At 46.0% G+C, this 57,671-nt stretch carries 47 protein-coding genes, 5 tRNA genes and 1 pseudogene (1 of these 53 running past the window's edge); 23 read left to right on the top strand and 30 right to left on the bottom strand.

Annotated elements, in window-relative coordinates:
• Positions 1 to 1,463, top strand: the 3' portion of a protein-coding gene (locus tag LX69_RS10300) for a TonB-dependent receptor (RefSeq protein WP_111445944.1). 640 nt of this gene lie to the left of the window's left edge; only the last 1,463 of its 2,103 coding nucleotides appear in the window; its start codon lies beyond the left edge, outside the window; the stop codon is at positions 1,461 to 1,463.
• Positions 1,464 to 1,539: 76 nt separating this feature from the next.
• Here LX69_RS10300 and LX69_RS10295 read toward each other — a convergent pair whose 3' ends face one another.
• Both LX69_RS10295 and LX69_RS10290 read right to left on the bottom strand, forming a co-directional pair.
• A complete protein-coding gene (locus LX69_RS10295) occupies positions 1,540 to 1,905 on the bottom strand; it encodes a CoA-binding protein (RefSeq protein ID WP_111445976.1) in 366 nt (121 codons plus the stop codon).
• A 19-nt stretch (positions 1,906 to 1,924) separates the two neighbouring features.
• Complete coding sequence (locus LX69_RS10290; protein WP_221621336.1) at positions 1,925 to 3,958, bottom strand: FAD-dependent oxidoreductase; 2,034 nt, start codon at positions 3,956 to 3,958, stop codon at positions 1,925 to 1,927.
• Between the two features lie 436 nt (positions 3,959 to 4,394).
• Between LX69_RS10290 and LX69_RS10285 the strand changes: the two genes are divergently transcribed.
• Both LX69_RS10285 and LX69_RS10280 read left to right on the top strand, forming a co-directional pair.
• A complete protein-coding gene (locus LX69_RS10285; RefSeq protein WP_111445942.1) occupies positions 4,395 to 6,044 on the top strand; it encodes a DUF6377 domain-containing protein in 1,650 nt (549 codons plus the stop codon).
• Positions 6,045 to 6,230: 186 nt separating this feature from the next.
• The gene (locus tag LX69_RS10280) at positions 6,231 to 8,330 is read left to right on the top strand and encodes a glycoside hydrolase family 97 protein (RefSeq protein ID WP_221621335.1); all 2,100 of its coding nucleotides are present in this window, start codon (positions 6,231 to 6,233) and stop codon (positions 8,328 to 8,330) included.
• Between the two features lie 84 nt (positions 8,331 to 8,414).
• On the opposite strand, the gene LX69_RS10275 is transcribed toward LX69_RS10280, so the two are convergent.
• The 3 genes from LX69_RS10275 to LX69_RS10265 form a co-directional block, all read right to left on the bottom strand.
• On the bottom strand, positions 8,415 to 9,392 hold the full coding sequence (locus tag LX69_RS10275) for a hypothetical protein (protein ID WP_146260709.1): 978 nt from the start codon (positions 9,390 to 9,392) through the stop codon (positions 8,415 to 8,417).
• A 6-nt stretch (positions 9,393 to 9,398) separates the two neighbouring features.
• On the bottom strand, positions 9,399 to 10,667 hold the full coding sequence (purD, locus tag LX69_RS10270) for a phosphoribosylamine--glycine ligase (RefSeq protein ID WP_111445940.1): 1,269 nt from the start codon (positions 10,665 to 10,667) through the stop codon (positions 9,399 to 9,401).
• A 175-nt stretch (positions 10,668 to 10,842) separates the two neighbouring features.
• Complete coding sequence (locus LX69_RS10265) at positions 10,843 to 14,145, bottom strand: sensor histidine kinase (RefSeq protein WP_111445939.1); 3,303 nt, start codon at positions 14,143 to 14,145, stop codon at positions 10,843 to 10,845.
• Between the two features lie 300 nt (positions 14,146 to 14,445).
• On the opposite strand from LX69_RS10265, the gene LX69_RS17775 reads away from it, so the two are divergent.
• Together LX69_RS17775 and LX69_RS10255 are read left to right on the top strand one after the other, a co-directional pair.
• Positions 14,446 to 14,622 carry a hypothetical protein gene (locus LX69_RS17775; RefSeq protein ID WP_170124327.1) on the top strand — a complete coding sequence of 59 codons (177 nt, stop codon included), beginning with the start codon at positions 14,446 to 14,448 and terminating at the stop codon, positions 14,620 to 14,622.
• Positions 14,623 to 14,647: 25 nt separating this feature from the next.
• Positions 14,648 to 15,115 carry a DUF4268 domain-containing protein gene (locus LX69_RS10255; RefSeq protein WP_111445937.1) on the top strand — a complete coding sequence of 156 codons (468 nt, stop codon included), beginning with the start codon at positions 14,648 to 14,650 and terminating at the stop codon, positions 15,113 to 15,115.
• A gap of 86 nt (positions 15,116 to 15,201) precedes the next feature.
• Here LX69_RS10255 and LX69_RS10250 read toward each other — a convergent pair whose 3' ends face one another.
• From LX69_RS10250 to LX69_RS10220, 6 genes are all read right to left on the bottom strand, one after another.
• On the bottom strand, positions 15,202 to 16,200 hold the full coding sequence (locus tag LX69_RS10250) for a beta-ketoacyl-ACP synthase III (RefSeq protein ID WP_111445974.1): 999 nt from the start codon (positions 16,198 to 16,200) through the stop codon (positions 15,202 to 15,204).
• A 115-nt stretch (positions 16,201 to 16,315) separates the two neighbouring features.
• A complete protein-coding gene (gene rpmF, locus LX69_RS10245) occupies positions 16,316 to 16,501 on the bottom strand; it encodes a 50S ribosomal protein L32 (RefSeq protein WP_111445936.1) in 186 nt (61 codons plus the stop codon).
• Positions 16,502 to 16,513: 12 nt separating this feature from the next.
• On the bottom strand, positions 16,514 to 17,032 hold the full coding sequence (locus LX69_RS10240; protein ID WP_111445935.1) for a YceD family protein: 519 nt from the start codon (positions 17,030 to 17,032) through the stop codon (positions 16,514 to 16,516).
• Positions 17,033 to 17,290: 258 nt separating this feature from the next.
• A complete protein-coding gene (gene typA / locus LX69_RS10230) occupies positions 17,291 to 19,087 on the bottom strand; it encodes a translational GTPase TypA (RefSeq protein ID WP_111445933.1) in 1,797 nt (598 codons plus the stop codon).
• A 147-nt stretch (positions 19,088 to 19,234) separates the two neighbouring features.
• Positions 19,235 to 19,627: a (deoxy)nucleoside triphosphate pyrophosphohydrolase gene (locus tag LX69_RS10225; RefSeq protein ID WP_111445932.1), complete on the bottom strand. Its 393-nt coding sequence runs from the start codon at positions 19,625 to 19,627 to the stop codon at positions 19,235 to 19,237.
• A gap of 256 nt (positions 19,628 to 19,883) precedes the next feature.
• Positions 19,884 to 20,864 (bottom strand): adenosine kinase, encoded by a 981-nt coding sequence (locus LX69_RS10220; protein WP_111445931.1) that lies wholly within the window; start codon positions 20,862 to 20,864, stop codon positions 19,884 to 19,886.
• A gap of 134 nt (positions 20,865 to 20,998) precedes the next feature.
• Here LX69_RS10220 and LX69_RS10215 point away from each other — a divergent pair.
• Positions 20,999 to 21,072 (top strand) — tRNA-Asn (locus LX69_RS10215).
• Between the two features lie 24 nt (positions 21,073 to 21,096).
• Positions 21,097 to 21,170, top strand: a tRNA-Asn gene (locus LX69_RS10210).
• Between the two features lie 85 nt (positions 21,171 to 21,255).
• Here LX69_RS10210 and LX69_RS10205 read toward each other — a convergent pair.
• The 5 genes from LX69_RS10205 to LX69_RS10185 form a co-directional block, all read right to left on the bottom strand.
• Positions 21,256 to 21,477, bottom strand: coding sequence for a DUF5652 family protein (locus tag LX69_RS10205; protein ID WP_111445973.1), 222 nt, complete (start codon positions 21,475 to 21,477; stop codon positions 21,256 to 21,258).
• A 118-nt stretch (positions 21,478 to 21,595) separates the two neighbouring features.
• Positions 21,596 to 21,667: transfer RNA gene (locus tag LX69_RS10200), tRNA-Glu, on the bottom strand.
• Between the two features lie 11 nt (positions 21,668 to 21,678).
• On the bottom strand, positions 21,679 to 21,933 hold the full coding sequence (gene rpsT, locus LX69_RS10195; RefSeq protein WP_111445930.1) for a 30S ribosomal protein S20: 255 nt from the start codon (positions 21,931 to 21,933) through the stop codon (positions 21,679 to 21,681).
• Positions 21,934 to 21,965: 32 nt separating this feature from the next.
• Positions 21,966 to 22,037: transfer RNA gene (locus tag LX69_RS10190), tRNA-Glu, on the bottom strand.
• 166 nt (positions 22,038 to 22,203) lie between these two features.
• Positions 22,204 to 22,371 carry a PspC domain-containing protein gene (locus LX69_RS10185; RefSeq protein ID WP_111445929.1) on the bottom strand — a complete coding sequence of 56 codons (168 nt, stop codon included), beginning with the start codon at positions 22,369 to 22,371 and terminating at the stop codon, positions 22,204 to 22,206.
• Positions 22,372 to 22,690: 319 nt separating this feature from the next.
• Between LX69_RS10185 and metK the strand changes: the two genes are divergently transcribed.
• The 4 genes from metK to LX69_RS10165 all read left to right on the top strand — a co-directional run bounded on the left by metK (position 22,691) and on the right by LX69_RS10165 (position 26,808).
• Positions 22,691 to 23,977: a methionine adenosyltransferase gene (metK, locus tag LX69_RS10180; RefSeq protein WP_111445928.1), complete on the top strand. Its 1,287-nt coding sequence runs from the start codon at positions 22,691 to 22,693 to the stop codon at positions 23,975 to 23,977.
• 451 nt (positions 23,978 to 24,428) lie between these two features.
• On the top strand, positions 24,429 to 24,848 hold the full coding sequence (gene arfB / locus LX69_RS10175; RefSeq protein WP_111445927.1) for an alternative ribosome rescue aminoacyl-tRNA hydrolase ArfB: 420 nt from the start codon (positions 24,429 to 24,431) through the stop codon (positions 24,846 to 24,848).
• 65 nt (positions 24,849 to 24,913) lie between these two features.
• Positions 24,914 to 26,230: a deoxyguanosinetriphosphate triphosphohydrolase gene (locus tag LX69_RS10170; RefSeq protein ID WP_111445926.1), complete on the top strand. Its 1,317-nt coding sequence runs from the start codon at positions 24,914 to 24,916 to the stop codon at positions 26,228 to 26,230.
• A gap of 110 nt (positions 26,231 to 26,340) precedes the next feature.
• Positions 26,341 to 26,808 (top strand): aminoacyl-tRNA deacylase, encoded by a 468-nt coding sequence (locus tag LX69_RS10165; protein WP_111445925.1) that lies wholly within the window; start codon positions 26,341 to 26,343, stop codon positions 26,806 to 26,808.
• A gap of 254 nt (positions 26,809 to 27,062) precedes the next feature.
• Here LX69_RS10165 and LX69_RS10155 read toward each other — a convergent pair.
• From LX69_RS10155 to LX69_RS10135, 5 genes are all read right to left on the bottom strand, one after another.
• Positions 27,063 to 27,133: transfer RNA gene (locus LX69_RS10155), tRNA-Gln, on the bottom strand.
• Positions 27,134 to 27,311: 178 nt separating this feature from the next.
• The gene (locus LX69_RS10150; RefSeq protein WP_111445923.1) at positions 27,312 to 28,019 is read right to left on the bottom strand and encodes a hypothetical protein; all 708 of its coding nucleotides are present in this window, start codon (positions 28,017 to 28,019) and stop codon (positions 27,312 to 27,314) included.
• A 124-nt stretch (positions 28,020 to 28,143) separates the two neighbouring features.
• Entirely contained in the window at positions 28,144 to 28,899 is a 756-nt protein-coding gene (locus tag LX69_RS10145) for a succinate dehydrogenase/fumarate reductase iron-sulfur subunit (protein ID WP_111445922.1), read from the bottom strand.
• A 25-nt stretch (positions 28,900 to 28,924) separates the two neighbouring features.
• Positions 28,925 to 30,865 (bottom strand): fumarate reductase/succinate dehydrogenase flavoprotein subunit, encoded by a 1,941-nt coding sequence (locus LX69_RS10140; protein ID WP_111445921.1) that lies wholly within the window; start codon positions 30,863 to 30,865, stop codon positions 28,925 to 28,927.
• Positions 30,866 to 30,891: 26 nt separating this feature from the next.
• On the bottom strand, positions 30,892 to 31,593 hold the full coding sequence (locus LX69_RS10135) for a succinate dehydrogenase cytochrome b subunit (RefSeq protein ID WP_111445920.1): 702 nt from the start codon (positions 31,591 to 31,593) through the stop codon (positions 30,892 to 30,894).
• A gap of 325 nt (positions 31,594 to 31,918) precedes the next feature.
• Between LX69_RS10135 and LX69_RS10130 the strand changes: the two genes are divergently transcribed.
• Both LX69_RS10130 and frr read left to right on the top strand, forming a co-directional pair.
• Positions 31,919 to 33,451: a PAS domain-containing sensor histidine kinase gene (locus LX69_RS10130; RefSeq protein ID WP_111445919.1), complete on the top strand. Its 1,533-nt coding sequence runs from the start codon at positions 31,919 to 31,921 to the stop codon at positions 33,449 to 33,451.
• Positions 33,452 to 33,629: 178 nt separating this feature from the next.
• Complete coding sequence (gene frr / locus LX69_RS10125) at positions 33,630 to 34,193, top strand: ribosome recycling factor (RefSeq protein WP_111445972.1); 564 nt, start codon at positions 33,630 to 33,632, stop codon at positions 34,191 to 34,193.
• 28 nt (positions 34,194 to 34,221) lie between these two features.
• Here frr and LX69_RS10120 read toward each other — a convergent pair whose 3' ends face one another.
• Together LX69_RS10120 and LX69_RS10115 are read right to left on the bottom strand one after the other, a co-directional pair.
• A complete protein-coding gene (locus LX69_RS10120; protein WP_111445918.1) occupies positions 34,222 to 34,665 on the bottom strand; it encodes a YqaA family protein in 444 nt (147 codons plus the stop codon).
• Positions 34,666 to 34,675: 10 nt separating this feature from the next.
• On the bottom strand, positions 34,676 to 35,026 hold the full coding sequence (locus LX69_RS10115; RefSeq protein WP_170124325.1) for a T9SS type A sorting domain-containing protein: 351 nt from the start codon (positions 35,024 to 35,026) through the stop codon (positions 34,676 to 34,678).
• A 427-nt stretch (positions 35,027 to 35,453) separates the two neighbouring features.
• On the opposite strand from LX69_RS10115, the gene LX69_RS10110 reads away from it, so the two are divergent.
• The gene (locus LX69_RS10110) at positions 35,454 to 37,961 is read left to right on the top strand and encodes a PAS domain S-box protein (protein ID WP_111445916.1); all 2,508 of its coding nucleotides are present in this window, start codon (positions 35,454 to 35,456) and stop codon (positions 37,959 to 37,961) included.
• A 470-nt stretch (positions 37,962 to 38,431) separates the two neighbouring features.
• A pseudogene (locus LX69_RS18365) lies at positions 38,432 to 38,584 on the top strand (DapH/DapD/GlmU-related protein); the annotation flags it as partial.
• 7 nt (positions 38,585 to 38,591) lie between these two features.
• Here LX69_RS18365 and LX69_RS10100 read toward each other — a convergent pair.
• Both LX69_RS10100 and LX69_RS10095 read right to left on the bottom strand, forming a co-directional pair.
• Positions 38,592 to 39,203, bottom strand: coding sequence for a polysaccharide deacetylase family protein (locus tag LX69_RS10100; protein ID WP_111445915.1), 612 nt, complete (start codon positions 39,201 to 39,203; stop codon positions 38,592 to 38,594).
• Between the two features lie 10 nt (positions 39,204 to 39,213).
• A complete protein-coding gene (locus tag LX69_RS10095) occupies positions 39,214 to 42,282 on the bottom strand; it encodes a glycosyltransferase family 117 protein (protein WP_111445914.1) in 3,069 nt (1,022 codons plus the stop codon).
• A 203-nt stretch (positions 42,283 to 42,485) separates the two neighbouring features.
• On the opposite strand from LX69_RS10095, the gene pelA reads away from it, so the two are divergent.
• Together pelA and LX69_RS10085 are read left to right on the top strand one after the other, a co-directional pair.
• Positions 42,486 to 43,589, top strand: coding sequence for a pectate lyase (gene pelA / locus LX69_RS10090; RefSeq protein ID WP_111445913.1), 1,104 nt, complete (start codon positions 42,486 to 42,488; stop codon positions 43,587 to 43,589).
• 87 nt (positions 43,590 to 43,676) lie between these two features.
• Positions 43,677 to 44,144, top strand: a complete 468-nt coding sequence (locus LX69_RS10085; protein WP_111445912.1) for a nucleoside deaminase — start codon at positions 43,677 to 43,679, stop codon at positions 44,142 to 44,144.
• Positions 44,145 to 44,392: 248 nt separating this feature from the next.
• Here the strand turns inward: LX69_RS10085 and LX69_RS10080 are convergent, their stop codons facing one another.
• Positions 44,393 to 44,938 (bottom strand): hypothetical protein, encoded by a 546-nt coding sequence (locus LX69_RS10080; protein WP_111445911.1) that lies wholly within the window; start codon positions 44,936 to 44,938, stop codon positions 44,393 to 44,395.
• 398 nt (positions 44,939 to 45,336) lie between these two features.
• Between LX69_RS10080 and LX69_RS10075 the strand changes: the two genes are divergently transcribed.
• The 6 genes from LX69_RS10075 (at position 45,337) to LX69_RS10050 (ending at position 52,516) form a co-directional block, all read left to right on the top strand.
• Positions 45,337 to 47,139, top strand: coding sequence for a PAS domain-containing protein (locus tag LX69_RS10075; protein ID WP_146260708.1), 1,803 nt, complete (start codon positions 45,337 to 45,339; stop codon positions 47,137 to 47,139).
• Positions 47,140 to 47,247: 108 nt separating this feature from the next.
• Positions 47,248 to 47,628 carry a response regulator transcription factor gene (locus tag LX69_RS10070; protein WP_111445909.1) on the top strand — a complete coding sequence of 127 codons (381 nt, stop codon included), beginning with the start codon at positions 47,248 to 47,250 and terminating at the stop codon, positions 47,626 to 47,628.
• A gap of 48 nt (positions 47,629 to 47,676) precedes the next feature.
• The gene (locus LX69_RS10065; RefSeq protein ID WP_111445908.1) at positions 47,677 to 49,212 is read left to right on the top strand and encodes a GH3 auxin-responsive promoter family protein; all 1,536 of its coding nucleotides are present in this window, start codon (positions 47,677 to 47,679) and stop codon (positions 49,210 to 49,212) included.
• A 107-nt stretch (positions 49,213 to 49,319) separates the two neighbouring features.
• Positions 49,320 to 49,877 carry a CvpA family protein gene (locus LX69_RS10060; protein WP_111445907.1) on the top strand — a complete coding sequence of 186 codons (558 nt, stop codon included), beginning with the start codon at positions 49,320 to 49,322 and terminating at the stop codon, positions 49,875 to 49,877.
• A 41-nt stretch (positions 49,878 to 49,918) separates the two neighbouring features.
• Positions 49,919 to 51,460 carry an SDR family NAD(P)-dependent oxidoreductase gene (locus LX69_RS10055; protein WP_111445906.1) on the top strand — a complete coding sequence of 514 codons (1,542 nt, stop codon included), beginning with the start codon at positions 49,919 to 49,921 and terminating at the stop codon, positions 51,458 to 51,460.
• A 177-nt stretch (positions 51,461 to 51,637) separates the two neighbouring features.
• Positions 51,638 to 52,516 (top strand): restriction endonuclease, encoded by an 879-nt coding sequence (locus tag LX69_RS10050; protein WP_111445905.1) that lies wholly within the window; start codon positions 51,638 to 51,640, stop codon positions 52,514 to 52,516.
• A 376-nt stretch (positions 52,517 to 52,892) separates the two neighbouring features.
• On the opposite strand, the gene LX69_RS10045 is transcribed toward LX69_RS10050, so the two are convergent.
• From LX69_RS10045 to LX69_RS10030, 4 genes are all read right to left on the bottom strand, one after another.
• A complete protein-coding gene (locus LX69_RS10045; protein WP_111445904.1) occupies positions 52,893 to 53,369 on the bottom strand; it encodes an MEKHLA domain-containing protein in 477 nt (158 codons plus the stop codon).
• A gap of 102 nt (positions 53,370 to 53,471) precedes the next feature.
• Positions 53,472 to 54,323: a hypothetical protein gene (locus tag LX69_RS10040; RefSeq protein ID WP_111445903.1), complete on the bottom strand. Its 852-nt coding sequence runs from the start codon at positions 54,321 to 54,323 to the stop codon at positions 53,472 to 53,474.
• Between the two features lie 176 nt (positions 54,324 to 54,499).
• Positions 54,500 to 55,105 carry an indolepyruvate oxidoreductase subunit beta gene (locus LX69_RS10035; RefSeq protein WP_111445902.1) on the bottom strand — a complete coding sequence of 202 codons (606 nt, stop codon included), beginning with the start codon at positions 55,103 to 55,105 and terminating at the stop codon, positions 54,500 to 54,502.
• Positions 55,105 to 56,886 (bottom strand): indolepyruvate ferredoxin oxidoreductase subunit alpha, encoded by a 1,782-nt coding sequence (locus LX69_RS10030; protein WP_170124324.1) that lies wholly within the window; start codon positions 56,884 to 56,886, stop codon positions 55,105 to 55,107. Before LX69_RS10030 ends, LX69_RS10035 begins: the two co-directional genes overlap by 1 nt.
• Between the last annotated feature and the right edge of the window lie 785 nt (positions 56,887 to 57,671).

Here is a 57,671-nt window from a genome sequence, read left to right as displayed (position 1 = left end):
GCTTTAATCAAAAAGGTCAGGACTATCAGGTGCAGGAGAATGCTTTTGGCCAACCGGGAAACAATTGGAAGACAAACGGATTAAGACCTTCATATTCTTTTGTGGGTAAAATACATTACCGGAATTTCAAAACAATCTTCTACACCGAACACAACGATCACTACTCGCCTCAACTTTGGTTTGCCGATGCCTATGCCCGAAACGAACAATCGCAACAATGGGAAACCACATCGTATGCCCAATTTTGGGACGATATTAAAACGACCACCGGGCAGGAACCCCACGACCAGCTCAACGTACTCTGTTACCGAATGGAATATGCATTGCCCATCAACAATGACCACATCAGCATTTCACTTTATCACAACTACTATAATCGCATTTGGTATTTCGAACCGGTTGCCTCGCTGGGCGACCACAAACGCGATGTGGGCTTTAACGCAAACTTCAAACTACTCAAAGACAAATTGAACATCAATTTGGGCAGTGATTTGTTTGGACAGTTTCGCATTAACATGTATTCGAACAATCATAGTTTTGCACTCGACCGTGGAGTTGATTGGTTTAGCTCAACATATCGTGCATCGGACATCACTTATAACAACGCATTTGCACAGGCCAATTATCGTGTCACCGACAAATTAAAAGTCATTGGCGGTGTGCGACTGGACTATCAGGATGATGGCACCTTCACCGACGTGATTGCTTTTTACAGAGGTGGTGCCATCTACAACATCAACGAGAACCACGTCATCAAGTATTTCTACAACAAAGCGCCACGACGTCCGCAAGCCAACGAACGCACCCTCACCTCCCCGGATGCTGAAAACCTGGATGCACACGAGTTGGCTGTTATCGGAAAATTGGCCAGAAAGCTGGATTACAGCCTCACCTTTTACTCACAGCGGCTGAAGAATCAAATCACGCGCGACCCAATCACGTTTAATGACTTTACCAACACGGGCGGATTAGACGTTGCTGGTGTTGAATGGGCTTTGAGCACTTCTCCGGCCAACGGCTTGCTGGTGTACTGGAATGGATCGGCACTTGCACCTCAGGTCAAAAAGAAAGAATATTCCATCAACGGGATCACCACAACGGTGGCTGAAGCACACAATTCTGACGATCAGCCGCTTTTTGTGCCCACGTTTAATTCATTTTTGGGTGCAGAATACAACATCGCCCGACTCATGAAACTCAATTTGGCCTGGCGGGGTGTTTACGGTATTCCATATATGGATGCCGCCATGGCAGAGAAAAAAGCTTCGGCCGATTTTTTTGACATGACGTTGACATCAAAAAAATTCTGGAACAAACTGGAAGTCTCCTTTACCGCACTCAACCTGTTAGATAACCGCAAAGGGCTTCCGGCATACGGCGAACATGCCAAAAACCAACCCGGCACCATTGAACCGGAAGGATTGCGTTTTTATTTGAAAACACGCTTTACCATTCCGGATTGATGAATGCGTTTGAACATCAAAAAAAAATCCCTGCATCATTATTATGAGCAGGGATTTTTTTATTATATCCTGATTATCAATACCCGCCAGTGGCAAGCAGCACCAACGTGCATGCCTCCTCGGTGGCAATGCCGTGAGTTTCGAGATGTTGTGCAAACTCCGGGTTTTCAGTGCCGGGATTGAATATCACACGCCGGGGCTTCAGAGATTTAATGTAATCGTAATACCCTTCCTGATTTTTGGCCGAAACATACATGGTCACGGTGTCCACATCAGAAAATGGGATGGGCTCGGTGACGATTTCCTTCCCAAACAGCTCCCCAGTGCGACTTCCCAACAAATAGATGTCGTGGTCATTTGCCAACAATCTTTCGGCGGCTTTGTAAGCATATCGATCACTTTTAGTGCTGGCGCCAATGATGAGGGTCTTTTTGTGTGTCATAGCATAATCCATTTAATAGTTACGAGGCTTGTTGGCGATACATGGCCATCATGCGGGTAATGCCGCCACCATTTTTAACGTTTGTATAACCCAATTGTTGCAAAAACATCTGCGCATAGGCTGAGCGGGCTCCCGAAGCACAATATACCGTGATGTCACGTCCTGAATTGTTCCCCAGTTCGCCATAACGACGATCCAATTCATCGAGAGGTATGTTGACTGCCCCCGGCACAGCACCCATAAGGAATTCCCCGGGCGTACGCACATCGACCAAAACAGGACCTTCTCCCTGCATCGGTGCCTGTTGAGCTTCAGTGGTTTTCTCCTGCTTCTCGTCATTTATACGTTTAGCCTCGATGGGCAAAAGGGCAACTTTCACATGCTGAAAACCGACCGTTAAAGCCAATCGCTGAAGCGACTGATGACCTCCCGATATATTTACCACATGCGACAAGCCGGCATTAACGAGGGTTCTGACAGCCTGATGGCCTTTCTTGCCGGTTTCGTCGTAAACGACAATAAGGCGATCGTGAGGAAGCGAATCAATTTGCCCCGTTAACAACTCCAACGGGATGTGACGGGCACCATTGACATGCGATTTCTCGAAGGCGAACACATCACGCACATCAATAAACAGCACCGGCTTACCATCAACCAATGCATCCACCTCACCGGCTGTCACCGACGGACTATAACCCGACAGTTTGTTTTCGGCAGCATAGGCAGCCATATTCATGGCATCATTGGCAGTGCCAATGGGGGGAGAGTATGCAAAATCAATATCAGCCAGATCCGAAACCGTCAGTTTGGAGGCCACAGCCGTGGCGATGACATCCAGGCGCTTGTCGGCACCCTTGTAGCCGGCCGTTTGGCCACCCAGCACAATGCCCGTGGCTTTGTCGAAGACCAACATCACCGTCACAGGCTCAGAACCGGGATAGTATGAGGTGTGATGCTCCTTGTGCACCACCACCGCGTCGGCATCAAAGCCAACCGCACGCGCCTGCTTGAGGGAAAGACCGGTAATGCCGGCCACGGCTTCAAACACGCGCACCACCGATGTCCCAATGGAGCCTTTATAAGGATGATGGCCTCCCAATGCATTTTCGGCTGCGATGCGCCCCTGACGGTTGGCAGGCCCGGCCAGCGGAATGCGAACTTTTTTGCCATTTACCCGATGGTCAATCTCTACCATGTCGCCGGCGGCATAAATATCGGGGTCACTGGTTTGAAGATAAGCATCGACTAACAAACCGCCCGACTCGCCAATTTGGAGACCAGCCTCACGAGCCAGTTGCAAAGTGGGACGAACACCAATAGAGAGAAGCACCATATCGGCATCTATGAGCATGCCATCGTCGAGCTGCACCTGCGAGGAAGTAATCTCGGTCACGCCCACACGGGTATGCACATCCACACCATAAGCCATCAACTCGGCGGTGATAAAACCCGCCGTTTCAGCATCCATTACACTCATCACGTGAGGCATCAACTCCACCACATGCACCTTAAGACCGCGTTTCACCAATGCCTCGGCCATTTCCAACCCGATGAAACCACCGCCCACCACCACGGCGCTCTTTGGCGAGTTCTCGGAAAGATGACGAGAGATGTTATCCATATCTTCGAGCGTCCACAACGTGAACACATGGCGAAGATCGGCACCCGGCAAGGTTGGTGTCACCGGTCGCCCGCCTTGAGCCAGAATTAACTTGGTATACTCAAAGTTTTTTTGCTCGCCACTGCGCACATCCATGGCCACCACTCGATGCGCCTGACGGTCGATAGACGACACCAGCGTGTGCGTGTGTACCTCTACATTGTACTGCTCCTTGAAACTCTCGGGGCTTTGAAGAATGAGGCTCGAACGATTTTCAATATCGCCCCCGATGTAATAAGGCAGACCGCAATTGGCAAACGAAATGTCAGGCCCGGCCTCCAGCAAAGTGATATGTGCCGATGCAGATAAGCGACGCGCCTTGGCTGCCGCAGTGGCTCCGGCGGCTACCCCGCCGATGATCACAATTTTTTCCATGTTATGATGTGTTTTCATTGTTAACGATTTTAGATATTGCAAAATTAGCTCAACACCCAACCGAAGGCAAGAGTTCAGAGCCGAACGACATCCGTTGGGGAATTGATATACATCAACCCATGAATTGAATTATCACCACCAAAAAAATGTGACGGGGCTTCGCACCGCCCCACGGCATGATGGTCGAGACTGCAAAAGCCTAATGAGCGGCGCAAAAGCTTCCGGCACGGGTGCAACGGGCAAGCGAGCTGATTTTTAAACGTCACAAAATTCGATTGATAATACAGATGTGTCATTGGCAATCCCAATGCTGCACCCCCATCTTAGGGTCACGACATGACCGGTAATCCAACGGGTTTTCTAAATTTGTTGTCCCATGCCATCCATCTCACATCAAAGGCATGCGAATAAAACGATTCATCGATGGCCGTGTGCCCCACAAATATCATCTCCAATGAAAAAATATATGCCCATCCTGTGCATCAGCATCTTGGTAAACATGCACGCCTTAAGAGCAGTGGCATCAACCGACTCGTTACTTCGAGTACTCGACACGGTCATCATCCATCGCACGCATTATCAGCAGAAAAAAGAAGCGCGACTGGCCATCATGCAACAGCAAATGCATTCCACAACCTCTGCCATCGAACAGGATCAAATATTAACCCGTCTGTTCGAAGCCTATTTGCCTTACAATACCGACTCGGCCTATCAATACGCCATCCGAAAAGAACAACTGGCACATAAAATGAACCAACCTGACAAGGTGGCCGAATCACAAATCAACCTGGCAGCCGTATTATGCATCACCGGAAATTACAAGGAAGCACTGGAAAAGCTGCAACCCGTACGTTCCTTGCCAATGACCGACACCCTGCTGCAATATTATTACCACCAGGCACGAACCATCTACGGTGCCATGGCCGACTATACATCGCTGCCCGAGATGCGTCGTCATTATATGCAACTCACCGATTGCTACCGCGATTCCATCCTCACGCTCACCAACGCCGGCAGCCTGGATGCGGCGATTGTGAAAGGCGACCAACTCATTGTGCAAAGGAAATATGCCGAAGCACTGTCTTTGCTGAAACCCGTTTTTGACACCATTGCCCACGGAAGCCACAATCAGGCCATTGTTGCATATATGATGGCCGAAGCTCATGTGGGAATGAACCATCGCGACGAGGCGCTGTACCATCTCACCATCTCAGCCATTGCCGACATCCGAGCCACGGTCAAAGAATACATCTCGCTGTGGCAGTTGGCCACCCTTTTGCACCAACAGGGCGACACCAAACGGGCACATCAATATCTGCAATGCTCGCTCGACGATGCCGCATTTAGCAAAGCCCGACTGCGCACACTCAAAATTTCGGAAATATACCCCATCATCGACAAAGCCTATCAAGCCCAACTCAATCAGCAACACCGGCGGGTGGTAACATTGCTGCTGGTGGTGAGCGTACTCACAATATTGCTTATTGTTGCTGTGGTGTTGGTGTGGCGTCAGCTGCGCAAGACATCAACCATCAGAACCCAATTGATTGAGGCCAACCAACAATTGCAACAAGCCAACGACTCATTGCGACACACCAACCTGGCACTCTCCGAAGCGGGCATCATCAAAGAAAATTACATTGCCCGATACATGGATTTGTGCTCAGTTTACATTGAAAAACTGGACACCTACCGACGTTCGCTCAACAAACTGGCCGTGACCGGAAAAACGCACGAACTGATGCAAACGTTAAAATCGACCACTCACATCGATGATGAGCTGCGCGAATTTTATGCGTCATTCGACGACTCGTTTCTGCGATTGTTCCCCACATTTGTAACCGACTTCAACAACCTGCTGGTCGACACCGAGCGAGTGACGCCAAAACCGGGCGAACAACTCAATACCGAACTCCGCATTTACGCCCTCATTCGTCTGGGCATCAGCGACAGTGAAAAAATCGCACGCTTTCTTCGCTACTCGGTCACTACCATCTATAACTACCGAACCAAAACACGCAACAAAGCCGCCGTGGCTCGTGCCGACTTCGAAAAAATGGTGATGCTCATTGGGGCTGAGATGCCTACAAACATCCATTCATAAGTCATTGTCAAATACTTTTAGATGAATCCACCGGATTAAATACACTCTGAATTACAATACCTTAACTTCACACCCAACCTTCATTCAACTACCTTTTCACTCCACACAGTGGAAGCTTCGGGGGCGAGAGATTATCTTTGTTAAAAAAGGTTGACAAACGACCTTCAATAACAAACACATCACATTATGAAGAGAGGATTATTTTGCCTGGCCATGGTTGCACTCGCATTGACGAGCATGGCACAAACCTTGAAATCGCCCGATGGAAACCTCAGCCTGTCGGTTGAAGTAAAAAACGGAACCCCTATGTACCGACTCGACTACAAGAACCGGTCAGTCATTAAAGAGAGCAGTCTGGGCTTGGAGATTAAAGACGGAAAGCACCTCACCTCAGGGTTTACAGTGGGTGAAACAACGACATCGACCTTTGATGAAACATGGGAACCGGTATGGGGCGAAACCAAAACCATCCGCAATCATTACAATCAACTCAGTGTACAACTTAATCAGCCATCCACCCAACGCCATTTGGTGGTGACTTTTCGACTATTCAACGACGGTTTGGGTTTCCGTTACGAATTTCCGCAACAGGCCAATCTCAACTATTTTGTCATTAAAGAAGAAAAAACCCAGTTTGCCCTGGCCGGCGACCACAAAGCCTTTTGGCTGCCGGGCGACTACGACACACAGGAATACAGCACCATGACCTCCTACCTGTCGGAAGTGCGCGGGCTGATGAAAGCAGCCGTCACCGGCAACGCTTCGCAAACCACCTTTTCCGAAACCGGCCTGCAAACGCCCCTGATGATGAAGAGCCGCGACGGACTGTACATCAACATTCACGAAGCCGCCCTGGTGAATTACTCCTGCATGTCGCTCGATTTGGACGATAAAAATTACATCCTCCACTCCCATCTCACCCCCGATGCCATTGGCGACAAAGGCTATCTGCAAACACCCTGCACATCGCCCTGGCGCACTATCATTGTGAGCGACAAGGCCGCCGACATTCTTACCTCCAATCTTACCCTCAACCTTAACGAACCATGTAAATACGAAGACGTATCGTGGATAAAACCCGTGAAATACGTGGGCGTGTGGTGGGAGATGATTACCGGCAAAAGCTCATGGGCTTACACCGACCTCACCAGCGTAAAAATTGACCAAACCGACTACACCCAAACACCTCCCAATGGTCGCCATGCCGCCAACAATGACAATGTGAAAAAATACATCGACTTTGCAGCCCAGCACGGATTCGATGCCGTGCTGGTGGAAGGCTGGAACACCGGCTGGGAAGACTGGTTTGGCAATTCCAAAGAATATGTCTTCGACTTTGTGACCCCCTACCCCGACTTTGATGTGACAATGCTCAACCAATACGCGTCCTCCAAAGGGGTGAAACTGATGATGCACCACGAAACATCCAGCTCGGTGCGTAACTACGAGCGACACATGGATCAGGCCTACCAATTCATGGTAGACAATGGTTACAACGCGGTAAAAAGCGGTTATGTGGGCGACATCATCCCGCGGGGCGAATACCATTACAGCCAATCGATGATTGACCACTACCTGTATGCCGTCACCAAAGCTGCCGAATACAAAATCATGGTCAACGCACACGAAGCGGTGCGCCCCACCGGCCTGTGCCGCACTTACCCCAACCTGATTGGCAACGAATCGGCACGGGGCACCGAATACGAGGCTTTTGGCGGGAGCAACCCCGACCACACCACCATTCTTCCCTTCACCCGCCTGATTGGTGGCCCTATGGATTACACGCCGGGCATCTTCGAAACCCGCATCAGCTCGTTTAATCCCAACAATGATTCATGGGTGCGAACCACACTGGCACGCCAACTGGCATTGTATGTGACCATGTACAGCCCGCTGCAAATGGCCGCCGACATGCCCGAACACTACAACCAACATCTCGATGCCTTTCAATTCATCAAAGATGTGGCCATCGACTGGGACGACACCCGCGTGCTAGAAGCCGAACCGGGCGATTACATCACCATGGCCCGCAAAGCCAAAGGAACCCACAACTGGTTCGTGGGCAATACCAGCGACGAAAACGGACACACATCGACTTTAACACTCGACTTTTTGGATCCCGGAAAAAAATACACTGCCACCATTTATGCCGATGCCAAAGACGCACACTACGAAACCAACCCCAAAGCCTACACCATCAAAAAAATGACGGTGAACAGTAAAACAAAACTCAATCTTAAAGCAGCTCCGGGGGGTGGATATGCCATCAGTATCATCGCCCAATAAAACGACATGGTATAAAACACAGCAGCCCGAACGTCATTAGACATTCGGGCTGTTTTTTATTTGTTTAAAAAGAATACAATTCGGTCACACAAATAATTGAGCCAAAAAGGTCATCCCAATAAAAATATAAAAGAAGAGGTTTTGCCACAAACCGGGCTTTAAGGCTTCAAAATAGTTACTCAGGATAATGGTTACGCTCACCCCCAGCACAGGAATCAACTCCATGGAGAAAAATGGCGTCGCAGCTAAAAACACCGCATAGACCACCAACCACAGCATGACACGATAATAACGTCGTGTCAATATTTTAAATGAGCTGCTCTGACGAATCGTGGCTAACAAACCCAGCAAAATCAGCAGCACCATCACCCCGTTATAGAATTTTGAAAAACCGTTGTGCGTAAATACAGGTGCAGGAGACAGTAGATTTTCAAACAGCACTTCGACCAGCTCAAGATGCCGATCCATATAAAAATATGCCCCAAACGTCAAAAAATACGGCAAAACGAGTCCAATGAACGATGCCAGGAAATTGCGTAACGACATGATGTTAACCACAATCATACCACACCATAACAATGGCACCCAATAAAGACCCCGAGCAAAAAACAGCGACCCGACCGACACCAAAAACATCATGTTGAAAACTTCAACAGACGCATCACTTTTTGAACCCCCTTGAAATAATTTATGCAAAGCCCATGCAAACAATGGTGTGAAAAACCACACCGGGTTCAGAGCCTGCACAACGGTATAACCGCTCACGAAAACCAAAAAAACTACTCCCGGCAATACCGATTGTCGTCGTAATAACACATACTTGGTATTGAGTCGATTGAGAGCATACACCGTTAAAAATGCCAGAAAAAGTGAAATAAGGGGCAACAACTTCGATTGCGGGTTAATGTACCCCCACAATAATTCGGTCAAAGGCATGGGCACTTCAAATGGCACCGCCACCTGGGGTTCACCCAAAAGTGCCTTTGCCCATAACAACCCCATCAAAAAGGGAAGCAGGGCAAAAGGAACCAATGTATTTTTATGGAAAACCCGAAAAAGCATACGCAATTACAAATCAAATCCAATATCCGAACGATAATTCATCCCTTCGTAGTCAATGACCTCGATGTTGCGATAACAAGCATCAAGCGCATCTTCCATGTCGCGGCCATAAGAACTCACGGCCATCACACGACCACCATTAGTGAGCACTTTCTCGTTTTTGAGCACGGTGCCGGCATGAAAAACCATACTCCCTTTTACGCGATGCAAGCCATTGATTTGGTGTCCTTTTTCGTAATCGCCGGGGTAACCGCCTGCCACCAACATCACTGCTGTCACGGGGCGAGGGTCAATTTCCATTTCATGTTTTTTCAATTCCCCTTTGGCCACAGCCTTAAACAACTCCAACAAATCGTTTTTGATACGAGGCATCACCGCCTCTGTCTCAGGATCACCCATCCGCACGTTATATTCAATCACGTAAGGTTCTCCATCGACATTAATCAATCCAAAGAAAATAAACCCTTTATAAAGAATATCATCCTTTTTTAAACCTTCAACAGTGGGTCGGATAATCCGGTTCTCCACCTTTTGCATAAACTCTTTGTTGGCAAAGGGAACAGGTGAAACGGCTCCCATTCCACCGGTGTTCAATCCGGTATCGCCTTCACCAATGCGTTTATAGTCCTTGGCCTCGGGTAATATTAAATAACTATCGCCATCAGTGAGTACAAACACCGACAACTCAATGCCGCTTAAAAACTCCTCGATGACCACCCTACTGCTGGCCTGACCAAATTTCCCGCCCAACATGGCACGCAACTCAGCTTCAGCCTCGGGCAGATTGTCAATAATGAGCACCCCTTTCCCGGCAGCCAGTCCATCAGCCTTGAGTACGTATGGTGCCTTCATGGTGTTGAGATGGGCAATGCCCTGCTCCAGATTTCCGGCAGTAACAGTAAAATATGCTGCCGTTGGAATTTTATGACGCTTCATAAAATCTTTGGCAAAATCCTTACTTCCTTCTAAACGGGCACCATCTTCGGCCGGGCCAATCACGGGCACACGCGCCAAATCAGGATCATTCAGGAAAAAATCCTTGATACCACGCACCAACGGCTCCTCGGGTCCCACCACCACCATGTCTATTTTCTCTTCCAGAACCAGCTTTTTAACCGCTTGAAAATCGTTGGGATTGAGATTCACATTATATCCCAGCGGATCGGTTCCCGCGTTACCGGGAGCAATAAACAACTTGGTCAAATGTTTGCTTTGGTTCAATTTCCAGGCAATGGCGTTCTCACGACCGCCCGATCCTAATAACAATACAATCATGGGTGATGATGCTTAAATGATTAAATGCACTTTACGGGCTGCAAAATAACACAGTTTTTTCGGCAACGTCAAATCTGTGACTCCTATTTTAAAGGTTTTACCCGCTAAACAAGGCAAAACAAAAACCAATTCATCAACATGTAACATGAAACCATGTAATCAACAGAGATACAAATTACTCTTCGACCCGATAAACAGGCAGTGTAAAGGTGAAGGTACTGCCTTCGCCCGGCTTACTCGTAATACGAAATTCTCCCTTATGCCACTCTACAAACTCACGACATATCAGCAAGCCCAATCCCGTCCCGGGTTCTCCCTCCGTTCCGACGGTCGTATGTGAGGGCTGACGCGCCATAAGCTTTTCGACAGTAGCATCGTCCATGCCGGTGCCGTGATCAATCACCGACACAACGGCCTTTTTTCCCATCCTGACACACTCCACACGAATGGTCGTTTCACGAAAAGAAAACTTAATGGCATTCGACACCAAATTACGAACAATGGTCTTCACCATATCCGGATCGGCATACACATACAAGGATGCCGGGCAATCTATTTGCAACAACAACCCTTTTCGACTCAACATCTCGGCCAAAAAATCTGTTGATTCAACCAACACGTCATGCAATAAAAAGGATGACTGATTAAACTTCACCGAATTAGTTTGACTTCGAGCCCACAACAACAAATTCTGTAACAACGCAAAAATTCGATTGGCCGAAATATTGATGGTCGTCATCAATTCTCGACGCTCCGATTCATTCAAATGCGAGTATTCCTCTTTGAAAACTTCCGACAATCCTATGATGGAATTAAACGGATTTATCAAATCATGAGCAATAATGGAGAACAGCCGATCCTTGGTTTTGTTGAGCTGCTTGAGCTCATCGTTTTGTTTACGCAGCGTTAAAGCCTGAGTGCTCACCAATCGAGACTGTGTTTCAAGTTTACTCTGCCGCTCTTCTAATAACTTATTGAGGTTATCCAAATATTCAGCCTGTGCCATGAGTTCCTGATTGCTGGCCTCCAATTCTTCGGTTTTGGCTCTCACCATCTGACTCAAAATTATCTTCTGCTTCAAAAGTGACTGAGTTCTAAATCGCATGAAAAACCAAATACCTCCAATCAGAATCAACACACTGATGATGCGTGCCCACCAACTCGAATACCATGGTGAATCAACAATAATCTCAACACTGGCGCCCTTTTCATTCCAGACTCCATCGTTATTGGCCGCCTTAACTCGAAAAATGTATTTTCCTGGGGTCAGATTGGTGTAGGTAGCCGATGTTTGATTGCCCACCATCTGCCAATCCTTATCAAATCCCTCAAGCTTCACCGCATAACGGTTGCGATCAGGATTATTAAAATTAATGGCATGATAGCCGATCGTCATAACCCGATGGTTGTGGTCAATGCGTACAATTTTAGCATAGTTGATTTGCCGTTTCAACAACTGCGACGCATGTCCCGGCACAATCAACTCTCCACCTAGTTTTAACGTAGTAAGGACAACCGGTGGGGGGATAGCATTAAACGTCAACTTAGCAGGATCAAAATAAGTAACCCCGCGTATACCTCCAAAATAGATGACCCCAAGACTGTCGCGAAATACCGAGCGAGGTAAAAACTCATCTGGTTGAACACCGTCTGACTCATCAAAATGTCGAACCTGGTGCGTCGATTTATTAACCCGAATCAACCCACTCATGGTACTCAGCCACAAGTTTCCGTCCGCATCTTCAGTGATGGCACAAATGCTGCCATTTATCTCTTGTGAATTGATGCGTACAAAATTATTATCCTCATGATTATAACGACTTAAACCCCTGTCAGTTCCAACCCATATCGCGCCTGAAACATCCTCAAAAACGGTCACCACATTGTTGCCACTGATGGTAGTCACATCACTCTTTTGAGAATAAAATCGCTGAAAACGAGTGGCTCCTCGGTTTTTAATGTTTAGACCCCACGCAGTGGCCACCCATAAATTGCCTTTTCGATCAAGAACCACCTGATTGGTCCATTCGTTGCTTAAATTACTGTTGGTTGATGTAAAATGATCAAAGCGTTTCGTCTTCATGTCAAAACGATCGACACCGGCACCATGCGTGACCAACCAGTAATAACCATCGGGGTCATACACCATGGAGCGAACATCATTATTAGCAATAGACAACGGATTAGAGGGGTCATTCATAAATTGCTCAAAACGACCCGAAGAAGGCAAATATCTTAACAACCCGCGATTATAACTCCCAACCCACATGTGACCTTGGGGGTCGCCATACAACATCGTAATCGACTGCAAAGGAACTCCGGTGCTCGCAGCGGTAATTTGCTGAACACGTTCTCGTTGACTGTTAAAAACATCAATCGCAAAACCAGCATGTGCAAACCACAACTGTCCCCGGCCATTTGCCTGTATCGCCGAGACACGATTCGCTGACAAATGCCACGGATTATATGACTGATCATTAATGTGGTAAAAACCCTTGGGTCGTACACTCAACCCCAAGCCTCCTGTATGATGGCACACCCAATAATTATCATTCAAATCCTGAAAAATACCACTAACGGAATTACGAATGACATAAGGCGACTGAATTTGATAGGGATAAGACAAGAAACGCCCGGATGCATCATCAAATAGATTCAACCCCACATAATCGACACGCCACAACCGATCGTGACGATCCACATACATGCGGGTCACAAATTCACTCCCATTTTGTCCAGCATCCACCAGGCGAATGGCTCTTTGATGCAAATCAAAATACCAAGTCCCTTGTCCAAGTGTCCCCAACCACAATCCTTCATCTTTGTGAACCAGCGCAGTTAATGGTTTTTCAGGGATATTTCCCATATCGGGTCGATAAATAAACTCACGCCCCGATTGTATATGATACCCGATCAACGATGAAGGATAAGCCGTTGTGAACCACAACATATTCGCACGATCAAATGCAAAACCCGTAATTTGGCCTTGCTTGGCAGTGTAAAAAATCTCAAACATCTTTCGAGATGAGTTGTAGCGGTACAGTTTGCTCCCTTCGGCAGCATAAACCGTTCCTGCTCGATCGATATCCAACTGTACAATTTTTGCAAACTCACCGGCAACTTTTCCTTCAAAAACAACTTCCTTAAAGCAATCACATTCTGCCTGATACAACACCAAACCTTCGGCAGTGGCAACCCATACATCTCCCCCCGAATCGGCCATCAACGTCTCAATGCTTTGATGCGGCAATAAGCCATCGCCTGAACCATAGGACGTAAAATTCATCCCATCAAAACGGTTCAACCCTTCAGAAGTGCCCACCCACAAATACCCAACCGAATCCTGCACAACCGACGTCACAAAAGTGCTCGACAATCCCTCTTTCTGATTGAAGTAACGCATCTTCAAATCGGGAAACTGTGCCGTCAGCCCGACAGAGACCAACAAAAAAAACATGATGACACTAAAAAACTTCATCTGGCTGAGAATTCACGTAAAATCTTTTTAATCCGGCATTCAACATTTAAATCATGTCGAATGTTATTGTGAGGGTTTGAATTTTTAAAGATAATTCAATTTTAATGGTTTAATCAACCTATTTCATCTTAAAAATTCGTTACACCACAAAACCGTTACGTCCAAGTGACAACTTGGGTTACCGTAATTATATGCATTTTTTATAATTTGAACCGCTCAACCGAAAAGACCAAACACCAGCAAAATCTCGACACAATTAAAAAATTTCCGGGCACCCAAACTAACATAAAACAACAATCCGTGAAAAAGCACCCCATCTTCGCCGTAATCGCCATCCTGCTCATCATCGCGGGATTTGGCATGATTCATTCCACCAAAGGAATCATGGAAATTATTAGCATCCTGTTTATCGGGATGGGAACCTTTTATCTGCTCTATCTCCTATTCACGTCATCAAAAAACCGTAATGAATCGTAAATTTGCCTATTAAAATTATTCATCCATGTTTTCGAAAGAAGAAGCGAAACAACTGCGATTGGCATTTTGGCAAAAACTCGAGAACCGCACCCGCAGACTGCCGGGACAACGCGGCGAAGTAAAAAAATGGATCCTTGATAACACCGGCATCCGGGGCGTCGATTTGCGTTTCGATGTCGATCGCCAGAAGGCCATGGTGGCTCTCGAAATCAGCCACCGTGACGAAGATCGCCGTTTAATGTTGTTTGCCAAACTCGATGCTTGTAAGAACATCTTCGAGGAATCATTTGGGACTCCCCTCACGTGGGAATTGGCCTACGAAAAAAGTCCCGGTCACTACGTGTCGCGCGTTTTTGTGCAAATGCAGGGCGACATTTACCAACAAGAACAATGGCCTTCCATGATCAAATTCTTGATATACAACATGGTCAATCTCGAAACAGCATTCCTCGAAGTGAAGGATTTTTTGAAATACGACGAATTAGGCCAATGAAAAATGCAGGTTGAGCCAAAGCACATACCTGCATCTTTATTATACTTGGTAAAATCGCAAACTGTTTTTACCCCTATTGGGTGCTATTACTTAGCATCATAAGCCCACTTCACATACACTGATCCCCATGTAAATCCGGCACCAAAAGCAGCCAAAATCAGGTTGTCACCTTTCTTTAACTCACTTTCAAGCTCACACAGGCACAACGGAATAGTAGCAGTGGTGGTGTTACCGTATTTGTGAATATTAATCATCACCTTTTCCTTGGGTAGCCCCATACGATTACCGGTGGCCTCAATAATCCTCAAATTGGCCTGATGGGGAACCAACCAGGCAATGTCCTCTGACTTTAACTGATTCCTATCCATGATGTCCACGGCTGCATCTGCCATCTTTGACACGGCATGTTTAAATACCGTTTGCCCCTCCTGGTAGATGTAATGCTCACGCGCATCAACCGTAGCATGCGAAGCCGGCTTCACCGAACCACCTGCCTTCATGATCAGATGATGACGCCCAAAACCATCGCTGTGCAGATTGGAATCCATCACCCCCATCGCTTCTTCCGTCGGCTCCAGCAATACAGCTGCTGAAGCATCACCAAAAAGTACACAGGTTGTTCGATCTGTATAATCGGTGATTGACGACATTTTATCGCACCCCACCACGATAACCTTTTTTTTAGATCCGCATTCAATGAATTTAGCAGCCACATCCAATGCAAACATAAATCCCGAACATGCCGCATTGATGTCAAATCCCTGTGCATGACGAATATTCACCTTGTCGGCTATAATATTGGCCGTAGCCGGAAAGGGATGATCGGGCGTCACTGTGGCGCAAATCAACAGGTCAATCTCATCAGGACTCGTGCCCGACTTTTCGAGCAACTGCAAAACTGCTTTGGCTCCCATATCCGACGATCCCATGCCCTCGCCTTTCAAAATACGTCGTTCACTAATGCCCACCCGGGTCATAATCCATTCGTCGGAGGTGTCTACCATTTGACTCAACTCCTGATTGGTCAGCACGTATTCCGGCAAATAGGAACCAACGGCTGTAATCGCTGCATACGTTTTTTTCACCACGAAATCAATTATGCATTTGCCCTTGGGGCAACGCGTTGTGAATGATGGAAAATGAATTGTAAAAAAAAAGCTCCCTGTTTGAAGGAGCATTTTTGTTTATCTGAACAACTGCTTAAGCAGTTACAGTTTTCTCTACGGCTAATTTGCCACGGTAATAACCACATTCGCCACACACAGTGTGCAGACGAATTGCTGAACCACAGTTAGAACATACACCTAAAGCAGGCGCAACAGCTTTATCGTGAGTTCTGCGCTTATCGCGTCTTGTTTTCGAAATTTTTCGCTTGGGATGTGCCATTTTACAACTTCTTTATTTGTTTTTATCTAATAATTTTTTCAGTTCGTCCCAGCGTGGATCGGCCGTAGCATCCTCATCTGCGGGAGCGATGGTATATGCTTCCAATTTCTGGAGCATTTCAGGATTACAACTGTTATTAGGATGCACACGCTGAATTGGCAAGTTTACCCCAATAAATTCATAAATATACTGAGCCACATTAATTTGATGTGCATCATAAGGCAACACCACAATTTCATCAGAAGGCTCATCATATTCCTCACCAAATTTCACCAACAATTTGCCTTTGCACTTTATTGCTAAATCCAGTGGTTCAAGGCATCTGTCACACGAAGTATTGACAGTACCTTTAATATTGAATTTCAAAGTTAAAAGCGTGGTTTGTTTCAATAACTCTACATCCACTTTCAGCTCCCCGCTATCCACCAGACTTTCTTCCATCTGCTCAAAAAAGCGTGGCCCAATCTCGTAATGATAGGTGTGAACACCTTCTGCAAGACCTTTGAAAGCAATGTCATATTCGCTAAACATCTCCGCCTTCGTTTTTAAAAAACTGCGCAAAGTTATAAAAAATGAACACATCCTAAAAGGAATTCTCTTTTTTTTCGATGCGCCATCAACCAAACCTCTTGCTGATGATTCAAAAATACATCATTTCAACACCTTATTGCAAAACAAAAGAACCAACGGGGCACCCGTGGCTCCTCTATTTTTATATATTTTACCTTTTTTCTTCCCATCCGATTGAATGGGAAGAAAAGGTAATTTAATGCGTCTTAAAGGCAAAAATTATTTGCCTGAACGTTTACGATCCGTTTCGTTCAACAAGATTTTTCGGATACGAATCGACTTGGGCGTCAATTCAACATACTCATCTTCCTGAATATATTCCAATGCCTCTTCAAGACTAAAAACAATGGGTGTTACAATTCGCACCTTGTCGTCAGATCCCGAAGCACGCATGTTGGTCAGTTTTTTTGACTTTGTGACGTTCACGGTCAAATCGCCTTCACGGCTGTTCTCGCCAATAACTTGCCCCATATACACTTCTTCTTGTGGTGAGATAAAGAACTTACCACGCTCCTGAAGTTTATCGATGGCATAGGCATAGGCCGTTCCGGTTTCCATGGCAATCAGGGATCCGTTTTGACGTTTTTCGATGTTTCCGCGCCAGGGAGCAAACTCAATAAAGCGGTGAGCCATAATGGCTTCGCCTGTCGATGCAGTCATCAAACTACTGCGCAATCCAATGATTCCGCGTGAAGGAATGCGAAACTCTAAGTGGATGCGTTCCCCTTTGCGTTCCATGCTCACCAACTCACCTTTACGCTGAGTGGCCAATTCAATGGCTTTACCCGAAAACTCCTCAGGCAAATCAATGGCCAATTCCTCCATTGGTTCATGTTTTTCGCCGGCCACTTCTTTAATAATCACCCGGGGTTGTCCCACCTGCACCTCGTATCCTTCGCGGCGCATGGTTTCGAGCAACACCGACAAGTGAAGAACACCACGTCCGTATACGTTCCACGCATCAGCCGATGGGGTATCCTCAACGCGAAGAGCAAGGTTTTTTTCCAATTCCTTATCTAAGCGATCCTTGATGTGGCGCGAAGTCACAAACTTACCTTCTTTACCGAAAAATGGAGAATTGTTGATGGTAAACAACATGCTCATGGTCGGTTCGTCAATGGCAATGGGATCCAAAGCTTCGGGGTTTTCAAAATCAGCAACGGTGTCACCAATCTCAAAGTTATCGAGTCCCACCATGGCACAAATGTCACCACAAGGAACTTCATCAACAGCAACTTTACCCAAGCCTTCAAAAACAAACAGTTCTTTAATCTTTGTACGAACCACCCGTCCATCACGCTTCATCAACGATACATTTTGACCGGTCTTGAAACTGCCTCGATGCACTCGTCCTACGGCAATACGGCCAATGTATGACGAATAATCCAGACTGGTGATCAACATTTGAGGGGTTCCCTTGTTCTCGGGCGGAGCAGGAATATGCTCAATAATGGCGTCGAAAATGGCTGAAATATCATCGGTTTTCACCTTCCAGTCCTTCGACATCCAGTTTTCTTTAGCCGATCCGTACACCGTTGGAAAGTCGAGCTGTCGTTCGTTGGCTTCCAACGAAAACATCAGGTCAAACACCTGCTCGTGAACTTCCTCGGGACGACAGTTGGGCTTGTCAACCTTATTAACCACCACAATGGGCTTTAATCCCAGCGCGATAGCCTTTTGCAACACGAAACGAGTCTGGGGCATGGGGCCTTCAAAAGCATCCACCAGCAACAGCACGCCATCAGTCATATTGAGAACCCGTTCCACTTCACCGCCAAAATCGGCGTGGCCCGGGGTGTCGATGATATTGATTTTATAACCGTTCCAGGAAACAGACACGTTCTTGGAGAGAATGGTGATCCCACGTTCACGCTCCAGGTCGTTGTTGTCCATGATCAGCTCACCGGCTTTCTGGTGATCTTTAAAAAGCTTGCCGGCCAGCAAGAGTTTGTCAACCAGCGTTGTTTTGCCGTGGTCAACGTGGGCGATGATCGCCACATTTCTTATCTTCTGCATACATTTATGAATCAGGGGTGCAAAGGTAGAGTTTTTTTGTTGCCAATACGGTGTCATTGCAAAAAAACCCACCACAAATCATTCGCCTTAACAAACTTTAAGAGAGGACTTAACGACTAAGGACAGGGAAATACCTCCGTGAACGAATCATCCAAGCAAGTCAACCACCTCCATCACCAAGGGAATATCGGCATCTGTCCAGGGCAAAACCGGCAAATCGTCGGGATGGTACCATTCAATTTTTTCATGCTCGATGGGCTTGGGTTCGCCATCCACCAACGTGGCTAAAAAAGGTATAAGCCGAATTCTCACATTGGAATAATCGTGCGTCACAACCGTTAATGGCTGATCTACTTTTACGGTAATCAGTAGTTCTTCTTTCAATTCTCGAATCAACGCTTGTTCTGGTGCTTCGTTCGCATCAACCTTGCCGCCGGGAAACTCCCACAATCCGGCATGTTCCATTTGACTGCCCCGAAGTGCAACCAATATGCGCCCTTGGCGAACGATCACCGCACAAGCTACTTCAATCTCATTCATTTATTTATAGTTCAGATATATGTCTAAAATCGCAAATCTATGTGCGATTACATGATTAAATATTTTTTTAAATGTCGTAAATCCGAGATTTTCTATCATTTACTGCACACAATCAGTAATGTCTTGCAGAAAAATCGTGGAGTCTCCTTGAATATCGTGTATTCTTCTTAAGAAAAATTCCGTCCTGAGTAAACCGAAGAAAAATGACGTAATAAAAGCGGCTTGTCTGCAATAACAATTGGCCTTTGTCCCAACGTTAATTCACAATCGCTTCAATAGACTTCTTAATATTACCCCAACGATCCTGATCCATCTTAGGGCCAACCACTTCGATCACATTTCCGGAAAGAAGCGCCCCTATCTGACCGCATTTATCAAGATGCAGGTTCTGAATCAATCCAAACAGGAAACCGGCTGCATACAAATCTCCGGCGCCGGTCGTGTCAGTGCTTTGTGCCGGAATAATACCCACTCGAATCACCTCACCAAAGCGCTTGATTAAAGAACCGTTCTTCCCTTGTTTAACCACAGCGATGTCGCACAGTGATGCAATCTCATGCAAGGCATCTTCGCCGGTCTTACCGGTAAAGGCATGCGCCTCCTCTTCGTTAGCAAACACAATATCCACATGCGAGGCAATAATTTCTTTCAGGAAGTCAAGATTAGCTTCAACAACATTATAGCTGGCCAAATCGAGCGACACCACCAATCCGTGTTTTTTGGCCAACTCAATGGCTTTACGAATCAAAGGTTTGTTTTGCACCAAATAGCCTTCAATATAGAAGTATTTATAACCATGAAACAGCTCATCGAACAAATCATCTTCGCACAATTCTACTGCAGCTCCCAAATGAGTGGCAAAAGTGCGCTCCGAATCGGGTGAAATAAGAGCAATGGCCTTTCCTGAAGGGGTGTCACTCTCAAGCAAACGCGTCGATATTTGGTGTTGTTGCATGTCCGACTTGAAGAATTCACCCAACTCGTCTTTACCTACTTTCCCTAAAAATCCCGTTTCAACTCCCAATGATGCCAGCCCATGTATGGTATTCGCAGCCGAGCCTCCCGATGCCTGATGACGTTGATAATGATTGGTGCGTGTCAATACGTCATTGGCTATATTACTATCTACCAACTGCATACTCCCTTTAGGCAAGTTCAACTGCGTCAACAATTCATCACTTTCAATACGGGTAAGAATATCCACCAGGGCGTTGCCCATTCCCAACACTTTGCTCATGTCACTTGGAGTTTGAAATTAATTCTATTTTTTTCTGCAAAGATATTGCATAATTTGGAAAAACTACATAGTTTTGCATCGCTAAAGAAAACAAGGGCTACTCAAGCACGAAGGTTTCTTAAGGGATAAAAAATTCCTCCTTAGCTCAGTTGGTTAGAGCACATGACTGTTAATCATGGGGTCCTAGGTTCAAGTCCTAGAGGGGGAGCACAAAAACATATTGAGGAATTATTCCTCCTTAGCTCAGTTGGTTAGAGCACATGACTGTTAATCATGGGGTCCTAGGTTCAAGTCCTAGAGGGGGAGCACAAAAGCCGCATTTGCGGCTTTTTTTGTTTATCTCCCACAGCAAAGAAGATGGTTGCAACAACCATTACTTAAAACTATTTGCTCAATTACGACTTCGGGATTCTCTTTTTCGCCGACACCTTAATAGGTACACAATCGGCAACACCCCAATCGTATTAAACACCGCCAGACAAACAAACCAGCCCAACTCGTTTCGTCGTGCGGCATGCCACATGGCAATTACCTTCCACACACCATCCCACAACATGATGCCCAACAAAAGCGGAAACAACACATGAGACCACTGTATTATAAAAAACTCCATAACCATCAGTTTAGTTCATGATGCTAATAAATATACAACAGAACCATCGGAGATGCAACAGTATAAGGATACGCACAAATAACAAAACCTCCTTCGAAAATCGAAGGAGGTAATTAAGCAGTCCCTAGGGGAATCGAACCCCTGTTTCAAGAATGAAAATCTTGCGTCCTAACCCCTAGACGAAGGGACCTCTTGATTGGCTTATGCCAATTTATTAATTTGCTTAGCTAACTTAGATTTCAAGTTAGAAGCTTTGTTTTTGTGAATAATGTTACGCTTTGCCAATTTATCCAACATTGCCACAACTTTAGGATAAAGAGCTTGTGCAGCTGCTTTCTCACTTGTTGAACGCAATACTTTAATGGCATTACGTGTGGTTTTTGCGTAATATTTATTGTGCAATCTGCGTTTTGCAATTTGTCTGATGCGTTTTTTCGCCGACTTATGGTTTGCCATTTTGGTAATTTTTTTACGATACTTTTGTTTTGCAGTCCCTAGGGGAATCGAACCCCTGTTTCAAGAATGAAAATCTTGCGTCCTAACCCCTAGACGAAGGGACCTTTTATTCATTTCGAGAGCACTTCCCTCTCAAATGCGGATGCAAAGATATAGCAAAAACGAATATCTCCAAATATCTTTTGCAAAAAAAGTCTATTTTTTTTCTCCTCGCGCACCATAAACGAATCAAACAACTGTCAATCAAATGCAACACGCAATCCTAACGACCTATTCGATCCATCCCATATGAAGTAAAAGGAACAGCACGAAGTAAATCAGAATTGGTGTTCCCACAAAGCATAAGGTTGCAATCACAAAACCGATACGAACCAAGTTGACATCCAAATTCATTTTACCAGCCAACCAAGCACACACGCCTAAAAATTTCCTTTCCATATTTTTTTTGTTTGAGTTGAATGACATTTATATCGAATGCAAATCTAAGAAAGGGGTGTCACAAACGCCAAATGAATGAACAAATATTTTAAATATGAATCAAATAGGATTATTTTTTTGACGACGGCATCTGATTCATTCCCAGAAAATAAATAAAACTGTATTTTTGCCTTCGGAAAAGTGGAAGGATTTGGCAGATTGCAACCACTCTAAAAAAATGCTAAAACGCATTCTTCAATCGCTGAGCCCTCTTTTCCACTGACATCTTATTACCAACAATTGACGGAGCCATTAGGGCTTCCATAAATAATTTAGTGTCATGGCTTATTTATTTACTTCCGAGTCGGTATCAGAGGGACACCCCGATAAAGTGGCCGACCAAATTTCAGACGCGATTCTTGACGAAATTCTCCGCCAGGACTCAGAATCCAAAGTCGCTTGCGAAACACTGGTAACTACCGGTTTAGTCGTGGTGAGCGGTGAAATCAAAACCTCGGGTTATGTGCCTGTGCAACAAGTTGCACGTCGCGTGATTGAACGCATTGGCTACACCAAAGCCGAATACATGTTCGACTCCGGGTCGTGCGGCGTCATTTCGGCCTTGCACGAACAATCGGCCGACATCAACCGGGGCGTTGAACGCGAAGACCCAGATAACCAAGGTGCTGGCGACCAGGGAATGATGTTTGGCTATGCTTGTCGCGAAACCGAAGAGTACATGCCCCTCCCACTCTATCTGTCACACCTTCTCCTGATTGAACTGGCGGCGATTCGTCGCGAAGGCAAGGAGATGACTTATCTTCGTCCGGACTCAAAATCACAGGTAACTCTTGAATATACCGACGATAACAAACCCAAGCGCATTCACACCATCGTGATTTCGACTCAACACGACGACTTCTCCAAGCCAAAAGATAAAAGCCCGGAAGCCGCCCGTTTGGCCGACCATGCCATGTTGGCACAAATCACCGATGATGTAAAAACCATCCTCATCCCACGGGTCAAGTCGAAACTGCATGAAGAGCTTCACCCGCTTTTTGACAACGAACTGATTTTACACGTAAACCCCACCGGCAAATTTGTCATTGGCGGTCCGCATGGCGACACCGGTCTTACCGGTCGGAAAATCATTGTAGATACTTACGGCGGAAAAGGAGCCCACGGGGGTGGTGCTTTTTCGGGTAAGGACAGCTCAAAAGTGGATCGTTCGGCGGCATATGCCGTGCGTCACATTGCCAAAAACCTGGTTGCCGCCGGCGTAGCCGACGAAGCACTGGTACAAGTGGCCTATGCCATTGGCGTGGCCAAACCGGTGGGGTTATATGTCAACACATACGGAACCGCGAAGGTTAACCTCAACGATGGCGAAATCGCAGCCAAGCTAAACGAACTATTCGACTTGCGTCCGGCCGCCATTGTAAAACGCTTTGGATTGAAAAACCCCATTTTTGAAGCCACTGCAGCTTACGGCCACATGGGGCGAAAACCTTATAAGGCAGATGTCACTTTTATCGAAAGCGGAAAAGAAGTGTTACGCCAGGTTGAATTTTTTGCTTGGGAAAAACTGGATTACGTTGAAGCTATCAAGAAATCATTCAACTTGTAAGTGAAGCTGAATGAACGAAAATTCATATCTGCCCTGCCTCATTAAAAAGGCAGGGCTTTTTTGTGCGAAACACTCTCACTCGTCGAAAAAATCAGCGCAGATAGATGTATATAGGATGTGAAATCCTCAGTTTACTTCATGCACTAATAAGGAGATACGAAATTTTTTTAAAATTTTCCTTGTTTTAGTTAATCTACTATATAACAATTTTGAGTTATCTGCTTTGTTATTTAAACGCATGGCGTAACAAAAAACTCAGCGCCTTCGCGCCTTTGCGTTTATTCTGACTCTGGATTAGAGATTCAAATCTTAAACCGAAAACCCCTGCCTCTGTGTTCCCTGAAACCATCAAATAAAATGAATCCGAAATTGTAAATTGCATATCAATCGTTTATCTTTTGGACAATCACACCGACCATCCACAACACAACACAACACAACATAAAACAACATGATCCCTCATTCAATGATCACACGACCATTTCTTTCGGAGATAACTTTTTCAACCTCTCGGAGCAGTGGGCCGGGAGGACAGCACGTCAACAAAGTCAATTCGAAAGTCGAATTACGTTTCTCAATTCCTAATTCAAAATGCCTGGATGACAAGGAAAAAGAATTGCTGATGTCACGTTTAAGAAACCAGTTAACCAAAGAGGGAGAGCTCATTATTGTCTGTCAACAATCGCGATCCCAAATTACAAACAAAGAGTTGGCCATCACCCAATTTTACGAAACGCTCGTGAGAGCTCTCAAACAGGAGAAACCACGCAAAGCAACCACTCCCAGCAGAGCATCTATAGCTCAACGATTGGCCACCAAACGTATCCGCTCAGAAAAGAAAAACAACAGACGATTTCGTCACGACCAATAAACAAGGACAATCACACTACACCTTGCATTTTCGTTATTTTTGCTTCAACAAAAAAATATCTCCCTTTGAACTGGAATCAACTTCTCTCGACCAAGCGAACCGGCCAGGAACACCGACATGACTCGACCCGCCACGACCGCACTCAATTTCAACGTGATTATGACCGACTGATTTTTTCATCTCCCTTCCGAAGAATGCAGGACAAAACGCAGGTATTCCCGCTACCGGGCAGCGTTTTTGTGCATAACAGACTCACCCACAGCCTCGAAGTATCAAGTGTAGGCCGCTCACTGGGCACCAACGTGGGACGGATGCTCGAGAGCGATAAGACCATCACCACCGAACTGGTTCGCGAAATTGGTGCCGTCGTTGCTGCAGCGTGCCTGGCTCACGACATGGGCAACCCTCCCTTTGGCCACAATGGCGAAAAAGCCATCTCACATTTCTTCCAACATGGCGAAGGTGCCGCCTTAAAAAATGAGGTCACCCCGGCACAATGGAACGACTTGATAAATTTTGAAGGAAATGCCAATGCATTCCGTCTATTGGTGCACTCATTTAACGGACGACGAAAAGGGGGCTTTGCACTCACCTACACAACAGCTGCATCCATTGTCAAATACCCTTATGCTTCAGGCACATCCAACAAAAAAAAGTACGGATATTTTCAGTCCGAAAAGGAAGCGTATACACTCATCGCCAACGAATTGGGGCTGATTCAACTCAATGATGGAACGTATGCACGCCATCCATTGGTCTATTTGGTTGAAGCTGCCGATGACATCTGCTACCAATTTATGGACATTGAGGATGCTCACAAGTTACACATAATCAGCACTGACGAAACCAAAGCACTGTTCGAAGCCTTTTTTGACCCACACGACACATCTCTCCAAAAACGCAATCACGAAGTTGCCAGGGAAGTCATCGACACCAATGAACTCATTGCCTTTTACAGAGCCACGGTCATTGGGTTACTGGTGAATCGATGCACCGAGATATTCTACACCAATCACGACACCATTATGTCAGGAAGTTTCAAAGGTTCACTCATCGATCATCTGGACGGACATCTTGGCAAAGCCATGACACAATGCCAACAAACGGCATGGACACGCATTTATAAACACCCGTCAGTGGTTGAAATTGAAATCGCAGGTTTCAAAATTCTGGGCAACTTATTGGAGAACTTTACACAAGCCGTTTTAAACCCTTCACAATATCGCTCCTCGCTACTATTGCCATTTATGCCGATGCAATACAATTCAAACGAAAATGCCGGTGTTTATGAAAAAATTCAGTCCGTACTCGACTTTTTATCAGGCATGACTGACGAATATGCCCTGTCGTTATATCGAAAGATTAATGGCCTAGGGTTATAGAAATAACAAAACACCCTTAAGAAAACCGGTTTTACCCCTTTACATCAGCGCATAAATGTTGTAACTTAACCATAGACACTGAAGAAAAACCATTAAAACAAAGCTAAGCAATGGGACACACAAAAGTTCAACAATTGCTAAGGCAGGAAGAAGTGCCATTTAAAAGCATTTGGCACCCGATGGCCTACTCGGCTCAAAAAACGGCAGCTTCGGCACATATCCCCGGTAAAGAATTTGCAAAACCGGTGATGGTTCGCTTGGATGGCAAATTAGCAATGGTAGTGGTACCCGGATCCACATTAGTTGATCTGCAAATGCTACGTGAAGCCACCGGTGCCAAAGAAGTACGCTTAGCCGGCGAAAGCGAGTTTAAAAACCTGTTCCCCGACTGCGAAGTGGGCGCGATGCCTCCATTTGGGCATCTCTACAACGTTCCCACGTTTGTAGCCGAGAAACTCTCTCACGACGACATCATTGCTTTCAATGCGGGAACACACAACGAATTGATAGAAATGACCTATCGCGACTACGCACGGATTGAACATCCACAGGTGATTCATGTGGCAGCAATCGCTTAAACGATTTTCTTGCACGGGGTGAAAACCCCATACAGGTGAGTTGGATTGATTAGGGTTAAAGGTTAGGTGTAAATGTGGGAACCTGATGGACAACGGTACGTCAGGTTCCTGTTTTTTTATAAACCCGAAGCAACAAAGACTGAAAACAGATTATTTCAAAGACGCCTTAACGCGTCAATGGGGAATATTAAAACAAGCTCATAGAGAGCATAAAATCAAAAAAGCCTCATTCAAAATGAATGAGGCTTTTTATGTTGTCCCGCAAGGATTCGAACCCTGACTAAAAGAACCAAAATCTTCTGTGCTACCATTACACAACGGGACAATCACCGTTTGCTTTTCCTTTAAAGCGTTGCAAAGATATTGCTAATTTCTATTCCTGCAAACTAATCACACATATTTTTTCAATAAAAATCACAATCCTCTGATATACAAAAGAGAAAAAACAAGACATCATGTGATACAAGAGACTTCCTCAAGCATTGGAACCCCATTCGCATCCATTAATCAACCAATTGATCTTCCTTTTCACCCCTGCGCATAAAATAAATAATGCCACACTCCGAACATTTTAATCGACGAGATTTGGGCGGCAAATCATGATAGTTGGCTTCAATTTCGTTCCAAAGCTCCAGAATAATCTGATCTGCCTTGGCACGCATTTCAGCCACTTTATCAAGCATCTTTTGCGTGGTCACCAATAGATTTTTATGATTGTTGTACAAGTCAATAAACTGCTCGTATTTAACCTTAACCATGGCAATGGAGGGATTGTAAATACGACTGCCGCCTGCCATAACCCGGGCATCATCACCCTTAATTACTTTTATCCCCCAATCAATCAGTTGCTGCTCGGTACCCAACTCAGGAATTGATTTCTCATCTTCGTCCAACATATAAAACTTGCGCACAGAGGGCTTCATCTCGTTGCGCTGAATACAAAAATTGACCACTTGTATATAATGGGAAACATACAACCTTGCAATACGAAAATGCTCTGACAATTGACGTCCAATTTGAGCTTGCTTCGACTTACTGAAATTATACTGATCAATGGCCTGCTGAAACTGAGGAAGAAAAGCCTGGAGCTCTAAATATACTTTTTGCGAAAAAGGCAACTGTGATGGAGAAAAGTTTTTCCCTTTTAAACGGGCTGTTTCCAAGGCTCTGAGACGCGCCTGATCAGTATTAGGAAGTCTGCGATATGGCATAGCTACGTAGTTTTAGTAATCCATTCGCATCTAAAGTAACAAAAAATGAGCACATTTGCAAAATTTTCATAAAAAAAGGCGACCCATTGGATCGCCTTTGAAATTATTCAACGTATTAACGTTATCAATCTTGCAGTTTCGCGCAAAGAAATTCTCGGTTCAAGCGTGCAATGTTCGAGAGAGAAATCCCTTTAGGACACTCAACTTCACAAGCGCCGGTATTGGTACAGTTTCCAAAACCAAGTTCATCCATTTTAGCAACCATCGCTTTGGCACGACGAGCACCTTCAACACGTCCCTGGGGCAATAAAGCCAGTTGACTTACCTTAGCCGACACAAACAACATGGCCGAACCGTTTTTACAAGCAGCCACACAAGCACCACAACCAATGCACGAAGCAGCATCCATGGCCTCATCTGCATCTGCTTTTGGAATAGGAATCGCATTGGCATCAGGCACACCTCCGGTACTTACCGACACGTAACCTCCTGAAGCAATAATTTGATCAAAAGCAGAGCGATTGACAATCAAATCCTTGATAACAGGGAACGCAGCCGAACGCCATGGCTCAATGGTGATGGTTTCACCATCTTTAAACTTGCGCATGTGCAACTGGCATGTGGTCACATCGTCATCGGGCCCGTGAGGGTGTCCGTTGATATACAGTGAACACATTCCACAAATACCTTCGCGGCAGTCGTGGTCAAAAGCCACAGGTTCTTTACCTTCACCAATCAATTGCTCATTAAGAATATCCATCATTTCGAGGAACGAGCTATCGGTGGTGATGTTATTGAGTTTGTAAATCTCAAAACGGCCTTTGTCTTTGGGGCCGTTTTGACGCCAAACTTTTAGGGTTATATTAATGAATTTTTCCATTGTTGATCTCCGTTTAAAAAAGCCATTACTTGTAATTACGTTGAACCATTTTCACGTTTTCGTACACCAGATCTTCTTTATGAAGCACCGGCTCGGCATCATCACCCTTGTACTCCCAACATGAAACGTAAGCAAACTTGTCGTCCTGACGCATTGCTTCGCCTTCTTCGGTCTGGAATTCTTCGCGGAAGTGACCACCGCAAGACTCTTCACGATTAAGCGCATCACGAGCCATCAGATCCCCGATCTCAATAAAGTCAGCCAAACGGTTTGCTTTTTCAAGCTCAATGTTCATGCCTTCTTTTGAACCCGGAATGCGCACGTTGGTCCAGAATTCTTTTTTAATGGCGGCAATTTTTTCAATGGCTCCTTTCAAGCCCTCTTTATTTCGAGCCATTCCCACAAAATCCCACATAACGAGTCCAAGTTCCTTATGGAGGCTGTCAACCGAACGTTTTCCATTGATAGACAACAACTTCTCAAAGCGAGCTTTCACAGAGCTTTCCGCTTCAACAAATTCCTTTTCATTGGTTGACATGCGTGGTGTTTGCAACTCGTCAGCCAAATAATTTTGAATGGTATAAGGCAACACGAAGTAACCGTCGGCCAAACCTTGCATCAATGCCGATGCACCCAGGCGGTTTGCACCGTGATCGGAGAAGTTTGCTTCACCACAGCAGAACAAACCGGGAATAGTTGTTTGCAATTCATAATCGACCCAAACACCACCCATGGTATAGTGAATGGCAGGGTAAATCATCATCGGAGTTTCGTAGGGGTTCTCATCCACGATTTTTTCGTACATCTGGAAGAGGTTACCATAACGAGCTTCAATGGTTTTTTGTCCCAAACGCTCGATGGCCGATTTAAAATCGAGGTAAACAGCCAAACCTGTTGCGCCCACACCAAAACCGGCATCGCAACGCTCTTTAGCCGCACGCGAAGCCACGTCGCGAGGAACCAGGTTACCGAAAGCTGGGTAACGACGCTCCAAATAGTAATCGCGCTCCTCTTCTTTAAGATCAGTAGGTTTTTTCTTTCCGGCACGAATGGCTTCAGCATCTTCCTTCTTTTTAGGAACCCAAATGCGTCCGTCATTACGCAACGACTCAGACATGAGGGTCAACTTACTTTGGAATTCACCGTGTATCGGAATACAAGTGGGGTGAATTTGAGCATAACAAGGGTTTGCAAACATCGCACCCTTGTGAAATGCCTTAATTGCAGCCGATCCGTTTGAGCCTATGGCGTTGGTTGACAAGAAAAATGCGTTACCATAACCACCTGTCGCCAATACCACCGCATGAGCAAAGTGACGTTGCAACTGACCGGTTACCAAGTCACGAGAAATAATCCCGCGAGCTTTACCGTCAACAATCACAATGTCAACCAACTCGGTGCGAGTATATAATTTTACAGTTCCGGCATTCACCTGGCGCATTAAAGCCTGATAGGCACCTAACAAAAGCTGCTGGCCGGTCTGTCCTTTAGCATAAAAAGTACGGCTCACCTGAGCACCACCAAACGAACGATTGTCGAGCAAACCACCGTACTCACGGGCAAAAGGTACACCCTGAGCCACACACTGGTCGATGATGCTGTTAGCCACTTCAGCCAAGCGATGCACGTTGGCTTCGCGGGCACGATAGTCACCTCCTTTGATGGTATCATAGAAAAGGCGAAATACTGAGTCACCATCATTGGGATAGTTTTTCGCGGCATTAATACCCCCCTGAGCGGCAATGGAGTGCGCACGACGTGGAGAATCCTGAATGGTGAAGTTTTTCACGTTAAAACCCATCTCGCCCAAAGAAGCAGCAGCAGAAGCACCTGCCAAACCGGTTCCGACGATGATGACATCCAGTTTACGTTTATTAGAGGGGTTCACCAGCTTCTGGTGATCTTTATAATTGGTCCATTTTTGAGCCAACGGCCCTTCTGGAATCCTGGCATTCAACTTACTCATGTCTTCAGATATTATTTAATAAGAAGTTACGCTTGGAAGAACAAATGTTGTGCTACGGCAATGATGGCAAAACCCAACCCAACAACCCAGGCCACAATGGCACCAATGATGTTGAGACGAACACGCCAAACATTGTTGCTGAAACCAATGGTTTGGAAAGCCGACCAAAAACCGTGCATCAGGTGGTAAGCCAAACCGATGGCAGCAATGGCATAAACGATAACCACCCACAACTGAGAAAACGTGTAATTCACCAAAGCATAAGCATTTTCGACTTCGGTTTCCACACCACCAACCTTAATCGTGGTATGAGCCAGCAAATCATGCCCGGTAACTTTCATCTTTACCCAAAAATGGGCAATGTGCAACACCAGAAATGCCAAAACGGTCACACCCAAAATCAACATGTTTTTTGACATCCAGCTTACTCCCTGAGTTTTGTTGCCTGATGCATAGGCCACATTACCACGGGCTTTCGCATTTTGATGCGACAAAATCAAAGCATACACAATGTGCACAATAAAACCGATGGCCAACACAGGCTCCATCACCTTAATCATAGGATTGGTGGCCATAAAATGTGCGCCGGCATTGTACATTTCACCCCCATCGGGGATTAACAAGAAAGAGTTGAGCAACAAGTGAACAAACAGGAACATGATCAAGAATAATCCTGAAATACTCATTACTAACTTTTTCCCTACAGAAGAACAAAACAGGTTGCTCATAGGAAAATTTTTAGTGATGTAAAATTGTTTGTATTAAGTTATCAGCGTTGCAAATGTAGGCCTTGCGTTGGTTTCATCCAATATTAATTAAAGAAATTTTTCTATTTTGAAGCGTTCTAAATTTAGCGCTGCAATTGAGATAAAAAGCATCTTCACACCCCGTTTAAAACTGAAAACCCAATGAAAACAAATCACATCGGGGCGATAATGATCCGCCACATCAGTCAATACGTCAAGATTTTTTAACCTTTAGTCAATTTGCGAGAAATTTTAACGTTTTTTCCGAAACTTTTTCCCAAATTGCCACTTTCAGAGGAACAAAAGTATGGCCACTCCGCGTTTTTTTATTCACAAACCCTTTTCCCGAAAATTGGATGATCACGACGCACGTCTGTGTGATGTACAGGAACAGGAAATCATCTGTGCCCATGCCGTGATTGACAAGCGAGGATATTTCACGCAAGTGAGTGATGAATTAGTCAAATTGACGGGTAATAAAGATTTACATTCAAGCGAAGCTAACCTTGGAAAGATCCTCTCGCACAGCTCAGCCGTTATTGTTCGCCATCTGCTCAGCACCATCAACGTTAAACACCCGTTTCACACCACTGAAATTACGTTGGTAAACAACCAGCAAGAGCCCCTGACAATGGAGATGGTCATTAACTTATACATTCAGGAAGGTGAGCAACACTATTTCTGCATTTTCAGACCCATCGACACCAATCAACTAATAGTCAACGAACTTCAAACCCTCAAAGACCATTATCAGGTTCTGGCCGAAAACACCTCGTACGTACAAATTCTACTTGACAAAGATCTAAAGTCACTATACATCAGTCCCTCATGCAAAACACTATCGGGATATGGCGCCGATGAAGCCCGCATTCTCAACCTATTTAGCCTGGTTCATCCCGACGATTTCAGCCTGTTTTGGGATCAACTGACTTACGACAACGACCGGGCTGAGGAGCTGTTCCGGTTTCGGTTTCGTCATCGCGACGGACATTTTATTCCCGTTGAGTGCAAACTATGCAAAGTGCCCGATGCTTTCGGTCAGCCTGAATTTTATGTCTTAAATTTACACGACATCTCCCGCCAGCGCTCATACGAACAGGAACTCATTCGCGCACAAAAAGAAGCCGAGTCGTCGCACCGAATGAAAAACAATTTCCTGACCAGCATCAGCCACGAATTACGCACACCATTAAATGCCATCATTGGCTTTGCCCGCATTTTGGATCAAAAGCTCGAAAACAGCGACAATCTGCGCTTTGCCAAATACATCGAATCAAGCGGATTGCAGCTCTTGGGACTTATTGACAACATGCTTGAATATGCTCGCATCGAAAATAACGAATCACAAACAATCAGAAGTGCCGTAGGACTTGAGGAATTTTTCCGTGATTTGGCGCCTATTATCCGGGGTGACTTAAAAAAATTCAACAAAGAAAACCTCGAGCTCATCGGTCAATGGGACATCGACCCCCAGCTGCCCAATATTTATTCGCAGCGAAACATCCTGCAAAACATTTTTATTAATTTGATTGACAACGCCATCAAATTTACCCGCCAAGGCTACATTCGCTATGGCTGCCGCCCATACGGCATTCGCAACTACCTGTTTTTTGTTGAAGACTCGGGCATTGGCATTCCCGACAACTGTAAAGATCTCATATTTGAAAAGTTCACACAACTAGATCAATCACTCTCACGCGAATATGGCGGCACAGGCCTGGGGCTGACGGTGACACGAAAATTTGTAGAACTGCTGGGCGGTGACATTTGGGTAATGTCGGAAGAAGGAAAAGGCTCGGCATTTTTCTTTAATCTGCCGGTTGGTTTCCCTGAAAACTAATGGTCAATCGCCCCCACTTTTACAGACAATTCGGAACTTTATCTCAACAACCATCAGGGCTTAAAGGAACAAGTCAATAGCTCATCGCAATATTATTATCGGAGCTGTCATGGTTGTTTTGATTTCGGCCAAAGTTTCCTATTTTTGTTTGCGAATTACCAAACAAACAGATGCAATTATGAATGAAGAAGTTCAACTCCTATTGGAGGATGCAGCCGAAAGAATGCTCAAAAGCGTTGACCACTTAGACAAAGAACTTGCCAAAATACGAGCCGGAAAGGCCAATCCCAAAATGCTCGATGGCCTGATGGTGGATTACTACGGAACCCCGACCCCACTGCAACAGGTCTCGAACATCAACACGCCCGATGCACGCACCATTGCCATTCAACCTTGGGAAAAGACAATGATTGGCCCCATTGAGCGTGCCATTATGGCTGCCAATTTGGGGATGAATCCTGACAACAACGGCGAAATCATACGCTTGAACGTACCCCCATTGACCGAAGAACGCCGCAAATCGTTGGTCAAACAATCGAGACAAGTGGGAGAAGATGCCAAAATCAGCGTTCGCTCAGCACGCCGTGATGCCATTGAAGAACTCAAAAAAATGCAAAAAGATGGTTTGCCCGAAGACATGGCCAAGGATGCGGAAGCCGAAGCACAGAAACTTCACGACAAATACATTAAGAAAGTCGATGAACTGATTGAGAAGAAAGAAAAAGATATTTTGACCGTGTGAAAAGCAACCCGCCCCAAAGGCGGGTTTTTTATTGCCACCACTGCATGGCACCAAACGTCATCCAACCCCACAAAACATAGCGCAGGGCTTTACCCGCCAACATACCAACCGATGAGATCCAAATGTTGGCACGCGTCAGACCCAACACCACGGCAATCACATCACCAACCATCGGCAGCCAACAAAGCAATGAAGCCCATAACACTCGCCCATTGATATAATTGGTAAATTTTTCGATTTGAACCGGCTTAACGCGTAAATAACGTTCAATCCAGCTTAGTTTGCCCAAATGGCCTAAACCATAAGATGACATTCCCCCCATCCAATTACCCAAAGTGGCGACAACAATGGCCACCAAAGGATTGCCACCCGACAGAATCATGCCTGAAAGTAACGCTTCGGAACTGAAAGGAACAACTGTGGCCGCCAAAAAACTACCCAAGAACAGTCCCCAATAACCCAATTCAATCATAAGAGAAAAATTATCGTACACTTTTAACCATGCGAATGGTTAAGATTTCTCTTTCGAGGGTTACTTTACAAAGATAAATGCCATCGGGCACTCCGGAATCAAAAGTCACCACGGCACGGGTGCTCATCAAATCAACGGAAACGGGAACTTTTTTCCCTAAAATATTGACCACTGCAACACTTTTAATCTCAGAAGTCTCAGGAGATTCGAGGGTAAAAGAAGATTTAAATGGAGAAGGAAAAGCCACCACAGCACCGGCCCCCTGCGAACGAGAAGACAAAACAGTTTCCGAAGTGCCTACCGCCGGCAACGAAGTATTGCCTTGACCACCAAACTTTTGTTTAGTCTGCGCAAACAGCATGTTCGTCATAATGACCATCAACAAAAAAACAATCAGCCTCATCGAAATACAACACTTACCATATTAAAAAAATTGTGCCTCTACTATTGGTCACATTCAACACCTTTTGCCCCTAAAACAACAAAAAAGATAACCATCAAGGAAGCATCAAACAACAATGCCTCATGAAAAAACAACTGCTAATACAAAAACAAAACGTCTCAGTTACAAACAAATAATCACAAACTGCCAATAAGAACATTTGCCTGCAATTTAGCTGAAATCATTTGATATTCAAATATATCTTTGATGACGGGAGTATAACACAACATTCAGCGCCCACAAGTTGTTAGAAAAGTGGAACCAAAACATTGACACTAAAATAATTCAGCACAAAGCATCGAAAAGTCCAAGTAATCTTCGTAAATTATGAAGTGATTTATAGCCCATGAAAACCAAGGGAGCACCATCGCAAGAAGCCCTGCAAAAGGAAATTGTCCGTTTGAGAAAACGACTTCGTGAATTGGAAAACCATCACGAAGCGACTCAAACCAACGAGGCAACCAACTCGATGCGTCCAAACGGGACTTTCTCAAGTGACCACTTAGCTGATCAACAATGGCAAATCACCTTTGATGCCATCACCGACCCCATTTGCCTGTTGGATGCTTCCTGCAACATCATCAAGTGTAACCGGGCTTTTGCAACATTCGTCAACCTGCCTCAGAATGAGGTTATAAAACATCAATGCTACAGCCTGATACATCCACACAATCAAACCCTTGATGGCAAATGCCCATTTTTTAAAGCTGTGCAAACCTGCAGTCGTGAATCAGAAGAGTTGGAACTGAAAGGGAAATATTACCAAATAATTATTGACCCAATTCTGAATAAAGAAGGGAAATTTGATGGTGCGGTACATATTTTTAAGGATATCACAGCTCAAAAAAAAGCGAAAAAGGCACTCAAGATTAACAACATGCGACTCGAAAGCCTGTTGAAAATCATGCAGTACGAATGCCTCGACATTCCCGAACTCCTCGATTATGTGTTAGCTGAAGCCATCAAATTAACAGGGAGCAAAATCGGGTACATTTTTTTATACAGCGAGGAGCAAGAAACATTCACGTTACATTCGTGGTCCAAAGAGGTGATGGAAGAATGCAAGCTCAACAACCAACAAACGTGCTTCGAGCTGAGCAGTGCGGGGTTATGGGGTGAAGCAGTGCGACAACGACGCCCTATCATTATCAACGACTACGCAAATCACACCATAAAAAAAGGCTATTCGCCGGGACATGTTGAACTGAATACCTTCCTCACCATCCCGGTACTCAAAGGAAATCGTATCGTCGCGGTGATTGGCGTTGCCAATAAAATCGACGGATATAACGAAGGTGACATCCTTCACCTCACCCTGCTAACCGATTCGGCAGTGAAGATGATCGAACGGATGAAGTCGGAAAAAGCCTTGCGCGATAGCGAAGAGAACTTTCGGACAACCATGGACAATTCACCCTTGGGTATCCGCATTGTGAATCGGCAAAACCAAACCGTTTATGCCAATCAGGTTTTGATGACCATTTATGGATTTGCATCCATCGACGAATTTAACGCCCCCCACCCCAGCGACCGATACACCCCCCATAGCTATGCGCGCCATTTGGAACGGATGGAAAAGCGCAAAAAAGGGGAACCCACCCCCGACGAATACGACACCGATATTATTCGCAAAGATGGCCAGATACGTCACTTACACATCATCAGGAAAGAGGTTGTATGGAACGGAGAAGTCAATTTCCAGGTGGTTTACCAGGATGTCACCCAACGCAAACAGGCCGAAGAGCAAGCCCTGATTCTGTCACGGGTGACCGAGCAAAGCCCCGAAAGCATTGTGATTACCGACACAAGCGGCATCATAGAATACGTAAACCCCAAGTTTTCGGAACTGACCGGATACAAACGTGACGAATTAATGGGCTTAAATCCGCGCGTGCTAAAATCAGGCATGCAAAGCCCTGAATTTTATCATAATCTATGGGAAACCATCCTTTCGGGACAAAACTGGGAAGGTGAACTGCACAACCGGAAACGCAACGGCGATTTATACTGGGAAAAAGCCATCATCTCGCCCATTGTAAACGACGAAGGACGTATTACCCATTTTGTGGCGGTAAAAGAAGACATCACCGAACGCAAACAAATGCTTGCCGAACTGGTGAACGCCAAAGAACGCGCCGAAGAAAGTGATCGTTTAAAATCGGCATTTTTGGCCAACCTGTCGCACGAGATCCGCACCCCTATGAATGCCATCCTGGGATTTGCCGACTTACTCATGGACACCGACTTAAACGATGAGATGCACGAAAGTTACATCAACATCATTCAAAAGAGCGGTACCCATCTACTCTCCATCATCAATGACATTATTGAGATTTCACGCATCGAAACAGGCCAAATCACGCTCAACATCGGAGCCACCCATGTGAGCAACATGTTGCATGACATCTATCACCAACTGAAGGTGACCATTCCTAAAGAAAAAAAGGTTCAACTACAAATCATCCCTTCCACACGCGACGTGCAACATTTGGTGATGATGGATGAAGTAAAGGTTCGGCAAATCATCATCAATCTGATAAACAATGCACTAAAATTCACAGAACAGGGACATGTCGCCTTTGGATACAATTTTACCGGACGAGGTGCCATCGAGTTTTTTGTTGAAGACACAGGCATCGGCATCGACAAAGCATATCACTCGCTCATCTTTGAACGTTTTAGACAGGTGGAAAACAATGTCACCGTAAAACATGGCGGATCGGGTCTGGGGCTGGCCATTTCAAAAGCTTACGTGGAAAAAATGGGCGGATCGATATTTTTAGAATCAGAAAAAGGGAAAGGATCACGATTTGCATTCCGCATCCCATATAAAAAAGGGGATGCAATCACCTAATGCGATTATTCATGAAGGACATCATCAATAAAATCAAACTCCTACGCAGTCTCTCACCATTGGCAAACTTGCAATGGCTCAAGCATCGACAAAAACAAGGGAAAGCATTGTTCTATAAAGGCAGCTGCTTCAGCCTGCATCGCAGCTCCTCCGTAATTATATCCGAAGGAACACTTGAAGTAAATAAAAAATGGATTGCCAACGATCCGGCTATAACCATGTTGGCATTGGGCAAAAATTCAAAACTACAAGTCAACAAAAACTTCAAAATATTTTCAGGGGGAAGAATCTCGGTCACCGATGGAGCCACCCTGATTTTGGGCAGCGGATACATCAATCACCAGGTAAGCCTAAACTGTTTTGAACGCATTGAAATTGGTGAAGGTGTGGCGATTGCCGAAAAAGTAACAATTCGCGACTCAGACAATCATCAAATCGTGGACAATGGTCAACATGTGAGCCGTCCCATCAAAATTGGGAACCATGTGTGGATTGGCATGAACGTGACCATTCTCAAGGGGGTCAACATAGGCAATGGCGCCGTGATTGCTGCCGGAGCCGTGGTCAACAAAGACATCCCTCCTTACTGCCTGGCTGGCGGCGTTCCGGCCAGGGTGATTAAGGAAAACATCAACTGGGAATAAGTTTAAAACGATAGCCTTGCTGTTGTAACCAATCGATGGAACGAGGCAATGCCTCTTGCAGATTAGGCCAAGCCTTCAGCGAATCGTGAAAGACAATCACCGAACCGGGACGTACATATTTGACCACATTGTCAACCACCTCATCGGGCGAAAGCCGACGATCATAATCTTTGGTCAACACATCCCACATCACAATTTTTCTAAATCGCCGCATGAGAGCGGGCATTTGCCAAGGCCACAATTTACCGTGCGGGGGACGAAACAAATGGGTATGAATTAATTTTTGAGCCATCTCAATCTCGTTGAGATACTCTGAAAAAGAAAGACGCCAAGCGGGTACATGATGAAATGTATGATTGCCAACCAGATGCCCATTGTCGAGAAGATGATGAAGCAAATGTGGATATCGGGCCACATTCTCCCCTACGCAGAAGAATGTGGCCTGAATCCCTTTATGGTGGAGTAAATCAACCACCCATGGTGTCACCTCAGGAATAGGGCCATCGTCAAAAGTGAGATAAACCACCTTTTCAGAGGCACTGCCTCTCCAAAAGGCCGCCGGGTAAAACAGTTTTAACCAACCGGGAGGCTGAACCATGAGACATCAATTATTGAAAACGTTGCAAAGCTTTCACACTCGCCTGATAATCATCTTCCATCTTTTGCATCAACTCTGTGCGGTTATGCTTCTTAGCCATTTTACCAATTTCCATGTAGATGGCTAAGTTGCGATTGATTTCGTCAACAGCATAATTATCGTAACGCGAAGGCAAAGACGTGTAATACTTCAACTCCTTGAGGTTGTTGTCCGACATTTCTTTCAAAATGGCATCCCCCTCTGTGATATTACCCACCCGGTAATACCCTTCGGCCAACGACACGGAATAATAGGTGTGAGGTACACGCGACGATGGGAGTTTTGCCATGGTGAAATCGAGCACCTCTTTGGCTTTATCCATCTGATTTTCGTCGATGAGTGCATTGACCAAACGCGTCATGTTGTTGCGAATATTCGTCGCCATTCGAATGTGGTTCTCGTCGAGATAAACCTTGGGATCATCGAACCCGGTCCATCGGAACTTGGTCATCACATTGTCATACATACGCTTGGTGTCTACACGTCCGGGCATGTAATTGTCGCTTGGCGTGGAGATGGGCACCAAACGATACCCAAAACCCTCGAGCTGAAAATAGTCCTGAAGATTTAAATAACTGTCGGAACCAACCGTCACGGCAAAGTAAACAGGACGAGTCCAGTTGTTGGTAAGCAACAAATCAAGAATCATCATGTCATTTTTCACAATGTAGCTTCGGTTCAAATTGATGTCGATAGATTCGGCCACACGATTGGCCATTTCATCAGGGACAATGCCACGAGACACCACATCGGCCGAGTCAACAGGCAACACAAAACGCTTGGCGGGCAAATATTCGATGCGTTCGCTATAACCCGGTAAGTATTTGGTAGACTTATCTTCGCTCAACAAGAAAGAAAAAGCTTTGCGCAAATCAGCAGCCTCGCCATTCATGCGGTCGTAAAGGTACACAGCATCGCGCGTCCCGGTCTGATACTGATCGTGGGTGAGCGAGAAGGGCATGGGATCAGACTCATACGCCTTTCGCTTCATTTGGTCGATATACCAATCGGTTTGCAGATAGCTGAGGTTACACACCCGCACATCGGTACGAATATGTTCCACTTCCTGGATGTACCAAAGCGGGAAAGTATCGTTATCGCCATTGGTGAAGATGATGGCGTTTTCGTCGCAGGTATTGAGATAATTATATGCAAGGTCACGAGCAATATAGCGTCCCGAACGGTCGTGATCATCCCAGTTTTCGGCAGCCATGATGCCGGGCACCAACAAAAGGGCAGTTAGCCCCACCACAGCCACACCGGAAGTACCGGGCATCCATCGACGAACCGACTCCACCAAAGCAGGAATCCCAAGACCAATCCAAATGCTAAAAGCATAAAACGAACCGGCATAAGCATAATCGCGCTCACGAGGCTGAAGCGGTGTCTGGTTCAAATAAAGCACAATGGCCAAGCCGGTCAGGAAGAAAAGCAACATCACAATCCAAAAACCATGAAGCCCCTCGCGACCACGTCCCAACTGAAAGAAAAGGCCCACAAGCCCTAAAATCAGAGGCAGCATAAAATACTTGTTGCGAGCCTTATTTTGGGTGTATTCATCGGGCAGTAATGACTCATCACCGTACATCCAGCTGTCGATGGCAGGAAATCCGGTGATCCAGTTTCCTTTATTCACTTCGCCATTGCCCTGAATGTCGTTTTGACGTCCCGAGAAATTCCACATAAAATAACGGAAGTACATGTGATACACCTGATACTTCAAAAAGAAGAGGATATTTTCGCCGAAGGTTGGAATATTGACAGAAACCAAGCCCCCTTCGCGATCACGTGCCTGCACCGTTTTGCCCTTTACATTGGCCCACGACTTATACTGATCAACATGGCGGGGATCGGAACTATACATGCGGGGGAAAAGGGTAGTGGTATTGCTATCATACTCATAAGTCGGCTTGTAATCAACCACCTCATACTTACCATTCTTTTTAATACGAATGGGATCCCCCTTTTTGGTGTCACTCACTTTTCCCGGAGAACTGTAATATTGTCCATAAAGCAACGGGCGATCGCCATACTGCTCACGATTCAAATAACCTTGCAAAGCAAAAACCTCATCGGGAGAATTTTGATCCATGGTCGGGTCGGCTGCCGAGCGAATGATAATCATGGCAAACGAGGAGTAACCAAGAATGATGACCGTCACCACGGTGATGGCTGTATTGAGCAACAAATGGTTGTTTTTGTACGTCCACCAAAGGCCATATACGAGCGCTCCAATAAGCAAAAAGGCATAAAACACAGCCCCCGAGTTGAAAGGAAGGCCAAACTCATTGACAAACAACAACTCGAACCATGTCGCCAACTTCACCACCCCGGGAATGATCACATAAAGAATCCCCACCAAAATGGCTCCGGAAACCAAAATCGCCTTGATGGTATTGGCACGATTCACTTCAAATTTTTTGAAATAATAAACCATGGCAATGGCAGGAATGGCCAGCAGGTTCAACAAGTGTACCCCAATGGAAAGCCCCATTAAATAGGCAATGAGAATGAGCCAACGGTTCGAATGGGGTTCATTGGCATTTTCTTCCCACTTGAGAATGGCCCAAAAAACCACCGCGGTAAATAATGACGACATGGCATACACTTCGCCTTCGACGGCTGAAAACCAAAAAGTATCAGAAAAAGTATAAGCCAAAGCGCCAATGATACCGGCCGTCAACACGGTCCACACTTGCACCGAATCGGGTTCTTTACCATTGAACACCAGTTTACGCGCAAAATAGGTGATGGTCCAAAACAAAAACAAAATGGTGAAGGCACTCGCCAAGGCCGACATGATGTTAATCATGGCAGCGATTTGTTCACGCTCAGAAGCAAATAACGAGAAGAAACGTCCCAAAATCATGAAAAATGGCGCTCCGGGAGGGTGACCCACCAATAAATTGGCCGATGTCGAAATAAACTCACCACAGTCCCAAAAACTGGCCGTGGGCTCAATGGTTAAAATGTAAACAATGGCTGCAACCAAAAATGTTGCCCATCCAACCACATTGTTCAACAACCTGAAATTCTTCATTCTCGCGTTATTTTTATTGACTTACTGACTATTACAAAAAAGCAATGTTTGAAACAAAGCCAAAAATACAATAATTATTGAGAGTGAACGCTTCACCAACAGTCGATTCATCCATTGAAGACAAAAATTGAAGCGTTTTCATTAAATTTACACACACGATTAAAATAAAAAGAGAAACCGGAGACATTCTCAATTGACACCCCATGATGAACAGATTCATTCCCTTTTTCGCAGTCCTGCTGCTATCACTGCCACTCAAAAGCCAGAACACCCCCATAGCGATTGAAAAATTTAACGACGGCATCCATCATTGGTTCCTTGAAGTGCGCGACACCAATTATCAACGCCACTCCCCGGAAAATTTTCAAGCCATTGCCAAGAACCTGATTGCCTACCAAAATAAAGATGGCGGCTGGCCCAAAAACATCGACTGGCTGGCACAGCTCAATCCCGACTCGGTGAAGCAGGCTCTGAGCGAACGTTACCGCCAAAGCACTTTTGATAACCGCAACATATACCCTCAAATTGAGTATCTGGCTCACGCATACAGCCGTTCAGGAAACAAGCTGTTTCTGAAAAGTGCCATCAAAGGATTGCAATATATTTTTAACAACCAACATGCAAACGGAGGTTGGCGCGGATGGGATGTGGATGCCATCACCTTCAACGATGATGTGATGACCGGCATCATGCACCTGCTGCTCGACATCGCACAAGATGCTCCTCAATACAGTGACCTCCCCAATAAAATTCGCAAACAATCACGCAAATCACTCAACCGGGCAGTGGCTCTTACGCTTCATTGCCAGGTAAACGTCAATGGCGTAAAAAAAGGATGGGCGCAACAACACGACCATCAAACCCTGGCACCCACCGGTGCACGCACATTTGAACTTCCGGGGTTAACAGCCAATGAGAGCAGTTCTATCATTGCCTTTTTGATGCGCATCGAAAAGCCAACACCGGCAATCGTTCATGCCATTGAAACAGGCATTGCATGGCTGCAACAATCGGCCATTTACGGCATACGCATCGAGACCGTTGAAGTTCCCGAAGGCACCTATCCCGGGCTCACCCTCAAAATTGACCGCAAACAGGTAGATGATCCCTCGGCCGGGCCATTGTGGGCGCGTTTTTATGAAACCGATACCAACCGCCCATTTATGTGCACCCGACAGGGCGAAAAAGTATTTTCGCTCAACGAGGTCAACCCCGAACGACGCGCCGGTTACGCATGGTATGGCATCTGGCCGCAAAAACTCATTGAGGAACAATACCCGGCCTGGGAAAAAAAGTGGAAGCAATAAATGCCAATGGGTCAAGACTTCACGATTTCATATTTCAGGTTAGAAAAAACACAGTTTACTCACAACACAGCAATACGATATAAAAAAATGACACACGAAGAATTGATGCGAGAAGCCATCCGCCTGTCGGAAGAAAACATTCAAAACGGCGGCGGTCCTTTCGGGGCAATTGTGGCACGCGAGGGACAAATTGTTGGCAGGGGAACCAACCGGGTCACAGCCAACAACGACCCGACAGCCCATGCCGAGGTGAATGCCATTCGCGATGCATCTCACCATCTGAAAACCTTCGATCTGAGTGGTTGCGACATCTATACCTCCTGCGAACCGTGCCCCATGTGTCTGGGCGCTATTTACTGGGCTCACATTGGTCACATCTACTATGCCAATAACCAAAAAGACGCTGCGGCCATCGGGTTCGACGATCAGTTTATTTACGAAGAAATTGACCGACCACATCAACAACGCCGTATTCCTCATGTTTGCCTGCTTCGCGATGAGGCTTCACACGCATTCAGCATGTGGCATGCCATGGGCAACAAAATTGAGTACTGATCAGAGTTGTCGATTTCCAAGCAAAGTGTTGAACACAATAGTCCGTTAATAAATGTGCCCAAAACCTGTAGGCACAACATTTTCTTCTTATTCCAGCCTTAAAGCTTGGCTAAGAAATACGCACGAAATTCCTTAGTGTCTAAATGGGTTAACGAACAATATGATCGTAAAACATCAATAAAAAACCGCTGAGCTCGTACCTTTATCAAGTACGAAACCCAACGGTTCACCGATGGAAACTACGGTTCTTATTTCTTTTTCTTGCCTTCGGGCGCATTGGCGGCCTTTTGGGCACCAGCAAGTTCTTTACGGGCAACTTTCAACTCTTTTTCGGCAACTTTTTTCAAGTCTTTTCCTTTTTTGATGTTCGCCTCGGCTTTTCCGGCTTTCTTGGCGGCATCTTTATTAACTGCATCAAGCTCTTTCATATCGGCTTTATACTTCGCGTCCAAAGCCTTTTTTTCGAGTGACGCCTGTTTCACCTCGGTCTGATCCTTCGATTTCATGAGCTTTTCAAGGCGCTTGCTTTCGGAAGCATACTCAGATTGCACCTCTTTTAAGCGGCCAGTCTGACCATCTTCTTCGCCTTTCAAGTCGCCCTTGACAACATTTCCGGCAGTAATCAACGAATCGGCAATGGCCATCTTCTTCTCAATTTTTGCCACCTTGTCCTCCGCTTTTTTAATGGCCATTTCATGTTTGCTGGCAGTAGGTGTTTGCTGAGCCATGCAAACGGACGTTATCCCCATGAACACGATGGTCAGGAGAAGTGTTAGATTTTTTGTGAATTTCATATAGGGTTTGAATTAAATATGCTTGCGACACAATTCAACGACTTGATGTTGCTCCATTAATAATCACAAATTAAGTCATTATTATATCATTGTAAACATCATTTGAAATGAAAATGGTTAAATTTGTTAACAATGCCGATAAAACCTAGAGTTAGATTGACCGCTAAGGGAACCATGATTGCACAAAGGTGTGTAAAAGAACAAAAAATGATGATATACACAGACTGAAATATCATTTCACAGATTTAAAATCACTCTTTCATCAAAAGACATCCAACACAATTCACTAACAACTTATATGCTAAATTATTAAGCTAATAGCTTACACCAGTAACAGGAATAAATTATCTCCCAACATTTTTAATTGAAGACTCAGAATTGACAAACCATACACCATCGTGACCCACCATCTCAATCATTTGCTCGATATCATGCCCGGCTATGCCTACCGTAGCCATTATGCCCCAGCGTGGACCGTGGAGTGGGTCAGTAAGGGCGTGGAAACCATCACCGGTTACCCTACCGACTATTTTCACCTATCGCCCTGTCACACGCTGCATGGCTTGATTCTTGCCCGCGACAAGGCTTACGTGACGCAAGTCATCGCTGATGCCATCGACAAGTCACAACCCTACTCGCTCGAATACCGAATCAAAAACAATCAGGGGCAAACCGTTTGGCTTTCGGAGCAAGGGTTACCTATATTTAGTCCATCGGGGCAACTCATCGGCATCGAAGGGTATGTGTCCAACATCTCGGAGCAGGTCATCGCCCAAAAGGAACAGTTCGACAGCGAAAAGAAATACAGCTTGCTGTTTCGGCAAATGATGAACGCGTTTATACTGCTCACACCCGTGAAAGATGCAAGCGGCACAGTAATCGATTTTCGTTACGAAGAGATGAATCCGGCCTTCGATGACCACTCGGCCATTCCATCGCAACAATGCCTGGGTAAAACAATACTGGAAGTACAGGGTCACATGGGGCCACAAATCGTGAGCAAATATCTGGAAGTATTTGACTCAGGCTCCCCCCACCAATTCGAGATATACAATGCCGAACAGGATCGCTATTATTCCATTCACGCCTTTAAATCTTCGCCCGATAAGCTTGCCGTGTTGTTTCACGACATATCTGAGTCGGCTCGTCTGCATGCCGCACTCAAGCGTAGCGAGGCACAGTACCGCACGTTGTTCGAGTCAATTTTTAGTGCCTTTGCCGTGTGCGAACCGGTATTTGAGGCATCGGGTCGCATGATCGATTTTGAGTTTATTGAGTGCAACCCCGCCTTTGTATATCACACAGGGCTGCCCCCGATGGAAGTAACGCACAAACGGTGCCGCTCCCTCCCAGTGCGCTGCTTTGATGAATGGCTGCCCCTGTTTGAACAGGTGTGTAAAACGGGAAAACCCAAAACCGAAGAACGCTTCAACACAGTACTTGACAGATACTTCAGAATCAGCATTTTCAGCCCCGGCAAGAATCGGTTTGCCATGCTGCTTGATGACATCTCGGAACAAAAACAGATACAGCAGCGCATCATCGATACCATGATTGAAACCGAGGAAAACGAACGGCGTAAGCTGGCGGGTGACCTGCACGACGAAATAGGTCCACTCCTATCGAGCATGCGCATGTACAACGCTTCGCTGCAACGCAAAACCACCGATACCAAGAACCTGGAACTGGTGGAACTTCTGTCGCGTCTGACAGACGACTCCATCGAAAAAATTCGTGAAATATCACACAACCTAAGTCCCGCCATCCTGGAACGTTATGGTTTGGTGTCGGCCATCTCAGCCGAATGCGAACTGATGCAACCCATCATCCCGGTGACATTTAACCACAACATCCGGCAAATCAGGTTTAGTGCCCGCATCGAGACCACCCTTTATCGCATCGTCAAAGAACTGATGAACAACACCAAGAAACACTCAGGCGCTAACCGGGCAAGCCTCGACATCCACTTTACCAACGAACAAGTGCTTGTCAAATACCACGACAACGGCAGCGGTTTCCCTACCGACATCATCACCTCAGAACCAACACGCGGCATGGGGTTACTCAACATCGAGATGCGGGTACGCTCTATCAATGGGGAGTATGCAATGACATCCGAACCGGGCACCGGATTCACCTTTGAAATGACGGCACTGGTCAACCGGGTTTACAACCCACTGGACGATGACCTCCTTGCCTGAAAAAAGATGACAAATTGAACTGTCAGAAACGCCCGGATTGGGAAAAAGCAGCGTTGAAACGTTGCGGTTAAGCTTTAAAAATTATTTTTGTAGAAAATTAAAAATTCGATGGAATTATCCCGAAAATATCAAATCCTGATTGTCGATGACCATAAAGATTTTGTAAAGGCACTCGATTACCAGATACAGGACATCCTGGGCGACAAAGTTCAATGCATCAATTATGCCTTTAACGGCCAGGAAGCATTGGATATGGTAGCGGGGCATCCCACTTACGACATCGTGTTTATGGACATCGACATGCCGGTGATGAACGGCGTTGACGCCACGCGCAAACTCAACCACGACTATCCGCACATCAGGGTGGTGGCGCTCTCGTTCCACAAAGAATTTGAGTACGTCGAACAGATTATCCGTGCCGGGGCGCGCAGTTACATCGTGAAAAGCGAACTGGGCGAAAAATCCATCAAACGCGCTTTTAACCTTTGACCACCGCCCCGCGGTTGAGCCAATTCACCTTGTCCAAACCATCCCGCTATGCCAGCCATTCTCAGCTCCATCATGTCCCTGGTCAATTTTCGCCGCATGGGACAAATCGATTTCTTTAAAAAGAACCCCATTGAAGTTCAGCAAAGCATCCTGTTTTCGCTGCTCAAAAAGGCGGCCGATACCGAGATAGGTCGTCAGCACGACTTCAACACCATCCTGTCGGTCAGCACTTTTCAGGAACGATTGCCGGTGGTAGATTACGAGCAGGTGTGCCCCGTTGTGGAACGACTGCGTGCGGGGGAGAAAAACCTGCTGTGGCCGGGCGATGTACGATGGTTTGCCAAATCGTCGGGAACCACCTCGTCCAAAAGCAAGTTCATCCCGGTCACCAAGCAATCGCTGGAGGATTGTCATTTTAGAGGCGGCAGGGACGTCATTGCCATCTACAACGACCTTTTTCCCGACAATGCCCTCTTCACCGGCAAATCGCTCACCCTGGGTGGCAGCCATCAAATCAATAACTTCAGCAACGACAGCTATTACGGCGACCTCTCAGCCATTCTGATTGAGAACATGCCCTTTTGGACCCATTTTATCCGCACCCCCAGCCAGTCTATCGCCCTGATGGACGAATGGGAGGAGAAAATTACCAAAATCACCGAGGCCACCATCAACGAAAATGTCACCTCGCTGGCCGGCGTGCCCTCGTGGTTTCTGGTGCTCATCAAGCACATCCTGAACCAAACCGGCAAAGAAAAACTCACCGATGTATGGCCCAACCTGGAGCTGTTTATACACGGCGGCATCAATTTCACCCCTTACAGGGAGCAATACAAAGCGCTCATTCCCAACGAGGGAATGCACTACATGGAGACCTACAACGCCTCCGAAGGCTTTTTTGCCATTCAGGACGATCTGTCGCAGCCCGGCATGCTGTTGATGCTCGACTATGGCATTTTTTATGAATTCATGCCCCAGGATCAGGTCGGAAAGGAACATCCGCGACTGCTGACCCTCGAAGATGTGGAGCTCAACACCGACTATGCCATGGTGATCACCACCAATGGCGGACTGTGGCGATACATGATTGGCGACACAGTACGATTCATCAATAAAGAACCGTTCCGCATTGTCATCACCGGCAGGGTGAAGCTGTTTATCAACGCCTTTGGTGAGGAGGTCATGATTGATAACGCCGAACGAGCCATGCACGAAGCCTGCGCTCAAACAGGCGCCCTGATACGCGAATACACCGGCGCCCCCCTCTACATGGGCACCAACAACAAAGGAGCCCACGAGTGGGTGATTGAATTTGAAAAGAAACCATCGGATACTCAACGGTTCATGCAGGTGTTTGACACCACCCTACAATCGGTCAACAGCGACTACGAGGCCAAACGATACAAAAATATGACCCTTGACACACCTCAACTGGTCATTGCCCGCGAAAACCTCTTTTTCGACTGGCTCAAGACCTATAAAAAAGTGGGGGGGCAGAACAAAGTTCCAAGACTGCAAAACAACCGCGAAATCATTGAGCAACTCATTTCGATGAATGGGCGAATCGATGATCAGCGCAGCTAGTGATGATTTGAAGAAGTGCAAGAGAAAGAAAGTACTTAATACGACACAATAAACATAACCAACCCAAAGTCCCCCTTAAGGGGATTAGGGGGCTTTAAAACAGAAACATGCCCATTTCAATCTTCGACATCATCGTTGGCGGGCTGCTCATTTGGGGCATCGTCAAAGGCTTTCAGAATGGTTTCATCATTGAGCTGTCGTCATTGGCGGCGCTCGTCATTGGCATTTTGGGCGCCATGTTCTTGAGCAACCATGCCGATGCCTGGGTGCGTCAGTGGTGCGATTTTGAATACACAGGCATCATTGTGTTTCTGCTCATTTTTATCGGCATCATCATTGGGATGAACCTGTTGGCCGTTGCCCTCACCAAAGTGATAGAAATCACAGCACTTAACCTGGTGAACCGATTGTTAGGTGCCATCTTCAGCGTCACGGTCTTCGCATTTATCATCAGTGTGTTTGTATCCATCATGACCTTTTTTCAATGGGATACCAAACTAATCCCGGACAAAGAGAAAGAAAAATCATACCTCTATCAGCCCATCACGAACTTTGCCCCGTCAATCTTCCCTTACTTCCGATTCCTCTCAGATGATGATGAAGAGGAAACAAAACCATCGGACCAAATCATCTGTGCGATAGCGAATCGTGAACCGAGCCATTGAAAACATTCTTACATTTGCTTCCCGATAGAATGAGGTGACAAATGACAACAAACAAAAAAATTAGCCCGCAGGATGTGGATGCCTGCATCGCAATCTTGCAACAACTGCTGACCAATGGTGACCAACTGGCACACCTGCCCGAAACGCAGCGCATTGAGTTGATGAAAGCCGCCGGGCAAATCAGCCGTCCCGACCGTGCCGAGCTGAAAAAACGCAACAAGAGCGCCAAGGCCATGCGCAAAGCGGCCATCAGCACCCAAAACAGGCAGGCTCGCGCCGAAACGCACATCCGCAAAGCACGTGAAGCCAGCATCTTTGAAGCTCCCAAACAGTTAGCCGCGCACGAAACCGAAGCCGGCAAAGAAAAACGCGTGCTGCTCACGCCACAGAACTGTTACGTGTGCAAAAAACTCTACACCGAAGTTCATCACTTTTACGACACCATGTGCCCCGAGTGCGGCGACCTCAACTACGCCAAGCGTTTTCAACGATGCGACATGAAGGGAATGGTGGCACTCATCACCGGCTCACGCCTCAAAATCGGGTACCATGCCACCCTGATGATGCTCCGCTCAGGTGCCACTGTCATCGCCACCACCCGGTTCCCGGCCGACTCGGCCATTCGTTTTGCCAAAGAAGAGGACTTTCACGAATGGGGGCATCGCTTGCATATTTACGGGCTTGACCTTCGCCACATCCCCAGTGTAGAACTCTTTGCCTCCTACATCGAACACAAATACGACCGTCTTGACATCCTGATCAATAACGCCGCACAAACAGTGCGCCGCCCTGCCGGATTCTACGCCCACATGATGGAAACTGAATCGCTGACCTACGGACAGCATACCTCGGACGTGCAAATGCTGCTGGCACATCACCACGAGTGCCTGCGCGAAATTGAAGGCTCCACACTCCGCTCCGACGATGGCACCCAGGCGTTGGCGGTGAGCTGGCAAAACCCCATGCCGGGGCTGGGTATCCGTGCATCGGCACAACTATCGCAAATCCCCTACCGCTTCGACAACAGCCTCAACACCTCCGAGGTGTTCCCCACCGGGCAGCTCGATGCCGACTTGCAACAGGTGGACTTGCGAACCACCAACAGCTGGCGCCTGAAGCTGGGCGAGATTGAAACCATGGAGATGCTCGAAGTGCAACTGGTGAACGCCGTGGCACCCTTCGTGCTGTGCAACCGCCTCATTGAAATGATGAAACGCGACAACACCGGAAAAAAACACGTGGTAAACGTCACCGCCATGGAGGGCAAGTTTCACACCTTCAACAAAGAAGCACGCCATCCCCACACCAACATGGCCAAGGCAGCACTCAACATGCTCACCCACACTTCGGCAGGCGAACTGGCCAATTTCGGTATCTACATGAATGCCGTTGACACCGGCTGGGTGACCGACGAAGACCCCGTGGAACTGGCCAAACGCAAGCAACAGCTGCACGACTTTCAGCCACCACTCGACATTGTGGACGGCGCTGCCCGCGTATGCGACCCATTCATCGACGGCATCAACACCGGCAAACACTGGTGCGGGCAGTTCTTGAAGGATTACTTCCCAATTCGTTGGTAGGATTGGGAAGATAACGGCGTAGGGCTCAATGTCGTTTAGATGATGATAACCGGATAAAAGACAAGAAGACATATCTCAACCTCTGTCTCACGCCTTTTCTCATAAATTAACCCCTGCCTAACCATCCCCACAACGTACTTTCGCACTTTTGCACTCTTACACTCTTACACTAAAAAAATGGACACCCTCACCATCACCACCCCCAAACGGATTATCACCATTCGCAAAGCATCGGGCGAAGAACAGCCCTATCTGGCCATCAAACTGGAGCGTTCGCTCGTGAATGCCGGCGCACATCCCGATTTGGCCAAAGAGATTGTAGCCGAAATCAGTGCATGGATTTACGATGGTGTGTCGACCCAGAAAATATTTCAGCGCGCTTTTTCGCTGCTTCGCAAAAAAAAATCGCACGGAGCCCTGCGTTACCGCCTCAAACAGGCCATGCTGGAACTGGGGCCAACAGGCTATCCATTTGAATTACTAATGGGACTGTTATTCGAAAAACTGGGGTACCAATGCCAGGTGGGAGTCACCGTCAACGGCAAGTGCATCACCCACGAAATGGACGTGATAGCGACCCGCGAAAAGGAACAACACCTGATGGAATGCAAATACCACAGCGACCAGGGCCACCAGGTGAGCGTGCAGGTGCCCCTGTATGTGCGTTCGCGCGTGGACGACATTGTGGGGGTACGGAAACTTATGCCCGAATACCAGGGCTTTGAGTTCACCGGCTGGGTGGTGACCAACACCCGTTTCTCGGGCGACTCCATTGGCTACGGCAATGGTAGCGGACTCAAACTGCTGGCATGGGACTATCCCGAAGGAAACGGCCTGAAGGAAATGCTTGAACGCGAAAAAATTTTCCCCATCACCATCCTCACCTATCTCACAGCCAAACAAAAACAACAACTCCTGCAACAAGATATCGTCATCTGTTCGCAACTCAAACAACAACCCGAAGTGTTGAACGCCCTGGAATTAACCCCCAACAAGCGCAAGGCATTGGAAAAGGAGTTGAAGGAGATATGCAATGGCTGGCTGCCGACCAACTAAAACGACATTCTCCCCTCTGGTGGCAATCGCAATGATTTAGGAACTTGCGATTCCCCTACGTTGTGATGAGTTAAAGGGATCTTTCCACGAATTCCACGATTTGCTTTTCAATTCGTCTCATTAGTGAAATTCGTGGATTAATTCATTGTTAGAGATTTACATCCGGGCACAGTGTGCTTAGGAAAGCGAATAATGAGTTGAATAATACACACTCACATCGAGAAGCCCAATGCGCGTTACAAAAGTTAACGAAGTAAGAAATTCAAGATGTTGCAAAATTCTCCGGCTATGAGGCTGGAGAAATCGAGCGCATGAAAGGTTTTATCGATATGTCTTGCCCCAGTCGGGCAAAAGATCATAATAAACCGACATTTATTTACAAGTAAGTATACTCATTAAACAAAGCTGCCTGACCGATTCTTTTATTATCCGAATCGTAAACATTCCAAAGAATGACATTCTTAATTTCAAAACGCTTGCCTGTTTTAGATATTCTAATACCCGAATAATCTTTTGAATAGCCATTGGCTTCAACCTCAGCAATAAACTTTGCTCTGCTACCTCTCTCGTCGCTTTCGGCCGAATATTTAGAAGGCATATTTATAAATTCCTCCCACGACATTTCAAACAGGTTCAGTGCTGATTGATTGGCATAGTTGAATACCGGTTCATTGGACGCATCATGAGCCAAAAGCACATAACCGGAATTGAAGACTTGCTTTGCTTGTTCTTCTAAACTCAATGAAGCATCCACAATCTCAATATTCGCCAGTTTTTTCAAGCTACTGGTGATTTGATAGATGTAATCTTTTAAGTAGCTATTTTCGCTACAGGGGAAACCAGTCTGTTTCAATTTTCAGTTTTTTTTATTCATAAAATCGCACCATGGTGCACCATTGTCAGAGCAATCACAAACGTGATGGACACGTGATGTGGTTGGGTAAAACAAGATGCTCTAAGCAATGTACTTAATAGCTTCTTTGACCGTCATTGCCATCTTGATGTTTCTGCTCTCTGCCAGTTGATTGCAAACAGTGATAATGCCACTGTCGAGTATGTCCTGCCCGTTGAAAATTTCGGCACTCATACAGTCGACCGTGCATGCAAGAATACCAGCTTTACTAAGCGATTCCAGACTTTTAATGCCTGCACCGTTTTTACCAATTCCGGCATCATTAAAAAACACAGCTTTTACACGATGTTTCTGAGCATAATGTCCGGCACTGACACCACCATGCGACCCACACACAACGATATCACCTGCATTGTTCTCGTTTAAAAAAGTGATGCTATCGGTGACTGTGATACTCACACCATCGACAAGGGTTTGAACCTGTTTTTTCGGGTCAGCCTTGCCATGGACATCTTTCTTTTCATCAACAAGCGATACTAAATCCATTCTGATTTGAGCCGACGAAGAGATATTGAATAAATGAATGATTTTGGCCACAGCTTCCATTACCGTATCACCCATTTTAATTCCGGCTTCCTCGGCGTTAAGGTTTGTGTGACTGATGATGCCACACTCCCAGGTATCGCGGGCAACCCCAATTTCAGCACTATAGTGATCCACAGCACAGGCCATAATCCCTTCAGCCTGGTAATGATGAAGCCCACTGATGCCTGCCTGATTTTTTCCGATACCGGCATTGTTAAGAAAAACAGCTTTGACATGGCAGTTTTTCACCTTTAGGGCCAAAGTCCCATCATCACCGCAATGGGAGCCACACACAAGAATCGGAGATATATTGTCGGCTTGCAAATCACCTAAACTATCCAGCAGTACAATGCCTTCAGGTAATTCCATGTTTTATAATTAGCCTCCCCAAGCCCCTCCGAAGGAGGGAATGTGAAGTTCGTTTTACTTATGTAATCATCCCCATGTGTGTCAGTTTCACTAGACCTAAAGGGGGGGAAATGAGGCGCATTTTGTAAATATGCTTTTTTTTAAAGTCCCCTGAAGGGGGATTTAGGGGGCTGTGTTTATGCCAGTTCAGCACGAGCAATCACAACCCCTTTTTCGTAAGCTTTCATATTACCGGCAATAAACTTTTCAGGAACGCTTTCCTTCACAATTTGAAGCATCTCATCATGCGAATAGCCTCTAAATTCGGCATAGAAACCAAGCATCACGATATTCATCATTTTGCTGATATCAAATTCCGGGCTCTTATTCTTATCGGGATCGACAATAAATGTCTGCTTTCCGGATTTCTTAATAATCTCGGTTTTTGATTCAGACATATCCTTTTCCAGACGAGTATTTACGCTGGATGTGCTTAACTCAAAAGTGCTTGAGAATACAACGCCATCCGCTTTCAGGCAATGCAAATAGCGAAGCGTTTCGGTTTGTTCAAATGACAAAAGGTAATCCACATCTCCGGATTTGATAAAGGGAGATAACACCGGATTTTTTGAATAACGGAAATGGCTTTCAACACCGCCACCTCGTTGACCTAACCCAATGACATCAGATATTTTTAACTCATAACCAAGTTTCATGTAATACTTGCTTAAGAGGTTACTGAACAGAAGAATCCCCTGCCCTCCGACACCTGCGATGATGATATTTTTTCCTGTATCCTCCATTATGATAATTTTATTGCATCAAACTTACATGCTGTTGAACACAATCCACAGCCCACACAAAGATCTTCGTTGATCACGATTTCAACTTTTCCGTCCTTGCCTTTTTTACTCTCAATGGCTAAACAGCCAATATTGATACACTTCCGACACTGGGTACACTTATCCTGAACAATAAAATAAGGCGTGCTTTTAGGAAGCTTAAATCGGGTCACACAAGGCTTTTTAACAATGACCACAGAATTTGTCGGTGCATTGACGGCATTGAGAATGGCTTTTTCAAGGCCCTCAAATTCGTAGGCATCTACGGTGACAATATCTTTTACACCAACGGCTTCGCATACTTTGGCGATTTCCAGCTTATTTTCCGGCTTATAATTAAACCCAAACTCACTGGAGGCCACATGCTGACCACCGGTCATTGCCAAGCAGCTATTGTCAACAATGATTGTCGTTGACTGACTGTCGTTGAAAATCAGGTTCATCAAACCATTGATCCCTGTTGCCCAAAAGCCACCATCGCCTATCATGGCCACAAATTTTTCTTTGTGATCTTTTGCCACATTGTAACCATGGGCTAACGCAATGCTCGACCCCATGCATTTTTGCAGCTGATAGGATTCCATGTGAGGAAAACAACCAATGAGTCCACAGGTCACATCGGCAGCCGCCTTTATTTTGTGTTTTTTTAATATATGGGCGATAAAGAGGTGAGAACATCCGGCACAACTCACCGGGAGTCGGAAAGGAACACCTTCCATTGGTGTTCTTTGGGGTGCGCCCGGAACGAGTTTTTCCTCGATAATGTCGGGGGTAAAACGCATCATCTCGGGGAACTTGGGGAATAACGCTTTGCCAATGACCGAAATACCCAGATCTTTGATATTCTTTTCCATAATATCATGACCATCTTCAATCACATAAAGGGTCTCGACGTGTTGAGCCAATTCCCGGATCATCTTTTCAGGAAGCGGCATCACTAGCCCCAGTTTTAAGATGGAGGCCTCGGGCAATACCTCTTTGACGTAATAATAAGGCGTACCTGCTGTAATGACCCCAATCTTTTTACCTTTCAGCTCCAGCTTGTTAATCGGGAGGTTGTTGCTATCCTCAGCCAGTCGCTTCATTTGCGCCGGGAAATCGTGAAAGCATTTGACCAACTTAGGATGCTCGGAGCCTTTGGCATTCATCATCATGGTGGTCATGATCACTTTACTGAAACTGACAGGATATTTAACTCTGCACTTTGCTTCGTAAGTATAGTTTTCATCAATGACAACCCGACTGGTCGTTTTGCATATCACTGATGTGATTTTAAGGATGACAGGTGTGGAGTATTCTTCACTAATTTCAAACGCTTTCACCATCAAATCCTTGGCTTCCTGACTGTCACTTGGCTCCAATACAGGAATATTAAACATATTGCCATAATGGCGAACATCGTTATAGTCATCACCCGCAATACGACCCACATCATCGCCAACGACTAACACAATACCCCCGTTAATTTGACTGCCGGCCGCACCGCCCAGCGCATCCGCGGCCACATGCAAACCCACTGTTTTCATGATTGCCAAACTCCGATAACCGGCAAATGAAGCCCCAATGGCGACTTCTAAGCCCACTTTCTCATTGGTGGACCATTCACAATAAATATCAGGATAACGCTGTTGAGTATAATCCATCACCTCCGTGGACGGTGTGCCCGGAAAACCGGATGCTACTTTAACGCCAGCTTCAAAGGCCCCTCTGGCAACGGCTTCGTTACCATTCATCATTTTCATTGTGGCATTCTTTATTTCTGTCTTCATATTATATAATGACTCCTAACATTTTGAGCATTGTCGATTTTCGGAAAATTTGCAAAATAAATCAATTTTAGGGACACCTCAAATTTGGAGTATCAATTTCTTACATTTGAAATTCAAGACACGCATGGCAAATGCACGTCGGCAGGAAGATTCGGAATGATTCACACACATTCAAACAATTATTATCCATCAAAACACCTGATCGCCAAATCACTGCCCGCTGCATATGTAAGGGTTGCTACAAATGTAAATGGCATCATCGACACCGAAAATGACAGTAATATTACCGTCATGTAGCAACCACACGAATGAATTGTTTACCTGCATCTTGCAATGACACCTACTGCCGTTGGCTCCCTGTAAGGGATGGGAAAAGACGTTTATTCGGGTCTGCTTCGAGACTGCTTCGGGACCGCTTCGACTGTTCTTCGACTCCGCTTCGATACCGCTTCGACCCGGAGTCGAAGAAGGGGCGAAAATGGGTCGTAGTTGGTACGAAGAAGACCTCCGTATGGCTTCGCGTAATTATACTCCAGCCTCATGATTTTTTGCACAAAAGCAAGGGATCGGGAGAACTTCACGCAATGCCCCAGCGGGGCACAAGCTCGGTAGAAACGATATAGCATGCAAGAAGTTCCGCCCCCAGCGGGGCGGGACAACAAACCCAACATGCATTTTCTACCGATATTGCGCACCGATGGCGCGCCGGCAAGATAACGTTGCGCATTTCTCCAAGTTATCAAACATTCATAACCAAC

This window comes from Breznakibacter xylanolyticus, from assembly GCF_003254275.1.
GTDB classification, from domain to species: domain Bacteria; phylum Bacteroidota; class Bacteroidia; order Bacteroidales; family Marinilabiliaceae; genus Breznakibacter; species Breznakibacter xylanolyticus.
The sequence above is the reverse complement of the archived record's forward strand: the minus strand, read 5'-3'. Positions and strand labels throughout refer to the sequence as shown.

What these genes read in the sequence shown, in the direction of transcription:
- rpmF (WP_111445936.1), bottom strand. Translation starts at nt 16,501, where the DNA reads ATGGCACATCCCAAGCGAAAAATTTCGAAAACAAGACGCGATAAGCGC.
- LX69_RS10060 (WP_111445907.1), top strand. Translation starts at nt 49,320, where the DNA reads ATGCCCATTTCAATCTTCGACATCATCGTTGGCGGGCTGCTCATTTGG.
- LX69_RS10040 (WP_111445903.1), bottom strand. Translation starts at nt 54,323, where the DNA reads ATGGAATTACCTGAAGGCATTGTACTGCTGGATAGTTTAGGTGATTTG.
- LX69_RS10165 (WP_111445925.1), top strand. Translation starts at nt 26,341, where the DNA reads ATGGGACACACAAAAGTTCAACAATTGCTAAGGCAGGAAGAAGTGCCA.
- LX69_RS10225 (WP_111445932.1), bottom strand. Translation starts at nt 19,627, where the DNA reads ATGAATGAGATTGAAGTAGCTTGTGCGGTGATCGTTCGCCAAGGGCGC.
- LX69_RS10130 (WP_111445919.1), top strand. Translation starts at nt 31,919, where the DNA reads ATGGCCACTCCGCGTTTTTTTATTCACAAACCCTTTTCCCGAAAATTG.
- LX69_RS10110 (WP_111445916.1), top strand. Translation starts at nt 35,454, where the DNA reads ATGAAAACCAAGGGAGCACCATCGCAAGAAGCCCTGCAAAAGGAAATT.
- LX69_RS10140 (WP_111445921.1), bottom strand. Translation starts at nt 30,865, where the DNA reads ATGAGTAAGTTGAATGCCAGGATTCCAGAAGGGCCGTTGGCTCAAAAA.
- LX69_RS10240 (WP_111445935.1), bottom strand. Translation starts at nt 17,032, where the DNA reads ATGTTTAGCGAATATGACATTGCTTTCAAAGGTCTTGCAGAAGGTGTT.
- LX69_RS10070 (WP_111445909.1), top strand. Translation starts at nt 47,248, where the DNA reads ATGGAATTATCCCGAAAATATCAAATCCTGATTGTCGATGACCATAAA.
- LX69_RS10285 (WP_111445942.1), top strand. Translation starts at nt 4,395, where the DNA reads ATGAAAAAATATATGCCCATCCTGTGCATCAGCATCTTGGTAAACATG.
- LX69_RS10255 (WP_111445937.1), top strand. Translation starts at nt 14,648, where the DNA reads ATGTTTTCGAAAGAAGAAGCGAAACAACTGCGATTGGCATTTTGGCAA.
- LX69_RS10135 (WP_111445920.1), bottom strand. Translation starts at nt 31,593, where the DNA reads ATGAGCAACCTGTTTTGTTCTTCTGTAGGGAAAAAGTTAGTAATGAGT.
- LX69_RS10265 (WP_111445939.1), bottom strand. Translation starts at nt 14,145, where the DNA reads ATGAAGTTTTTTAGTGTCATCATGTTTTTTTTGTTGGTCTCTGTCGGG.
- typA (WP_111445933.1), bottom strand. Translation starts at nt 19,087, where the DNA reads ATGCAGAAGATAAGAAATGTGGCGATCATCGCCCACGTTGACCACGGC.
- LX69_RS10220 (WP_111445931.1), bottom strand. Translation starts at nt 20,864, where the DNA reads ATGAGCAAAGTGTTGGGAATGGGCAACGCCCTGGTGGATATTCTTACC.
- metK (WP_111445928.1), top strand. Translation starts at nt 22,691, where the DNA reads ATGGCTTATTTATTTACTTCCGAGTCGGTATCAGAGGGACACCCCGAT.
- purD (WP_111445940.1), bottom strand. Translation starts at nt 10,667, where the DNA reads ATGATTGTATTGTTATTAGGATCGGGCGGTCGTGAGAACGCCATTGCC.
- LX69_RS10050 (WP_111445905.1), top strand. Translation starts at nt 51,638, where the DNA reads ATGGACACCCTCACCATCACCACCCCCAAACGGATTATCACCATTCGC.
- LX69_RS10035 (WP_111445902.1), bottom strand. Translation starts at nt 55,105, where the DNA reads ATGGAGGATACAGGAAAAAATATCATCATCGCAGGTGTCGGAGGGCAG.
- LX69_RS10030 (WP_170124324.1), bottom strand. Translation starts at nt 56,886, where the DNA reads ATGAAAATGATGAATGGTAACGAAGCCGTTGCCAGAGGGGCCTTTGAA.
- rpsT (WP_111445930.1), bottom strand. Translation starts at nt 21,933, where the DNA reads ATGGCAAACCATAAGTCGGCGAAAAAACGCATCAGACAAATTGCAAAA.
- LX69_RS10095 (WP_111445914.1), bottom strand. Translation starts at nt 42,282, where the DNA reads ATGAAGAATTTCAGGTTGTTGAACAATGTGGTTGGATGGGCAACATTT.
- LX69_RS10150 (WP_111445923.1), bottom strand. Translation starts at nt 28,019, where the DNA reads ATGCCATATCGCAGACTTCCTAATACTGATCAGGCGCGTCTCAGAGCC.
- LX69_RS10295 (WP_111445976.1), bottom strand. Translation starts at nt 1,905, where the DNA reads ATGACACACAAAAAGACCCTCATCATTGGCGCCAGCACTAAAAGTGAT.
- frr (WP_111445972.1), top strand. Translation starts at nt 33,630, where the DNA reads ATGAATGAAGAAGTTCAACTCCTATTGGAGGATGCAGCCGAAAGAATG.
- arfB (WP_111445927.1), top strand. Translation starts at nt 24,429, where the DNA reads ATGATCCCTCATTCAATGATCACACGACCATTTCTTTCGGAGATAACT.
- LX69_RS10055 (WP_111445906.1), top strand. Translation starts at nt 49,919, where the DNA reads ATGACAACAAACAAAAAAATTAGCCCGCAGGATGTGGATGCCTGCATC.
- LX69_RS10080 (WP_111445911.1), bottom strand. Translation starts at nt 44,938, where the DNA reads ATGAAATTCACAAAAAATCTAACACTTCTCCTGACCATCGTGTTCATG.
- LX69_RS10185 (WP_111445929.1), bottom strand. Translation starts at nt 22,371, where the DNA reads ATGGAAAGGAAATTTTTAGGCGTGTGTGCTTGGTTGGCTGGTAAAATG.
- LX69_RS10120 (WP_111445918.1), bottom strand. Translation starts at nt 34,665, where the DNA reads ATGATTGAATTGGGTTATTGGGGACTGTTCTTGGGTAGTTTTTTGGCG.
- LX69_RS10115 (WP_170124325.1), bottom strand. Translation starts at nt 35,026, where the DNA reads ATGCTGTTTGCGCAGACTAAACAAAAGTTTGGTGGTCAAGGCAATACT.
- LX69_RS10290 (WP_221621336.1), bottom strand. Translation starts at nt 3,958, where the DNA reads ATGAAAACACATCATAACATGGAAAAAATTGTGATCATCGGCGGGGTA.
- LX69_RS10205 (WP_111445973.1), bottom strand. Translation starts at nt 21,477, where the DNA reads ATGGAGTTTTTTATAATACAGTGGTCTCATGTGTTGTTTCCGCTTTTG.
- LX69_RS10275 (WP_146260709.1), bottom strand. Translation starts at nt 9,392, where the DNA reads ATGCTTTTTCGGGTTTTCCATAAAAATACATTGGTTCCTTTTGCCCTG.
- pelA (WP_111445913.1), top strand. Translation starts at nt 42,486, where the DNA reads ATGATGAACAGATTCATTCCCTTTTTCGCAGTCCTGCTGCTATCACTG.
- LX69_RS10100 (WP_111445915.1), bottom strand. Translation starts at nt 39,203, where the DNA reads ATGGTTCAGCCTCCCGGTTGGTTAAAACTGTTTTACCCGGCGGCCTTT.
- LX69_RS10280 (WP_221621335.1), top strand. Translation starts at nt 6,231, where the DNA reads ATGAAGAGAGGATTATTTTGCCTGGCCATGGTTGCACTCGCATTGACG.
- LX69_RS10145 (WP_111445922.1), bottom strand. Translation starts at nt 28,899, where the DNA reads ATGGAAAAATTCATTAATATAACCCTAAAAGTTTGGCGTCAAAACGGC.
- LX69_RS10085 (WP_111445912.1), top strand. Translation starts at nt 43,677, where the DNA reads ATGACACACGAAGAATTGATGCGAGAAGCCATCCGCCTGTCGGAAGAA.
- LX69_RS10065 (WP_111445908.1), top strand. Translation starts at nt 47,677, where the DNA reads ATGCCAGCCATTCTCAGCTCCATCATGTCCCTGGTCAATTTTCGCCGC.